The organism is Rhodanobacter sp. C06 (assembly GCF_002001105.1).
Classification (GTDB): Bacteria; Pseudomonadota; Gammaproteobacteria; order Xanthomonadales; family Rhodanobacteraceae; genus Rhodanobacter_A.
This window is the reverse complement of the sequence record NZ_MUNP01000025.1, coordinates 1-40,665: the sequence shown is the minus strand read 5'-3', so window position 1 is coordinate 40,665 and position 40,665 is coordinate 1. Positions and strand designations below refer to the sequence as shown.

Here is a 40,665-nt window from a genome sequence, read left to right as displayed (position 1 = left end):
TGCCCGCCGTGCTGGCGGACCAGCCGATCGAGCGCGTCGAGCGCGACGGCGTGGAATACGTGGTGCTGGGCACCGCCCACGTCTCGCGCACCAGCATGGAGGCGGTCGAGGCATTGCTGGAGCACGAGCACTTCGACGCGGTGGCGGTGGAGCTGTGCGAAAGCCGCGCGCAGGGCATGCGCGATCCCGACGCGTTCAAGCGCATGGACCTGTTCCAGGTGATCCGCCAGGGCAAGGCCGGCATGGTCGCCGCCAGCCTGGTGCTGTCCACGTTCCAGAAGCGTCTTGCCGAGCAATCCGGCATCCAGCCCGGTGCCGAGATGAAGGCGGCGATGGACGGCGCCGAAGCACGCGGCCTGCCGCTGTGGCTGGTCGACCGCGAGGTCGGCACCACGCTCAAGCGCGCCTGGCACAGCGTGGGTTTCTGGCAGCGCTTCGGCCTGCTCGGCGGCCTGCTCGCCAGCGTGTTCGAGCGCGAGGAGATCGAGGCCAGCGAGATCGAGAAGCTCAAGCAGGGCGACATGCTGGAAAGCGCGTTCAGCGAATTCGCCAACGAATCGAAGCCGCTCTACCAGAGCCTGATCGGCGAACGCGACGCCTACATGGCCGCGCGCCTGCGCGAAGAGGCCGCGCGCACGGCCACCGGAACACCACGCCGCGTGCTGGTGGTAATCGGTGCGGGACACCTGAAGGGCTTGTGCCAGTTGCTGCGCGAACAGCACGACGACCCGGCCGCGACTGCCGCCGAACTGGCGCAGTCACCACCGAAGGCGCGCTGGCCCAAGTGGCTGGCGGCGGGCCTGGTGCTGCTGGTATTCGCGGCGATCGCCTGGGCTTTCCATCGCAACGCGGCGCTGGGCACGCAGGCGCTCACCGCGTGGGTGCTGTTCACCGGCGGCTTCGCCGCGCTGGGCGCACTGGCCGCCGGCGCGCATCCGCTCAGCATCCTCGCCGCCTTCATCGCCGCACCGATCAAGCCGTTCCGCCCCGGCATTCCCGCCGGGGGCATCAGCGCGATGGCCGAGGCCTGGGTGCGTCGCCCGCGCGTGGCCGACTTCGACACTCTGCGCGACGACATCGTGCACTGGAGCGGCTGGTGGAAGAACCGCGTGGCGCGCACCCTGCTGAATTTCTTCCTGGTCAGCCTGGGCACCATCGTCGGCGAGTACAGCGCGGGCATCCACATCTTCCGCAGCCTGGTCTGATCGCGACAAAACGCCGCGCTTGCGGCATGCAGTACGGCAGGTTGTCCGCGCCCTGAGCTGCTGTCTATACTGCGGCGGTTGCTGCATTCATTCGCATCCGTCGCCGCACCTGGGGAACGATCTCGATGATTCGACTGCACATACTTGGTCTGGCGGGTGCTCTTGCCTTGCTGGCCACCGCCAGCGCGCACGCCGAAGGCGACAAGGCGGCCGGACGCACGCTGGTCTACACCTGCGCCGGCTGCCACGGCGTGCCAGGTTACTCCAACGCCTACCCGGACTATCCCGTGCCGAAGATCGCCGGGCAGAACGAGCAGTACATCATCAATGCGCTGAACGAGTACAAGAGCGGCGACCGCACGTATCCGACGATGGCGGCGCAGGCGCAAAGCCTGTCCGAGCAGAACATCAAGGACATCGCCGCCTACCTGTCCAGCCTCACGCCGATCAAGTAACCAAGGACCCCGCATGCAACGTGCACTAGCCCTGCTTTCGTGCGGCGCCGTCCTGGCGTTCGCCTCCGCTCCGCTGCTGGCCAGCGGCAACGCTGCGAACGGCAAGACCAAGGCCGCCGCCTGCTTCGCCTGCCACGGCGCCGACGGCAACGCGGTCGATCCGCAATACCCGCGCCTCGCCGGCCAGTACAACCAGTACCTGCAGCAGGTGCTGCACGAGTACAAGGATGGCGAACGCAACAACCCGATCATGAAGGGCATGGTGGCCACGCTGTCCGACCAGGACATCGAGGACGTCGCCGCCTATTTCTCCAGCCTGCCGACCAAGCTCGACACGCTGAAGGGGCATGTGCAGGGCGATTGAGCCACCGTGGCTTTGCGATCATCCATGATCGCGAAAATCACACGGGCGGCCATCCAAGGTCGCACTCTCAAGCAAAAGCCCGCCGAATGGCGGGCTTTCTCGTTTGGCGCATCGCTCATCTCAGCCCAGCGCCGACTTGCCTTCGTGCTTGTTGTAGTACGGCTGCTTGCCGTCGCTGTGGTCGGTGGCGTCGCGCACCGCGGTCACTTCGGGCACGCGTTCGCGCAGGGTTTTCTCCACGCCCTGCTTCAAGGTGACATCGACCATGCCGCAGCCGTGGCAGCCGCCGCCGAACTGCAGCTTCACCACGCCCTCGGCATCGACTTCCAGCAGGGTGACGCGGCCGCCGTGCGAGGCCAGCCGCGGGTTGATCTCCGACTCGATCACGTAGCGCACGCGCTCGATCACCCCGGCTTCCAGCCCCGGCACGTCGCCCTTGATCTTCGGCGCGCGGATGTTCAGCAGGCCGCCGGTGGCGTTCGGCTCGAAATCGATGCTGGCGCCATCCAGCCACGACGCACTGTCGCCCTCGACGTGGAAGTCGAAACCGGCGCATTCGATCGTCCACTCGTTGCCGGCCAGTTCGGACGGTTCGCAGAACTCCAGTTCGCAGTTCGCCGCCGGCGTACCGGGCGCGGTCACGTGCAGGCGGATGCCCAGTCCCTCGCTGCCCTGCTGCGCCAGCAGGCGGAGGAAATGCTGCTGCGCGCGTTCGGAAATCTCGATCATGCTTCACCTGTGACGGATATTGCGACGGCGGCGCCAACACAGTCCGCCGAATCAGCACCATTTTAGTACGGTTTCATGCCAGCCCGCAGGTTTTGACATTTGCGTGCGCAACTTCGACGCTGCGCGCCATGTCTTTGCCTTCCGATGGAGCGCCCATGAACATCCACGATTTCGCCAACCAGCATTGCCAGCCGCGCAAGGGCAAGGAACACGCGTTGGGTGCGGACAAGATCACCCAGCTGCTGCAGCTGCTGCCGGGCTGGGAGCTGAGCGCGGACGGCCACGCGATCGTCAAGGACTTCCGCTTCCGCGACTTCCACCACACGCTGGGCTTCATCAACGCGGTGGGCTACATGGCCAACCACGAGGATCACCATCCCGACATCGAAGCCGGCTACGGGCATTGCCAGTTGCTGTGGTCCACCCACGATGTCGGCGGCCTCTCGCTCAACGACATCATCTGCGCGGCCAAGGTCGAGGCACTGCTGACGCGCTGAGCGTGCAGCGATCCCCCACGCCGACGATGCGCCGCTGGCTGGCCACCGCAGGCCTCGCGTTGCTGGTGGCGCTGCTGCTGTTCGGTCTGCGCGGACTGGCCGCGCGCATCACCGCGGGCCACCTGCGACACACGGCGGATCGGCAACTGGCCCTGATCGAGCACGGCCAGCCGCTGTGGCAGTGGCGCTTGCGCCAGCCGCACGACCTCGTCGCCGGCCGCGCCTTCGGCGCCGCCGACGTGCGGCGCGCCGGCGATGGCCTGCGCATACGCAGTCGCGACGGCACGCCGTTCGAGCTGGGCCTGCCGGTGAGCGGCATGCTCGATCCGGGTCACTGGCCGCTGCTTGCCCTGCGCGGCGAAGCCGATGCGCCGTTCCGGCTGGGCGTGGCGTGGCGGCCACGGCTGGGGCAGCCGGGTTGTCTCGGCTGGCAGGACGCACCGGTCGCGGCTGGCCCGCTGCGCGTGGTGATCGACCTGCGCCAGTTGCACTGGCGAGGTGCCGACGGCAGCAGCTGCGCTGCGCCAAAACGCATCGAGATGCTGCGTCTGCAGCTGGCACTGGCCGCCGGCGCGTCGCTGCGTCTGGATGAAGTGGCGTTGCGTCGCGAGGCCCCCCTGCCCGCGCCCACACGGCCCTCGCTGCAGCTGTCGTCCGATCCTGCGGTCGCCTCGCGGCAACTCGCCGATCCCGCCCTCCCGGCCGCGCCCTGGATCGCCTTGCCGGCCGGCGCCTTGGCCGAGACGCAACTGGTCCTGCGCCAGTTGGTCTGGTGGCAGCGACCGGGCGCCCTGATTCTTCCGCATGGCGACACGCCGACGACCGCGGATGAATCCGGCAACCATGGCTGGCTGGCGTGGGTCGGCACCATCGGCTATCTGCTGGCACTGGCCGGCTTGGCCTGGTGGCCGCCGCGCCTGCGTCGGCACCGCCGCTGGCTGGAACTCGCCGCCTGCCTGGCCGGGCCCTTGTGGCTCGTCATCGGCCTGCGACTGGGCCTGCGCCTGTCGTTGCCCGGCTTGCTGTGCTTCGCCGGCGCCTTGTTGTTCGCGGCGCAGGCCGAGTGGCGGCAGCGCCCGGCCGACTGGCACTGGCTGGGCGACTGGCGTGCCTGGCTGATGCCGTTCGCCCTGCTGCTGCCGACCCTGCTGCTGATCGCCGGGTACGGCGGACACTGCACGCCGCCCACGCCCGGTCATGTGCTGGTCTACATGCTGTGGGCGATCCTGCAGCAATGGCTGATGCTGGCCGTGGTGCTGCGCCGCCTCGAAGGCGGCCGGCTGCACCCGGCCTTCGCGGTGCTGCTCACCGGCCTCGTGTTCGCCTTGATGCACACGCCGAACGGCACCTTGATGCAGCTCTGCCTGCTGGCCGAGCTGTGGTGGGCGTGGTGCTTCCGACGCTCGCGCGCGTTGCTGCCGGTCGCTGCGGCGCATGCAACCTGCGCCTTGCTGGTGGAAGCCGGCCTGGTGGGCGGCCTGCTGCGTTCGCTGGAGGTCAGCGCCCGTTTCTTTCTTTAGCCGCGGCCTGGATGTAGGGCAGATGCTTGCCCTTCACCGCCAGCACGTCGAGGAAGGTCTTGAGGTCATCCGGCAGCGGCGCGGAAAAGCTGTACAGGCGCCCGTCCAGCTCGAAACTGAGATGCGCAGCGTGCAGGAACAGCCGCTGCAACCCCATCTCGCGGAAACGCTTGTTCATCTCGCGGTCGCCGTACTTCGGATCGCCCGCCAGCGGATGGCCGACATGGGCGGCATGCACGCGGATCTGGTGGGTGCGCCCCGTGCCCAGGGTGGCCTGCATCAGGCGCGCGCCGGGGTACTGCTCCATCTCGCGGAAGAAGGTGAGCGAAGGCTTGCCGTCTTCGCTGACCCGCACCATGCGCTCGCCGCCCTGCAAGGCGAACTTGCGCAGCGGCGCATTGACGTCGAACTTCGCCTTGGGAGGGTGCCCCGTCATCAGGCACAGGTACTGCTTGGTGACCTCGCCGGCACGGATCGCCGCCTGCAAGCCAACCAACCCGGCCCGCGACTTGGCCAGCACCAGCACGCCGCTGGTATCGCGATCCAGGCGATGCACCAGTTCCAGCGACTCATGCGGGCGCGCCGCGCGCAGCAGCTCGATCGCCCCGTGGCTCACCCCACTGCCGCCGTGGCTGGCGATACCCGAGGGCTTGTCGATCACCAGGAAGTGTTTGTCCTCGAAGATCACCGTCTCGGCAATCGACGAGACCAGCGCATCCGGCGCCTCCCGTCCCTCGGGGCGTTCAGCCACCCGGATCGGCGGAATTCGCAGCATGTCGCCGTCACTTAACCGCGTGTCCGGCTTCGCCCGCTTGCCGTTCACGCGCACCTGGCCGGTGCGCAAAAGGCGGTAAATCATGCTTTTCGGCACACCCTTGAGCAGGGTCGCCAGCGCGTTGTCGATCCGCTGGCCGTCCCGCTCGGGGCCGATCGCGACTTGACGCACACCGTGAGGTACGTCGCGGGAAGTTGCCGTCTGCATTGAAAAAAACCTGTCGAAATAGGATACTCGGCGAGCGTCATTCCCTGCCCGCCGAGACCGGTTCGGGCCGGGGCCCCGCCCGTCACGCCGGCGAGGATTGCGCCGGATGTCCAAGGGATGACTCCCAGGCAGCGGTCGCGACTCCCTTTCATCGTAACGGTTCGGGCCGTCGTTTGCCCGAAGCCTCACGGCCACGGCACGACTGACGCAGCTGACCGAACAATCCGGGCGCCGGGAACGGCGCCGTCACATGAGCCGCTCCACCGCAGCGGCGCGATCCCCGGCAGGCCGCCATCCCGGCGCCACCGCGGCACGCGACGCGCGGGCGAGCCGAGGAAAACTACAATGAAGCGCATGTTGATCAACGCAACTCAGCGTGAAGAGTTGCGCGTGGCCATCGTCGATGGCCAGAACCTCTACGACCTCGACATCGAAATCCCCTCCCGCGAGCAGAAAAAGGCCAATATTTACAAAGGCCGCATCACCCGCGTCGAGCAATCCCTGGAAGCCTGCTTTGTCGACTACGGCGCCGAACGCCACGGTTTCCTGCCGCTGAAGGAAATCGCCGACCAGTACTTCACCCCCGGCCTCAACCCGCACAAGTCGGGCATCCGAGACCTTCTCAAGGAGGGCCAGGAAGTCGTCGTGCAGGTCGAGAAGGAGGAACGCGGCAACAAGGGTGCCGCCCTGACCACCTTCATCTCGCTGGCCGGCCGCTACATGGTGCTGATGCCGAACAACCCGAAGGCCGGCGGCGTCTCGCGCCGGATCGAGGGTGAGGACCGGCAGGCCCTGAAGGAAGCCCTGGAGCACGTCACCGTGCCCGACGACGTGGGCCTGATCGTGCGCACTGCCGGCCTGGGCCGTGACGCCGAAGAGCTGCAGTGGGATCTGGACTACCTGCTGACCCTGTGGCGCTCGATCTCCGAGGCCGCCAGCAAGCGCAAGGCGCCGTTCCTGATCTACCAGGAATCCAAGCTGTTCATCCGCGCCCTGCGCGACTACCTGCGCAGCGACATCGGCGAGATCCTGATCGACGAGGAATCGCTGTACGAGGACGCCCGCGAGTTCATGCAGCAGGTGATGCCCACCTCGCTGCGCAAGCTCAAGCTGTACAAGGACGACACCCCGCTGTTCAACCGCTACCAGATCGAGAGCCAGATCGAGAGCGTGTTCGACCGCCAGGTGCGCCTACCCTCCGGCGGCTCGATCGTGATCGACCAGACCGAGGCGCTCACCGCGATCGACATCAACTCGGCCAAGGCCACCAAGGGCTCGGATATCGAGGAGACGGCGTTCAACACCAACCTCGAGGCCGCGGTGGAGATCGCCCGCCAGTGCCGCATCCGCGACGCCGGCGGCCTGATCGTTATCGACTTCATCGACATGGACAGCCCGCGCCACCAGCGCGAGGTCGAGGACAGGCTCAAGGATGCGCTGAAGCTCGACCGCGCCCGCGTGCAGATCGGCCGCATCAGCCGCTTCGGCCTGCTGGAGATGTCGCGCCAGCGCCTGCGCCCGAGCCTGGGCGAAGCCACCCAGATCGTCTGCCCGCGCTGCGAAGGCCACGGCCAGATCCGCAGCGTGGAATCGCTGGCGCTGTCCACCCTGCGCCTCATCGAAGAGCACGCGATGAAGGACAACACCGGCCAGGTGCTGGTGCAGGCGCCGCCCACGGTGGCGAACTTCCTGCTCAACGAGAAGCGCGCCAGCGTGGTCGAGATCGAGCTGCGCCACAAGGCGCACGTGGTGATCGTGGCCGACGACAAGCTGGAGACGCCGCATATCGAGATCCAGCGGATCAAGGAAGCGGACATGGGCGAGCACAGCAAGCCCAGCTACGAGCGCCTCACCGCGGTCGAAGCGACGCCGATCCCGAAGATGGGCCAGGCGCTGGGCAGCAACGAGCAGCCCGCGGTCAGCGGCATCGTGCCGGCCACACCGGCGCCGGTGCGCGAGGAAGCGGCCGCCCCCGTGCCGCAGCCCGTGCAGGCGCGCCGCCAGGCGGCGGCACCCGCGCCGGTCGCCACCGCCCCGACCGGCGGCATCATCTCGCGCCTGTTCGGCTGGTTCCGCCACAGCGCCGCCGCCCCGGCCACTGCCGCGACGACCACCGCATCGGCGGGCGCCAACGACAATGGCCAGCCGCGCGGCAACCGCCCGCAGCAGCCGCGACGCGATGAGCGCAACCGCAATGCGCAGCAGGGCAACAACCGCCAGCGCCGCGATGGCGGCACGCCGTCGGCCAAGCCGAACCAGCAGCAGCAACAGCAAAATCGCAGCAACCGCCAGCAGGGCAACGAGGGCGGATCGCGCCAGCAGCAGTCCAATGCGCAGGCGCCGAAGCAGGAACGCCAGCAGCCGCCGCGGAACAACGCCGCGGACGGCAACAAGGCCGCTCAGCCGGAACGTGCCGAGCGCAAGCCGGCGACGACTCCAGCACCTGCTGCGGTCGCGGCACCGAAGCCGGAAGCGCCGACACCGCGCCCTGCCGTTGCGCCAGCACCCGCCGAGTCCGTCGACGAAACCAAGCTGGTCGCACTGGTGGCGACCGGGGCTCCCGAAAACGCCGATGCTGCCGGCGACGCCGAGAACCCCTCGCGCCGTCGCCGTGGTCGCCGTGGCGGTCGCCGCCGTCGTCGCCACGAGGACGCCGCCGGCATGCCGGAGAACGCCGACCAGCTCAACGAGCTGGACGACGAGGACCGCGACGAGGCCGATGCCACCGGTGGGGAGGAACCCACGCCAGCGACGACGCCTTCGCCCGCCGACGCGGCAAACCCGGCCGTGGCCGACAAGGTCGTCGCCGAGGCTGTCGCAGCGGCATCGCCCGCTCCTGTCGCGCCTCGCGCTGCTCCCGGGCCCCGCAGCACGCCGGTGCAGGCCGAGCGTTCCGAATCCGCGCGCGTGGTGCTGACCGAAGCGCCGCTGGCCGCCGCGGTCGCCACCGCCTTCAGCCTGCCGCCGCTGCCGCCGATCCCGGAAAAGCCGGCTTCGCCGGGCATCCCGGCGACGGACGTGGCGCGCCCGGTCGAGACGAACATCATCGCTGACGGCGAAGCGAACCCGGCGCGCGAATCCGCGTCAGCGGTCGTCGCGCCGAAGGAAGCTGCCGCACCAGCGCCAGTCCCGGCTCCCGCTCCGCTCCCGTCGATGGACACGGCGGCACACGCCGAGCCTTCGCACGCCGCCCTCAACGGGCATGCCGCGCCCGCGCCTGCCGTCGTGCAGCCGCGACAAGGCGACCTGCTTGGCCATGTCGAAGCCGCGAACACGCCGGCTCCGGCTGCGTCCGAGGCGAAGCCCGACGACGCACCGACGGAAGAAGAGTCCCGGCAAGACGCGGCGCCCTGACGCTTGGCCATGCGCCACGAAAAAGCCGGACGCGAGTCCGGCTTTTTTTGTGGCCCAATATCCGCTGGGTGATGGGCTCAGGCACCTACCTGGTGGTTCGGCGCGTCGATCAGTCCATGCGCCGTCATCAGGTGGGCCAGCCCAAGCACGTGCTCCACGCGCAGCTTCTCCATCAGCCGCTGCTTGTAGGTCGACACCGTCTTCGGGCTCAGGTTGAGCTGTTCGCCGATCATCGTCAACGGCTTGCCGCGCACCAGCATCATCGCCACCTCGAGCTCGCGGCTGGACAGCGCATCGAATGGTGAGCTGCTGCCGTCCAGCGTGGCCAGCGCCAGCTGCTGCGCCACCGCTGGCGCGAGATAGCGCCGGCCGACAGCCACCTGGCGCACCGCCGTCACCAGTTCATCGGCGCTGCAGCCCTTGGTCAGATAACCCGAGGCGCCGGCATCGAGCAGGCGCTTCGGAAAGCGGCCGTCGTCCACCACGGTGACCACCACGATGCGCGTGGCCAGTTCGGCCCGGCTCACACGTTCGGTGAGCTCGATGCCGCTCATGCCCGGCATGTGCACGTCCACCAAGGCGATCTCCGGCTTGAGGCTGCGGATCAGGCGCAGACCTTCCTCGGCGCTCGCCGCCTCGCCGCAGATGGCCATGTCCGGCTGCTGCTGCAGGATCATCCGGAAACCCGTGCGCACGAGTTCGTGGTCGTCGATCAGAACGATCTGGATCATGCCCTGCCCTCCCTGATGGATGCTCCTGGTTGCCGGTATGTAGCCAAGCGCGGCGCATGCATGCACCGCTGCCTTGCCCTCCAGTGGAAGCTAGGCGGCTTCGCCGAAGGATGCAAGCAAAACGCCCGCGTCGATCCGGCTCAAGCCGCCACGGAATCTCCGGATGAGACTTCCGTCGCATCGACCGGCGGCCTTGCATACGAGGCCAGCCGAATCGGGCCGCCGATACCCTGCATCTCCACACAGATGGCACGCCCGCTGCACAGATGCTCGTCGCGCGCGATCTCCCGCGCCAGCGTGATGGCCGGACCCAGCAGCAACTCGCGGAACAAGACGGTGTTGCCGCGACGGACGCTCCAGCGATACGCGGTGGTCTGGATGAGCGAGACAAGCATCATGCGGGCGATCCCTGGGCGCGAGCCGCGATGCGGCAGGACGACGACCCGGGGGAACCCGGACCGTCGATCCCAAGCACTGTGCCATACAGCGCCCGCGCACTCTGTCAGCCAATACCTACGCATCGTGTCCGCCAAACCGGCAGGCCACGGCCAAGCTGGCTGGCCCGACATGCCGTGAGTTTTGCTGACAGATACGGGCAAGAAAAAACCCGCCAAGCGGCGGGTTTTCCTGAAGTTCCGGTTTCCCGAAAACTCGCGATTGGTGCCAAGAGGAGACCCAATTAAAACACTAATGCACTGATAAATAACAATTTTCTAAGAGTTCGTGAGAATTTCATGCACAAATACATACACAAGCTGGCGCGCTTGCCAGTAAGACCGCCAGCGATTCGAGTCCCTACCCGGGCATCATACTGAACGAATAGTGTGCGGACGATTCGCATCCGAGCAGTGCCCCTGTGCATCTCGTCCCGACCAACTCCTCACGCTTCAGCTGCTCGACTGACTGCAGCACCCGACGGGCATTTGCCAGCCTTACTGGCTACTCATCTTTCTCACGCCGCAGCAAATCTTCGATATCACGCTCGACCAACTCCCCACGCTTCAGCTGTTCGATCGATTGCAGCACCCGGCGTGCATTCGCCGGCCTCCTGAGGACGTACCAGGTCTCGCGTGCGCTACTGGAGAAGGGCCACTGAGCCAGCAGCCAGAGACGACGATGTAGTGGGATCGGGTGCTTCATGTCTGTGCTCCATGCAGATTTGTATCAGCTTCGGCGAAGCGTGACGGCTACGCAAACGGATCCGTCAGCACCTGTTCGTCCTGACGTGCTTCAGATCGGCAGCCAGCATGGCTGCTGCCTCCGTCAACACGTAGCTGTCGAAGCAACTGCCGCTGGGTTGCAACCGCCCTTGGCTGCAGACGAAAACGGCTAGATCCTGGCTTCCGAACTCATCCACGTAACGGACGAGACCTTGCTTCGCGATGACCTCGCGCTGGGCGATCAGTTCCGGGCCAGCTACATCGACTGATGCACCCAGGCACGCGGTCAGCACAGCGCGACCAAGCTCGCGTTCGAGCGCCAGCCGGTCGCCCAAGCGTGAGGTCAGTGCTTTCTCGGAGACGGTCAGGATGTGGTGAAAGCGCATCGGCACCTCGCGTGTCAGTAGTAAGAGCACACGATGCTAGAGCACTGATGCGCGGTAGTCGGGTAGGAACCACAGGAAGCTCAGGCTCCAGACCATCCCAAATGCACTTTATACTGTGGCCGGGGATTGGAATCGCTCATGGCCGGTGTGGCGAATCGTTCTCCTTTCATCGTCCGCGTTCCGATTAGCGTCTTGTCCGCGGAAGTTGTTTCAATTCCGCCGCTGTTGAAGCTCCGCGAGTGAGTGGTCAAGCTGCGCCAAAGCCTCCACGATCGTCCGAACGGTCGATCGATCAAATTCATGATTGATCTCGGCATCATGGACACCTGAATTCAGGTAGCGCCATTCGATTGATCCGGCGTTGACGCCCAATAGCTTGTCCAACGCTTCAAAAGCGCCCTTTAACGCAGGAGGATCTTCTCGCCCCCGAAGCTTGGCGCGCAGCTTGCTGCACTTGTCGTTGAGCTCGTAAGGAGCTCGTGGTCTGCCCAACTTGAGTTCGATTGGGCCGAATTCTCGGCGAGACATCCAATTCCACAGCCGATCAGTCAAGTTCTCCAACCCGTATCGGCAATTCCGTAGGGCGTCGCGCTTGCTGTCTTGGTCAAGATCCTGCTGCGCCAGAGACACGTAGTTCTTGGTTGGTGCGTCGGTATCCACGCGGAGCTCATGCTCACCATCGTGCGGCAAGAATTTGAACCTCTGCACATCGTTCTTTACCCGTTGCGCGTCCATGCCTTGCTCGATGCGCTGCAGGAATTCTTCGGCATGAGAGGTCAACACGATTTGCTTGTCACCAACCAAGCCGTCCTGAAACAGGGTCCGCCAGATGCCCGCCCGGTGATCGTCATCGATAGCATTCACCGCATCGTCGAAGATGACAACGGGACAGTTCTCCACTGCATTCTTTGCCATCAGAATCGCCAGCCCCAGACAGCGGATATGTCCTTCACTGAGAATCATCAGCGCGTCATAACGCTTACCCGGCTCCCCCACGAATTCAAGCTCAAGCTTTTCGTTTTCCGCCACGGGCAGGTATAACGCAGCTAGGAGGTCTCCTGGTGGATCCTCCCGGTTGAACCCGTTGTAAAACTGCCGTGCCTGATCGCCCAGCCCCTGCAAAAGGCGTGCAGGCAGGCCCGTCGTGTAGTCGCGCAACCGAGGGAGAAAGTCGTCATAGGCAACCTTGATGCGTCGATGATGGGCAACCACTGTAGCCTCGGCCCCCACCTCGTCGATCAGCTCTCGATTGTCCTCTTCAAAGCGCTGAATCAACGTGTTCGCTTCGTCGAGCCGACGTTGCCAAGCATCCTTCTCAGCCATCAGCCGGACATGGGCAAGCTCTAATACCTCCAACCGATCGCGCTCCGCACGCAATAGAGCGCGCTCTTGCTGCGCCTGCATCACCTGTTGATCCTGCCCTTCGAACCCTGCCACCGCTGCAAGCAGGCGGTTCCATGCCGCACGATCATGCTCAAGCCAACCAGCCAGCCACTTACCTTGGGGTTGTCCAGGAAGGTTCGGCAAATCACTGAGATCGATGCCAGCCTCTCGCATGGCATTGACCACTCGGTGCATGTACGAGAAAAGGTCGTGCTGCCCATTGGCCAGCGTTTCCCGGAAACCATTCTGTTGTCGTTGCAGCCCTGCCAGCTCTGCGAGTTGCTTCAACCCCTCTCGCGCACGATCAAAGGGATTAAAACGCGCCTGTGCGATAGGGGTTCCACAAGCTGGGCAGTCGTCCGGACTCGTCCCGGCCAGGGCGTCAACTGCCTCGTAGAGTTGCTGGAATGACACCTCCGCCGCCCGTGCCCCGAGCTGCGCTGTCAGCTTTTCGAGCTCACCGCTGATTTCGGCAACAACTCGAAGCCTGTCTTCTAGGTCGGATCGCCGAAGGTTCCGCACGGCAGGAAGCGGTGCATCCAACGCAGTCCGTACATCTGCAAGCCTTCCCTTCACCTCCCCCTCTCCTAGCAGCCAGCGCCTGACCTCCAGGTAAGGTTGCCCTGGAAGAACCTGCTGAGCCCACGCCTCGTCTTGCGCCTTGAACGCCGCATGCTGATTGGCGTGATCCTTGACGGTCTGCTCTGCAGCCGACAACGCCTGCCGCCTGAGCTGCAGCTCCTTCGCCTTTTGCCCCTCAAGGTCGAGCTCGTTGTCCAGATCAGGATTGAATCCCTTCACGAACTCATTGAACTCATCAACACCAAAAAGCGTGGCAATGAGTTGCCGCTGATCACCGGGCGTTCGTGCCGCAATGCGTGCAAATCCCTCGATCCGATTTCGTTCAACGAAACAAAATCTCAGCGCCTCTTCGTTCGGCGTGCAGGCGACCAGCTCTCCAGCCTCGCTCAATACTTCGAGCTTCGGCCTTTCATGACGTTGAAGCCGAGCGTTGTCGCAATAGGTGCGCTGATTGATGCGCTTTGCTTCCGCCTCATTGATCGTCCCAAGCAAGGCATGTTCAAGCGCTTCACAGAAGCTGCTCTTACCCGTGCCATTGGCGCCATACACGAGGGTGATCGGCCTGCTCAGGTCAAAGGTCTCCTGGCTCATGAAACCACGAAACGGCCCAACCACCAGTTTGTTCAAACGAACAAACGGGCGTACATTCCCTTCATTGAGCTGCAGCTCTGGCACTTCAACGGGCGCAACTGCCATTTCTCTCAGGACCAATGGCGCAAGCCGCGTCGATCGAGCGCGTCGAGTTGCGCCAAGTGCGGCCAAGGCATCGAGATGGTGCCAAATCACATAGGCAAGTCGACGTGTGTCCTCGGGCGCTCCCGAATCAGCGAGCGCGGTGAGATACCTGTGGTACTCGTTCCTGATTGATCCCATATCCCCCCCTCGTCCATGGGACATCACGCCATTATATGTCCAGCTTCGGCAGACCTCGAACGACCTTCATCGTCTCCAGACTAACCGTCACCACTCGCAGGAACAGTTCCAACGGATAGCGTGGGTTCCCCATCGTCTCAATAGCCCAGTCGTTGGCATCGTTGACGATGCCGCTGTCCTTGTCGGTCTTCACGCACTGGCGCTCGATCACCCAGTCCAGCGCGGGCTTGCCATTGACGACATAGTCGTAGGCTTCGGGCGGGATGTTGGTGATAGTGATGTGGGCGTTGTAGATGAGGCGGGTGAGGTCTTTCACGCCACCGGTCTTGGGCACCTTCATCTTTTCGACGCGATAGTCGGCGTCGGCAAGTTTCCTGCCGCCTGTTTCGATCTTCGCGCTCGCATACATCGGCACGGTTTCGTAGTTCAGGTGCAGGTCGGCCAACGCACGACCGGCCTTGCTGAAGGCCCAGAAGTCCGCCGCAGTCTTGGCGCAGGGAATGCGCGGCAGCTCCTTAGCAAGGTTGTCGGCGTAGCGTTCGCGGTAGTCGGGCGAGTGCAGCAAGCCGTAGACGTAATAAAAAATGTCTTCCTTGCTGATCGTCTCGCCAAGATAGGCGGCCTGGAAGTGTGCAAGGCCAGCATCGGTGATGCCATCGCGGCGAACGATTTTCCGCTGCTCCCGTTCCTGCTGGAACAGATCATCGCTGGTGGTTTGGGTTGCAGCACTCATTGCCCGGTCTCCTCTGCTTCGTAGAGAAACATCGGGAAGCACTGGGAATCGCCGATCAGATGGTTGTCCGGCAACGTATCTGTCATCAACACCGAGAAGCCCTTCGTTCCACTCAGGGTTAGACAAATCACCAGGTTGGTCGTGTGACTCGGATCTGTCAGGCTGCCAAACGGTATACTCGCTGCTCGCTGCTCGCTGCTCGCTGCTCGCTGCTCGCTGCTCGCTGCTCGCTGCTCGCTGCTCGCTGCTCGCTGCTATTGCTGCAGCTGCGCCTGTTTCATACAGGTGCTCCGGAAAGCACTGACCTTTTTCCATGCTGTCGAAGTTCGGTATCGCATCCGCCATCAGCACGGAAAAGTCCTTTCTACTCCCCGCACCCAAGGCGCAGATCACCCGATTCCCCATCTCCACGTCTGGGAAGATGCGCGGCATTTGGTAGACTCTTTCGTTGAAGCTGCGATTGAAATACACCCATTGCTTGGTGAAGGGACGATACAGGCTGCGCACCACACCTTTCGACTCGAAATCGAATGTGCGCCCCTTGATTAGTTCCTGCTTGATATTCGCCGTCCAACTGATTCGACTGGCATCATTGTCAACCAAATCGTCCACTCGCTTCTCGCGCGTTTTTCGGTCGAGTCCAATACAAGCTCTGTCGAAACGCGCCACCTCATCGTTATAGAAGGAGACCATGCGTTCCATGTTGGTCTCGACAGCGTCCTTGCTAGCGCTGTAGCACCACGCATCTCGCGCGGTGAGCACGCCTTGCGAGAAATTGTCGAACAGTTTCAGTCCATTGCCCCTCTTATCCCCAAGTGGAATGAATTGACCGAAGCTGTCATCGCGCTGGCGCAACCAGTCGCCATGCTGATCTGGTGTGATGGATTCCCATGCGTTCGCTTCGCTGATGCCGGCGATGCTGCCGAATGCGGCGACCTTCGCCAGCTTGTCCTCGCGACTCAGGTAATCACCTATGTCATGGAAATGGATGCGACCTCGCTCTTTCGCGTGTGGATTCTTCACTAGCAGCGAGATCGCAATGGGTGCACGACTGCCCATGCCGAATACGTTGTCCTTTTCTTTGCGGCGCTGCTCGCCGCTGGTTCGAGCGTTGCCACGCAAGTGGAACACATGGACGCTGGAAAACTCCTCGGCCAAGCACAGGCGCAACCCATCGGCTGTGTTTGCGTCCAGCCAGCCAGCATTGGTGACGAACCCTATTACGCCGGAATTGCCAAGGCGATCACTTGCCCAGCGGATTGCACGGATGTAGCTATCGTATAGCCCCTTGGCCAAAGTGGCTTTGGACCACGCGGCATAGGTGCTTCGGATACGCGCATCCAGATGTGGGTAAGCGAGATTGTCGGCGTTGTCGTTCTCACTCTTTTGCCCTGCCGAATACGGTGGATTCCCGAGAATCACACGGATATCCAACGTTTTCTGACGCTTACGCCGCGCGCTGTTGTCCACCAGCAGCGCATCGACCAGATCGTCCTTCTCGTACATCTGGAAGGTGTCGGTGAGGCAGATGCCCTCGAAAGGCACATAGTCGCCGCCCACGATGTCGTGATAGGTGGATTCGATGTTGATGGCGGCGATGTAGTAGGCCAGCAGCACCAGTTCGTTGGCGTGGATTTCGTGCCGGTACTTGTGTGGCAACTGCGCCGGGCTGATGAGGCCGGACTGCATCAGGCGGGTGATGAAGGTGCCGGTGCCTGTGAACGGGTCGAGGATGTGGACGTTCTTGCTGCCCAGCCCTTCGCCGAACTCGTTGCGCAGGATGTGCTCCACGCTGTGGATGATGAAATCCACCACTTCCACTGGGGTGTAGACGATACCCAGGCGCTCGGTCATACGCGGGAAGGCATTGCGGAAGAACTTGTCGTAAAGCTCCACCACGATCTTCTGCTTGGCGGCCGCCGAGTCGATGCCTTGCGCGCGCAGCTTCACGCTGTCGTAGAACTGGGTGAGCGTGTCGGCCTCCTTGTCCAGCCGATGTTCCTCCAGCGCGTCCAGCACCTTCTGCATGGCCAGCGACATGGGGTTGTGGCTGGCGAAGCTGTAGCCCTCGAACAGCGCATCGAACACCGGCTTGGTGATGAGGTGCTGCGCCAGCATCTCGATGATCTCGTCGTCGCTGATGCCGTCGTTGAGGTCGTCGCGCAATTCGGCGGCAAACTCCCCGAACACTTCGCGCTCATTGGCGTGGACCGGGTCTTCCAGGATGGCGTGGATACGGTCGATGTGGGTGTTGGCGATCTTGGCAATGTCGCCGGCCCAATCCTCCCAGTGGTGGCGGTTACCGACCTTCTGCACCAGCTTGGCGTAGATGGCGCGCTCGATCTCGCCGATCTCGAACGCCATTTCCGCCTGCTCGGGGCGCGGCTCGGCCACCGCACGGCCGATGGCACCCCCGCCGCGAGCCAGATTGGCGTGCTGGGTGGTCTTGCTAACCTTGAGGTTGGCGGCTCGCCGCAGCACCTTGTCGGTGACGGCCACCACTTCCATTTTGCTGGTGTCCTTGCCGATCAGGTCGAGCTTGTTGACCATCGCGTCGAAACGGTCGTCATGGGAGCGCAAGGCCTGCAGAACCTGCCATACCACCTTGTAGGTGCTGTTGTCGTCCAGCGCCTTGTGCGGCTCGACGCCGGCAGGGATCACCACCGGCAGCACGATGTAACCGCGCGTCTTGCCCGGCGCCTTGCGCATCACGCGGCCCACCGACTGCACCACGTCCACCTGCGAGTTACGCGGGGTCAGGAACAACACGGCGTCCAGCGCTGGCACGTCCACGCCCTCGGAGAGGCAACGCACGTTGGACAGCACACGGCAGGTGTTTTCGGGCGGAGTGGCCTTCAGCCAGTCGAGCTTTTCCTCTTTCTCGCTGGCGTTCATGCCACCGTCGATGTGCTCGGCCTCGCAGCGCAGGGTGGCAGAGGCCTCCTCCTCGCTTTCGGCGGTGCGCTGGTATTCTTCCACCACGGCCTGGAACATGTCTCGAATGTTCTTGCTGCCGACCTTGCGCACCTTGGCGCCAGGCTTGGCCTCGATCACCTGGCAGAACGCCACGGCGCGCTGCATGGCGTGGCCGTCGTCGGCGAGGTCTTCGGTGAGTCCCTGCTTGGAGAGCGCCTTCCAGCAACCCACGATGCGGGCAGCGTCGTCCATCTTGAGGCTGTTGTCGTCGTCCTTCAGCAGGTGTTGCAGGCGGCGGTTGATGTGCGCCTCTTCCACTGCCAGCACGATGACCTTGTAGTCCACTAGCAGGTCGCGCTTCACCGCCTCGGAGAAGGTGAGTACATAGAGCGGCTTGCCGAACAGCGCCTCGTCGTCCATCGACGCCAGCGCCACCTTGTCCTGCTGGGCGCTGGCCTTGGCCGCCTCACCGTAGATGCGGGGGGTGGCGGTCATGTAGAGCCGCTTGCTGGCTTTGATGAAATCCGCGTCGTGTACTTGCACGAAGTGGCTTTCGTCCTCGCCCTCGAAGGTGGCGCCAGTGGTGCGATGGGCCTCGTCGCAGATCACCAGGTCGAAGGCCGGCAGACTGTACTCACGCTGGGTGCGGCTCACCACATCGATGCTGTGGTAGGTGGCGAACACCACGTCCATGTGGGCGGCATCGTGGCGCTTGGTCATTTCCAGAGCGAGGCGCTTGGCGTCGGTGGTGGCCGGGTAGCGCAGCTCGTGAGTGAAGGTCTGCACGGCGTCGTCGTCGGCCTTGCGCTTCTTGCCCACGTCGGCATCAGAGCACACGGCGAAGCTGTGCAGCGGCGTGGTTGACTCCTGTGTCCACTCGGTGAGGGTTTGCGACAACAGGGACAGGCTGGGAACCAGGAACAGGATGCGCCGGCCCCTGCCGGCGAGATCCTCGGCGATCTTCAGCGCCGTATAGGTCTTACCGGTGCCGCAGGCCATGATGAGCTTGCCGCGCTCGGCATCGCTCAACCCAGCACGCACGGCCGCCAGCGCACTTAGCTGGTGCGGGCGCGGCGACTTGTGTGGCTTAAGAACCGGGGCGGCGTGGGGCTTGTACCTGGCCCAGTCGATCTGGCTGGTTTCCAGGTCGTGCAGGTCGATCTTGGTGACCGGCGGCTGCTGGTCGCGCAGCGCGTCTTCGGCGTGCTCACTCCAGCGGCTCGTGGTGGTTACGATGATGCGGTGGACGAAGGGCTTCTTGCCGGAGGCGGTAAAGAAGCTGTCGATGTCCTTCCTCTGGAGCTTGTAGTCCTCGGCATAGAGCTTGCACTGGATGGCGTGTAGCTCACCGGTTCCGGCCACCTCGGCCACCAGATCGATGCCAGTATCGCGTCCATCCAAGCCCTGCGACTTCGCCCAGTCGGCATACGTCCACACCTGGCTGTAGAGGTCGCGATAGCTGGCCTCGTTGCGCAGGTAGGCAAGAGTGAGTTCCTCGAAGTAGGTGCCCTTTTCGCGTTCGGTGACAGCGGCCTGACGGAAGGTGCTCAGCAGGTCGTGGAGGGCGCTCATCTACTCGGGTGTCCTTGGTCGCGGCAACGAAGACAGACCCGTCCGGGTCACGTAGGCCGATTTTGGCATGTGGGCACCAGAAATATGCCCGAGCCTGGCCTAGACAACACCTAGGACGATGACTGGATCTGACCCAATCAACAGCAGGTTCCTATTTAGTGGTGGCGCACCAAGAGCTGAGCATCCCTAATGCATCATCCGCCACGATAGCCTCTCTACTGGTTCAACCCCTCATTGTGCCTCCTGCCCGCTTCCTGCAGACCTAGTCGGTATACCCCTCTCGCCGTTCCCGCCGCAGGTCATGCACGTGCATGCGTGGTTATTGAACAAGTTATATTTTGCATGTATTTTTGTCGTCACCATCTCCCCTCCCTCCCAGAACCCCGGAACCTGTCCATGGCCACCGCAGATATTGAGACTGTCCAGTCCACCCTGTCGCCCTTGGCACCGATCCTGATCCGTTCCTACATCCGCGCATGGGAGGACTGGAAAAGTGCTGGATATCTCCACTGGAGACCTCGCGGCCGAGCCAACTTCGTCTGGGAGCAGGCGGCTCACTACACCGCTCTCGGATTGGCCGAAGTCCCGGGTGTTACGGTGGTTCTCCATAACGAGTCCTACCACTTCTTGGTCAACGACACGGTCTCTTTCCGTCTGAAGAAAGCTGACAGCTCCGGCTTCACGAGCAACTACCCGACTCAGGAGGCGCTCGCCTTCCATGACCCCCAGATGCCCCTCACAGGGGTTCCCGCGGCACAACGCGTCGAAGTTACTTACTCGCTCAACCGCACGCAGACGGATCTACGCGACATCGCAGTGGTCGCCCGTGAGGGCGACACCATCGCGTGGACGTATTCCCTCTTGTTAGACAATTCTGTAGCCTCGCTGCCCGCCGCCAGCGCTTCGACGCCCGCCCCCAGCGAGTCGACTGGACGCACGGGCCTGGTCCGCCGCAAAGGCCAGAACGACAAGACAGACGAAGCCGGTGATGCCGGTTAGCAGTGATGGCCACCTTCAACAAAGACATCCTCCGCACAGCACGGCAGGCCCGCGGCAAGAGCCAGGCGCAACTGGCATCCGACGCTAAGGTCTCGCAAGCCGCCATATCCAAGATTGAAGCAGGCCTCATCGCCGATCCGTCACCTGACATCATCGACCGCCTCGCCCAGGCGGTCGATTTTCCTTCCAGCATCTTCTTTGAGTCCGATCGTTCATTCGGTCTCCCGATCAGCGTGCATGGCAATGCGATGTATCGCCGTAAGGCGAGCACCGGTAATCGTGCGCTGGAGAAACTGGAGGCCGACCTCAACATCCGTCTCATGCACGTGCGCCGCCTGCTTGCGGCTGCTGACGTTGAGGCACAGCTACCCCTACCCGCACTCGATGTGGATGAGTATCAGGGCAACATCGATCTGATTGCGGACATGGTGCGCCGGACGTGGCTGATTCCCAGCGGCCCTCTCCACAACCTGACGTTCTACATCGAGCACGCCGGCATTCTGATCGTGGAGTGTGACCTATCCACCATCGGGGTAGATGGCCTCACCATCCGTACGATGGGATCCCCACCCTGCATCTTCATCGATCAGTCCGCACCGGGAGATCGTCAGCGGTTCACGCTGGCTCATGAGCTCGGCCACCTGGTCATGCACAGCGTGCCCTCTCCGACCATGGAAGACGAGGCGAACCGTTTCGCGAGCGCGCTCCTAATGCCGAAACGAGACATTCGCCCTTACTTCCTGGACAAGAAGATCAGCCTCGCCAAGATTGCCGCGCTCAAACCAATTTGGCGGACGTCCATGGGGGCGCTGATCATGTGTGGCCAGGCCATAGGGAGCATTTCGGACGCGCAATCCCAATACCTGTGGCGGCAGATGAGCGCCATGGGCTATCGCCGCGCGGAACCGGAGAGCATTGCGATCGAGCGTGAGCCAACCCGGGTACTCTCGGAATTGATAGATCTCCACCTGCGGGATCTCGGATACAGCATTGCCGACTTGGCGAAGGTTCTGCACATCTACCCGAGTGAGCTGTGCGGGCTCTACGGCATCAAACAAGAGCCTGAAAAAGCCAGCGGGCGTTTGAGGATCGTAAAGTAACTGCAGTGCAGGAGCAGCCAACCGGCCAGAGGGCCGGGCAGTCCCGCAAAGTATGGAGATTCGCTCGCCACGCCCTGACTTCGGCAGCACCCGGCCCGCGTTCCGCGGATGGTCCTAAGACTTCGCTCCGACCCGGGACATTCCTGGCGTGCGCTTTTTCTGTCGCGGGAGCTGCACGTCAGGGTGGATTCGCCCTTATAGAGAGACTGCACTTGTTGATGTGCAGCGATCTCATGCCACTCCGCTGGGCGAGGGGGTTGACTCGCAATCGCGTTCGACATGAGGTTGTTCTGACGTTGGCATGCGCTAAAACGGCCACAGCCCGCGTCGGACCTAGGTTTGCCCGTGGCGACGGCGTGACTGTAACTTGCGGGTTGTAATGTATTGCGTACTAGGCGATGCAGATATTACTTAGGCGGAGTCGATGGCGTCGCAACCGTCCCCATCCCCTTCGCGGCACCTTGATTGGGCGGAACCGTACCCAATAGCGAGGAATGGGGCGCCCGTCCAGCGGGCGTGCCTGGGCCAGGAGTGATCACCGTCAGCGGCGGAGCATGCTCCGTTCCCATGATCACGATGTCCTGGTGCAACTCGGCCAGAACGCGAAAATCTGTGAATGTCGCTTTAAACAAGTGAGAGGGATTGAACGCTAGCTCGAAGAGCCACGGGTACTCCATCCTGTTCCATGTCCGTCGAAACCCCGCGCACGTGATCTCCAGGCTGACCTTCATGGGGTTTGTATGATCCACCGCATACGTTAGGTGGTTCACTTGAGTAGGCGCGCCCAACGAGGATGATTCGCTTGGAGAATCTGGCGATGACGAACTCGATGGAGCACCTTTCGCCTGCGAGTTCGTATTGTTAACCGGATTGGGGGCACCAATTTTCGGTAACGTCGGCATTCTCTCAGGACTGGATGACGACGGCGTCCCTTTCGGACTGGGCGGTGTCGACCTATCGCGTCGACCTGCCAACATCGGCATCCCCGCAGAACTAGACGACATCGGCGCCCCGAGACGACTGGACGAAGACGTTGCTCCAACACGGCTGGGCAACGTACGCGTTCCTATAGGATTGGACGACATCGGCATCCCCATAGAACTATGAGAGCTGACCGGCTTCTTCTCAGACTCGTCAATTGCGACGATCTTGCCTACATCGCCTAGCAGACTGCCCATGTGTGGTAACGGCGCCGTGATCATCCACATCAGCGGCCGTCCTTGACACATCATCGTCATAGCGCGCGCAGCGAACGAATGCAGCACCAGCGCGATGCCCTTGGCCGGCTTATCGCGATAGAACTGGTGATAGGCTTCGCGCGTCTTGAAAATACTAGCAAACGCTGGGGGCACATCGGAATCATCATTGATAGGTAACAGCGGTGATCTGAAGATGCCCATGTGTGTCACGGCGGGACAGCTGCGATCCTTGGCGCTTGTCGTGACCGTCATGCACATCTGGATGTTGATCGTCTTGTTTATGTCGTTCGCCCTGGCCGTCGACATGTCGAAGGTCGAATAAACTACATAGACGCTCGTATTAGGGTTGTCAGCCAGTTCAAGTGCGTTTTCGAAGCCTTTGATGGCAGCCTCGATCTCGGATGCATGAGAGGTTTTCTTAGCACAGACTTTCATCGCCCTCACGTATTCGCCCCAGAAGCGATGATTCTCCTGCGTGAGGGCCTCCAGGACGAACAACACTCGATGTGATATTCCGGCGTTATATACGCCACCCCCGTGATCCACTGGCTTATCGATCACCAAGTCCTTGTATCCGAAGACTCTCAAGACTCCCATTGGATCGCTCCTATGCGTCTCCCCAGCCCTGGTTCATGGCTGGAGAAGTGTGCGCGCTCCGCAGCCGGGTTGTCGACTAGCGGCCAGAGCCGGCTGGGCACGATGCAATTTGGCTTCACGGCAGCCCCATTACATGCCGGGCAGTCGATCAGATTAAGCTCACGCCAACGAACACCTTGCTGATTGCGCGTCAAACGCTCTCTAAGCGCGCCGAATCACACACCAATACACCTCCAGCAGTCGACTCCCCGGAACGCGCCGGACGAGCGCCAGCCCAGCGAGGGGTGCATCGACGCAGACGGTCTCGGACGTCTGAGCAGATACGTTCTCGATGCTAGCGCATGACGTGGCGGCGTCGATCCGTTCCTGAAATTCGTCGTCGTGTTTTTATACCCATTTCTATACTGAGTTAGTTCACTACTCAGCGAGAAACTGCATGAAAAACAAGGCCGATGTCGCCAACTACCTCGAACACATCCTTGCCGCTTCCGGCAAGACCAACAAGGACATCGCCCAGGAGATCGGCTATGAGTCCCCGAACATCCTCTCGATGCTGAAGAACGGCGACACCAAGGTGCCGCTGGCGCGCATCCCGGCCATCGCCAAAGCGGCGGGAACGGATCCGAAGGTGCTGCTCGACCTCTGTCTGGAGGCGTACCACCCGGAGCTTCATCAGGTGCTGTCCGACCTGGCGCCAAGCATGCTGATCTCCCGTCAGGAGCTGCAGCTGGTGCGCTTAGTACGTCGAGTGCTTGGCGCCATGCGTTCCGGGAGGGCTATCGCGTAACTTGGTATGAGCACTCGAATTCACACGCCAGGATGGCGAAAGCTAGACCGAATTCTGGCTATTTGTTCACGATCCTTGTCGTCCCGTTTCATCGCTGCTTCGTACTTGTCACGAAGCTTCATGGCTTCCGTTTGCAGAACGTGACGATCAACCAGGAGCGATTCCAGTCGCTCAGAGCTATGCCCCTTGTAGTTGGCATCTGCAGGCGGTAGAGCCGCCTCAAGCTCTTTGATCCTTGCCAGATCTGCCTCCAGCTCAATACGCCATCCTTGCATTGATCCGGAACGGAAGGTGCCACTGGCCGCAACCAGAGACTGCCTGGAAGCGTTAGCCTGCTGCAGGAAATCGCCCAGGCCGCCGATCAGGTCCCGCAGATCTTTGTCCGTTTTGCGCAGTTCTAGGCGCAGATCCAATGCCTTCATTCGCCCCGTGCGCCGGTAGGCCATGCATCCGGACACTGTGCCGATGACACCACCGGCGAGACTCACATAGCTCACCCAATCAGGCACTGCCATGTGGACTCCTCCGGAAAGGTCGAATCTGCATTTTGCATCCCGCTCTCATCAAGTGCCATGTCACCTACGCCTGCCGCGATTCTTGTCGTTCCGGCGAGAATCCGAACTGTCAGGGTAGACGTCGCTAGGCAAGCGTCGCGCGCCTCCTGCGATATCAGCCCGCCCGTCGCCGTCAATTTAGCAACGAATGCGCCCGCTTCCTCCGGACAACGCGGTGCCCGCCTCCAGAGCACACCGCAGCCGCTCGTCCACGCCACTCCGGCGTGATACCAAGCTTCTGCTTCGCGAGCCCCCTGAGCTCGCCCAGATGCTGCTTGCCGCACTGCCTGGCCGACTGCGACATGTAGATCAGCTTCGCCGACTCCTGCTCCGGCAGTCCCAGGAGGTCCTTCGTTATGTAGGTCACCCAGGCTACTGGGTTCACGGAGCGACGCACATCAAGCCGAAACTTCCTGAAAGTGGGATTGCTCAACCTTCCACTTGCAGGACCCAAAGCAGCTCGAACATCGGCCAAATTGGCGTCCGTCTGCACGATGCCGTGAAGATGTGGCCGCCCCTGCTTGTCGAGCTCCACCGTGATCAAGGTTGGCCCCAGAGCCGTCACCGAACCAAGCTGATTCCGGAGACTCCGGAACGTGTTGCCAAGCTCCTTCCTCAAGGTCGCTCCCTTCTTGTGATTGAAGCGCAGAGTGAACGTCACTGCGTTCCGCCGATACATGGAGCTTCCCACGATTAGTGCCTTGTCCATCGCAGCCTTCCCCTCCCAGTTGGATAGGGTGGAATGCAGATAGGCCTCTTCCAAGTTCACGACCTTCTGCTTGAACACAGATGGGTCAGGCATGTAACTGTTGTGGTGAAGCAGCGCTTGGCGAATGTCTCCTGGGGCTCCTGTTACATGGAACTGAATGACCTGCAGGGGATACATCTTTGTATCGGGAAGCAGGGTGGGATTTTCATCGACCTCCTTGCTGACGACCACTAAAGGCTGCCCACTAGGCGGCCCCACACGATCATCATTAAGGCCAACAAGTACAAGGGCTTGCGCAGACTGCGCGGAGTGTTCCGAAACGCCACGATAAGTGACAAGTTTTGGCTTAGATAAAGAGCTATAAATCGCCGGATTACTTGTAGTTGATACAGAATGCACTACGTTCTCCATATACCATTCGAATCGCGTCCGCCGTCATCTTCAGGGCGCGTTTGCCCGCTGCCGCGCCTTTAGCGCAACACTCAGGACGGACGCGTTCGATTGGGAAGGTTGAGGGCTGGGACTATGCCGCAACCGGGCGATCGCTGCGGGTGGCAGTCAGACGAGACGACGCGCGCTCATTGACCCATGTGCGGACCTCGGACTCAAGCCAGCCACTCGCTGTCGTGCCGATCTTGAAGCTGCGTGGGAACTGCCCCACCCCCATCAGCCGGTAGATCGTTGCGCGGGACAGACCCGTGCACTGGATCACCGCGTTCATACGCATCACCGAGGGAAGACTTACTACGCCCGTAGGCATCGATCCATTTTTACTCATTTGAAGTTCCTGACCTTGTGACGCTCTGGCGTTCATGCCAAAACGGCCCGCAGATGTCGCAGGCAATCTCAGGTTAGTCAGCAGCGACTTATTTCGCGGTCGAATATGGAATCCGGATCCGATTCGTCACATCTTATTCAGTTTGTGTTCACAAAAAAATTACCTCGCTTAGCTCAAGCCGATTTCTTCAACGGCACAACTTCGGCACCCTCACGCAAGCGATCGAGATAGTTCGCCCATTCCTGAAGCACCCTACACCGCTCGTCGAGAAATTTCAGGCGCGCATAAGCGGCCTCTGTCTCGCTCTTGGGTGCATGGGCGAGCTGACACTCCAATACGTCCACTTCGATCTTCAGCCGCTCACGTCCCAAAGTTCGCCAAGTCGCACGAAAGCCATGAGGGGAGTGCTCGCCCTTAAACCCCATCTCGCGGACGGCTTTGCTCAGAGCATCCCTCGACAAGTGGGATGACCGCTGTCGTGCTTGCGGAGGGAATACGTACTCCTCCCCCGCGCTCCGCCTATGCATTTCCTTCAATGCCTCAACCGCCTGCCTCGGTAAGGGGGTGGTGAAGTCTTGGCCTGTCTTCATCCGGTTCGTGATCCCATCTGGTTCCATGCCTGGAATTGCCCACTCCGCCTTTTCAAGATCGATCTCTGACCAACGTGCGCTCGCAACCACACCCGGCCGCATCACAGTCAGGGTCAGCAAGATCAATGCTGCACGGACAACAGGGTTCTCATATATGTCGATCGAGCGCATCAACTCCCCGAGTCTGCCCTCCTTGTCAGTGATAGCTGGCATGTGCCCGAGTTTTGCCTTCGGCAAAATCCGGGCAAGTCGGAGGCTGCTGTCCTCGGAGCGCAAACCTTCGTTAATCGCATGCTCCACGATCTGCCCCATATATTGTCGGGCCTTTCTTGCAAGCTGCGGCACCTTGCTGCTCATCTCCAACAACAGTGGTCGGATGTCTTTGGTCTGCAGGGTGCGCAAATCGGCTGCACCCAGCCTGGGAATGAAATACGACTCGACGACCAATCGGGCCTTACGAAAAGTCTCGCTTTGCCAGCGGCCTCGATTCTCGGCAAGCCACCTGGTCGCAACGGCCTCCAATTGCGCTTCTCGCGCCTGAGCTTCGGCCAACACTTGATGGTCTTTCCTGGCAATGTCTGCCTCAATGGCGCTTCGCATTGCTTTGCGAACCCCGGCGGTAGCTATACCAGCCTTTGCATCGCGCGCAGTTTCCAGGGCCCTGACACGAGCCTCTGCGAGGGACATGGTTGGGTAGTGACCAATGGTCGCTGGGGTGGCGGTTCTACTCCCAGGTAAGCGAAAGCGCAGGATCCAGGACTTGAGGCCCGCGGGACTTACAGAGAGATACAGACCTTTGCCATCGGCGAGCATGTAGGCCCGCTCTCGCGGCTTCGCTTTGCGAACTTCCAGTTCAGTCAGGGGCTTTGCAAGCTTGGGCATTTAAGGGACCTGTTTGTGTATGTTCACAGACGAACATGCACAACAGCATACACAAAAACTTGCGATTCGCTGAGATCCTGCGACACCCCATGTAACAAAAAACCCCGCAGTTACGCGGGGTTCCGTGTGTTTCAGAGACTTTGTGAGACTCCCTGAAACTGCTATTGGTGCCCAAGAGGGGACTCGAACCCCTACGCCTTGCGGCGCTACCACCTCAAGGTAGTGCGTCTACCAGTTCCGCCACCTGGGCAGGTGTCTTGCTCAGTGCTGCTTTTGTGGCGCCGGCGCGGCCGGCACTTCAGCTTGCTGCTTGCTTGCGGCGGGAGCCGCGGGTACCGCTGTGTTTGTGGTGGCCGGTGCTGCCGCCGGCACTTCCGGATTCACCGGCGTGGCTGCTGCCGGGGCCTGCTTGGCGGGCGCCGGCTGCTTGCTCATGCCGGCCATCACGCCGAGATCGGCACCGGTATTCTGCTGCGAACCGTGGCTGTGCAGGTACACGCCCATGCCGAGGCTCAGCGCGAAGAACAGCGCGGCGAGCACGCCGGTGGCGCGGGTCAGGAAGTTGGCCGAACCGCGCGCGCCGAACACCGTGGCCGAGGCACCGCCGCCGAAACCGGAACCGGCGCTGGCGCCTTCGCCGTTCTGCAGCAGGATCAGCACGGTCATGGCCGCGGCGATCAGGATGTAAAACACGCTGAAAATGACGAACATCAATCGAGCCCGTGGCGACTAGTGCGCCGCTGCGCAGATTCCAAGAAAGTCGGTAGCGGTCAGCGAGGCTCCACCGATCAGCCCGCCATCCACGTCCGACTGCGCGAACAATTCGGCGGCATTGGCCGCCTTGACGCTGCCGCCGTAAAGCAGCCGAGTCAGACGGGCAATCATAACATCTTCTTTCTGGAGTTGGCTACGGATGAACGCATGCACCAGCTGCACCTGTTCCGGCGTGGCGGTGCGGCCGGTGCCGATCGCCCACACCGGTTCGTACGCGATAACCGCGGTATCGAACGCCGCGATGCCGCCGCCGGCGATTACGGCTTGCAGCTGGCGTGCAATCACCGCTTCGGTGTCGCCGGCTTCGCGCTGCGCCAGGGTCTCGCCTACGCAGAGGATGGGCGTGAGGCCGGCCGCGCGTGCCGCAACGAACTTGCGCGCCACCAGCGCGTCGCCTTCGCCGTGGTACTGGCGCCGCTCGGAATGGCCGGCCAGCACCCACTGCGCGCCGGAGTCCGCGAGCATCGCGCCGGACACCTCGCCGGTGTACGCGCCCTGTCCTTCGTGCTCGCTGAGATCCTGCGCCCCCACGCCAAGGCCAGCATCGGCGCAGGCCGCGGCGACGGCACCCAGGTAGGGAAATGGCGGGCAGATCACCACGTCGATGCCGCTTGGCACGGCGGCGGCGATCTCGCCGCACAGGGCGGCGGCCATCGAGCGGCTGCCGTGCATCTTCCAGTTCGCGGCGACGAGCTTCTTGCGCATGGTCGACGTCATTCCGTGCGGACAAACGCGAGATATTACAGGACGATAACGGGACTGGTATTGCTGCGGCGCAACGTCCACGATGCCAAGGCGCCCACACAGGAGAAATGCATGCCGCCTGCCCGCCCGCTCAGCCTCGTCACCGGCGCTTCCGCCGGCATCGGTGCCGCGTTCGCCCGTGCCTTGGCGGCACGCGGCCATGACCTGGTGCTCACCGCGCGCCGCCGGGAACGGTTGGAGGCACTGGCCGCGGAACTGCAGCAGCAATACGGCTGCACGGCGACCGCGCTGGCGGCCGACCTCGCCGATCCCGCCGCGCCATCCGCGCTGTGCGAGGAACTGGCGCAGCGCGGGCTCGCGGTGGACTGGCTGATCAACAACGCTGGCTACGGTGTGCCCGGCAGTTTCACGGCGAACGATTGGCGCACGCACGCGGATTCCCTGCAGGTGCTGCTGACTGCGCCGGTCGAACTGGCCTGGCGCCTGTTGCCCGGCATGCGCGAGCGCGGCTATGGCCGCATCGTCAACGTGGCCTCGCTGGCCGGCCACGTGCCGGGCACCGCGGGACACACGCTGTATGCGCCGGCCAAGGCGTTCCTGATCAAGTTCTCGCAGGGGCTCGCGCTGGAGAGCCGCGAGCATGGCGTGCACGTGTGCGCGCTGTGCCCGGGCTTCACCTATTCCGAATTCCACGACGTCACGGGCACCCGCACGCTGATGAACAAGCTGCCCGGCTTCATGTGGCAGAGCGCCAAGGCGGTGGTGAGCGAAGGCCTTGCCGCCGTGGAGCGCGGCGCGGCGGTGCATGTCGCCGGTCGCGTGAACCGCACGATTAAGAGCGTGTTCAAGCTGATGCCGGATCGGCTGGCCTTTCGGCTGTCGGCGCGGCAGGGGCGACGTTATCGGCAGGCTGACTGACGGAAGCCCCTCACCCCAGCCCTCTCCCCCAAACTAAGTTTGGGGGAGAGGGCGCAAAACATCAGATCAGCTTGATCTCGCGCAGCCGCTGCTGCAGGTATTCGTGCGAGGTGATGCTCGTGTCGTAGCGCCTCGGGTTGTCCGGTGTCACGCACTGCGGCAGCGGAGCTAGTACCACATCGGGGTTCGGGTGCAGGAAGTACGGCACCGAATAGCGCGGCTTGCGCGCGTTCGCGTTGTGCGGGTTCACCACGCGGTGGGTGGTGGACGGGTACACGTGGTTGCTCAGGCGCTGCAGCATGTCGCCGATGTTCACCACGATGGCGTCGCCCTCGGTGGTGATTGGCAGCCACTCGCCCTCGCGGGTGAGCACTTCCAGGCCTTCCGCGCTGGCGCCCACCAGCAAGGTGATGAAGTTGATGTCCTCGTGCGCGCCGGCGCGTACGTTGGGGATGTTGTCGTCGGTGATCGGCGGGTAGTGGATCGGCCGCAGGATGGAATTGCCCTGGTCGGTCTTGTCCTCGAAGTAGTACTCGGGCAGCTCGATGTGCAGGGCCAGCGCGCGCAGCACGCGGGTACCGAGCTGGTCCAGCGCCTCGAACAAGCCGTAGCCGTAGCGCTGGAACTCCGGCACTTCGGCCGGCCACAGGTTGGGCGCCATCACGTCGGCGAACTTCGAGTCGCGCGCGATCTCGCGGCCCACATGCCAGAACTCCTTGAGGTCGGCGTACTTGCTGTCCTTCGCGGTCTCCACCTTGAACGGGGTATAGCCGCGCGCGCCGCCGCTGCCGGGCACGTGGTACTTCATCTTGGTCTCGGCTGGCAGCGCGAAGAAACGCTGGAAGGCGTCGTAGGCGCCGTCGATCAGTTCGCGCGCAATGCCGTGGCCGCTGATGCAGCAGAAGCCGAATTCGCGGTAGGCCGCGCCGAGCTCGGCGACGAAGGCCGTGCGGTCGGTGTCGTAACGGCGTATGTCGAGGGTCGGAACGTTCTTCATGGTCGTGATCCTTCAGGCATGCGGTCGATTTGTGTACCGCCACCGCAGGGGCGATTCACGTCGGGCCATTCCTTGGCGACCGGTTCCTGGTTGACCTGAGGCAGGCGCAGCGCGCCGGCTGGTTCACGAGCGTTCTGCGGAGGATTTTACGACGTCGGCCAGGCTTTGCGCCAACTGCTGCACCTCGGCCGCATCGGCGCCCTCCACGGTGACCCGCACCAGCGGCTCGGTGCCGGAGGCGCGCAGCACCACACGGCCGCGGCCGCGCAAGGTCTGTTCCGTGGCGGCCAGCGCCTGGCGCACGGCATCGCCATCGAGCGCCTCGCGCGCGCCGTCGGCACGCACGTTGATCATCACCTGCGGCAGCTTGGCCAGGCCTTGCCGCGCCGTGGCGAAATCCTCGCCGGCCAGCGCCTCCAGCACGGCCAGCGCGGAGACGATGCCGTCGCCGGTGGTGGCGCGGTCCAGGCACAGGATGTGGCCCGAGGTCTCGCCGCCCAGCACGCCGCCGCGCTCTTTGAGCTGTTGCAGCACGTAGCGGTCGCCCACCTTGGCGCGCACCAGTTCGATGCCGAGCTTTTCCAGCGCCAGCTGCAGGCCGTAGTTGCTCATCAAGGTGCCGACCAGCGGCCCGTGCAGCAGGCCGCGCGCCTGCCAGGCGCGGGCGATCACGTAGAGCAGGTCGTCGCCGTCGGCCAGCACGCCGTGGCGATCCACCAACTGCACGCGGTCGCCGTCGCCGTCGAAGGCGATGCCCAGGTCCGCGCCCTGCTCCAGCACCGCGCGCTGCAGCGCCTGCGGATGGGTGGAACCGACCTCGCGATTGATGTTGAAGCCGTCCGGCGTGACGCCAATCGATGTGACTTCGGCGCCGAGCTCGGCGAACACCTTGGGCGCGACCTGGTAGGTGGCACCGTTGGCACAATCCAGCACGACCTTCAGGCCGTTGAGGTTGAAGTCCTCGGCCACCGTGCTCTTGCAGAACTCCGCGTAGCGGGTCACTGCGTCGTCGATGCGGCGCGCCTTGCCCAGCTGCTCGGAAGGCACGGTGGCGAAGGGCGCGTCGATCTCCGCCTCGATGGCCGCTTCCATTGCGTCGCTGAGCTTCTCGCCGTGCGCGGAGAAGAACTTGATGCCGTTGTCGTGGTGCGGATTGTGCGAGGCACTGATGACGATGCCCGCCTCGGCGCGCAACGAGCGCGTGAGCATCGCCACCGCCGGCGTGGGCATCGGCCCCAGCATGCGCACGTCCATGCCGGCGGAGACCAGCCCGGCTTCCAGCGCGGCCTCGAACATGTAGCCCGACACGCGGGTGTCCTTGCCGATCAGCACGCCACGCCGCGCGCCGCCCTGCTGCCTGAGCACCGCACCCAGCGCGCGGCCGAGGCGCAACATGAACTCGGCGTTGATCGGCCACACGCCCACTGTGCCGCGGATGCCGTCCGTGCCGAAATACTTGCGTTGGCTCATGATGCCTTCCCGAAAAAGTTGCCCTGCCCCGGCGGCGGCACCTCGTGCGCCGTCGTCCTGTCGCCGCTCTTTGTCAATCGTCGTCCGGCCAGCGCGGTGCGGCCGGCCGGGTATCGCGGCGCGGCGCCTCGTCGCCCGCGTGCACGCCCTGCCATACCGCCAGGACGTCCACCGTGGCGGCGACGTCGTGCACGCGCACCATGCGGGCACCGCGCTGAACCGCGATCAACGCGGCGGCGGCCGAACCCGCGGCGCGCTCGGCCGGCAGCTTGCGCCCGGTCAGCGTGCCGATCATGGCCTTGCGCGACAGGCCCGCGTAAACACCGCTGCCCAGGTCCGCGAAGCGTTCCAACGCACGCAGCAAGGCCAGGTTGTGTTCAAGGTTCTTGCCGAAGCCGAAGCCGGGATCGACCAGCACCTTGCGCCTGTCGATGCCCGCCAGTTCGCACGCGAACAGGCGGTCGGCAAGGAAGCGGTGCACCTCGCCCACCACGTCGTCGTAATGAGGGTCGTCCTGCATGCCGCGCGGCTCGCCCTGCATGTGCATCAGGCATACCGGCACGCCGAGTGCCGCCGCCGCGTCCAGTGCGCCTTCGCGGCGCAGTGCATACACGTCGTTGATCATGCCGGCGCCCGCGGCCACCGCGGCGCGCATCACCTCCGGCTTGGAAGTGTCGATGGCGATCGGCAGCGCGGTGCGCGCGACCAGCTGTTCGATCACTGGGATCACCCGGCGCAACTCTTCTTCCAGCGGTACCGCGGCGGCGCCGGGGCGGGTGGATTCGCCGCCCACGTCGAGCATGTCGGCGCCCTGCTCCGCCAGCGCCAGCCCATGCGCCACCGCCGCTTCCGTGGTGGCGTGCTCGCCGCCGTCGGAGAACGAATCGGGCGTGACGTTGACGATGCCGGCCACGCGCGGGCGGTCCAGCACCAGCCTGCGGCCGGCGCAGTCGAGCATGGTGGCGAACATGGCGTCGAGCGCGCTCATGCGCCGCCCAGCTCGCCCATGAAACGGCGGTAGTAGCGCAGCTCCTCGATGGAGTCGCGGATGTCGGACAACGCGGTGTGCGCGGACTCCTTGCTGAAACCCTTGCCGACCGCCGGTGCCCAGCGCCGCGCCAGCTCCTTCAGCGTGGACACGTCGAGGTTGCGGTAGTGGAACCAGCGCTCCAGCCGCGGCATCTGCCGGTGCAGGAAGCGGCGGTCCTGGCAGATCGAGTTGCCGCACATTGGCGACTTGCCCGCCGGCACCCAGTTGCGCAGAAAATCCAGCGTGACCTGCTCGGCGGCGGCGTGGTCCGCGGTGGACTGGAGCACCTGCTGCCACAGGCCGGACTTGCCGTGCTGGTTGCGGTTCCAGGCGTCCATCGCCTCCAGCCGGTCCAGCTCGTGGCGGATCGCGAACACCGGGCCCTCGGCCAGCACGTTGAGTTCCTTGTCGGTGACGATGGTGGCGATCTCCAGGACCGAGTCGTGATCCGTGTCGAGGCCGGTCATCTCCAGATCGATCCAGATCAGGTTGTCGTCGTTCGCTTGGCTCATGGTCTCTCCTTGTGCCAGCCAGTTTATCAGCCCCGCACATGCGATCATCCGAGGAGCCTGTTCGGACTTGAGCCGGTCGGGCTGCAAATCCGTTTACGCGGTCCATATTTCCGCCGCTTCTTGGCTCATGGGACCACCATGAGCCGGCGAAACGTCGAAAATCTGTCCTCGCGCAACCGAATTTTCGCCTCGACCGTTCAAGTCCAACAGGCTCCACCATGCAGACCTTCTTCTGGCACGACTACGAGACCTTCGGCGCCGACACCCGGCGCGACCGCCCCGTGCAGTTCGCCGGCATCCGCACGAACCTGGAGCTGGAGATCGTCGGCAAGCCGGTGATGTTCTTCGGCCAGCCGCCGCGCGACAGCCTGCCTCATCCGGAGGCCTGCCTGATCACCGGCATCACGCCGCAGCAGGCCGAACGCGAGGGCGTGAACGAGGCCGAGTTCGCCGCCCGCGTACACGAGCAACTGGCCGCGCCGGGCACCTGCGGCGTGGGCTACAACTCGCTGCGCTTCGACGACGAGGTGACGCGGCAGTTGCTCTACCGCAACTTCTATGAGCCCTACGGCCGCGAGTGGGAGAACGGCAATTCGCGCTGGGACCTGATCGACCTCGCGCGCATGTGCGAGGCACTTCGGCCCGAAGGCATCGTTTGGCCCGTCCGCGAGGACGGCACGCCCAGCTTCAAGCTGGAACTGCTCGCCACCGCCAACCACCTGCGGCAGGAACGCGCGCACGACGCGCTGTCCGACGTGTACGCGCTGATCGACCTCGCGCGGTTGATCCGCGTGCGCCAGCCCAGGCTTTGGGAATGGTTCTACGCGCTGCGCCGCAAGCAGCGCGTGTTCGAACTGCTGGACGTGGCGGCGATGACGCCGCTGGTGCACGTTTCCTCGCGCTATCCGTCCAGCCGGCACTGCCTCGCCCTGATCGCGCCGCTGGCGATGCATCCCGCGCGGCCCGGCGAGGTGATCGTCTGCGACCTGGCCGGCGATCCGGCCGAGTGGCTGGAGCTCGACGAGGACGAGATCGCCGACCGCGTGTTCACCGCCCGTGCCGATCTGCCCGAAGGCGTCGATCGCATCCCGCTGCGCACCGTGCGCGCGAACCGCGCCCCCGCGCTGGCGCCGCTCTCCGTGCTGAAGGGCGCGGATCTGGCGCGCCTGCAACTCGACCCCGAGCGCAGCCTCGCCCACCGCGATACGCTGGCCGCTGCCGACGGACTCGCCGCCAAGGTCGCCCGCGTGTTCGCCCGCGCCGCCGAGCTGCCGCCGCCGGAAGATCCCGAGCTGGCGCTGTACGCCGGCTTCCTGCCTGACGCCGACAAGCGCCTGCTGCGCGAAGTGCGCGCCACTCCACCGGAACAGCTGGCCACGCGCGCGTTCGCGTTCCGCGATCCGCGCTATGCGGAGCTGTTGTTCCGCTACCGCGCCCGCAACTGGCCGGAGACCCTGGACGCCGACGAACGCGAGCGTTGGGAAGCGTTCCGCCGCCAGCGCCTCACCCGCGAAACGCCGCTCACCACGCTCACCTTCGACGCCTACTACGCCACGCTGGCCGCCTTGCGCGACGATCCCGCAAAGCAGGACAAGCTGCCCCTGCTGGACCAGTTGCAGGCCTGGGGCGAAACGCTGGCCGCCGAACTGACCTGAAGGAACCCGCATGCCCCACGCCTACTTCACTCCGGCCACGTTCAAGTTCCTCCGCGCGCTGGACCGCAACAACAGCCGCGACTGGTTCACCGCGCACAAGGCCGACTACGAGCGCCACGTGCGCGAACCGTTCCTGCAGCTCATCACCGACCTGCAGGCGCCGCTGGCGAAGATCAGCCCGCATTACCGCGCCGACCCGCGCAAGAACGGCGGCTCGCTGTTCCGCATCTTCCGCGACACCCGCTTCTCCAACAACAAGCTGCCGTACAAGCCGTGGCAGGGCGCGCGCTTCTTCCACGAGCGCCGCCACGAGATCCCGGCGCCCTCGTTCTACATGCACCTCCAGCCCGGCGACTGCTTCGCGGGCGGCGGCATGTGGCACCCGGAACCCGACGCGCTGAAGAAGATCCGCGCCTTCCTCGCCGACAATCCCGCCGCGTGGAAGAAGGCCACGCAAAGCCCGGCCTTCCGCGAACACCTGCAATTCTGGGGCGAATCGCTGAAGCGCCCGTCGCACGGCTACGACCCGAACCACGAGCTGATCGAGGACCTCAAGCGCAAGGACTACGCCTGCGGCGAAGGCTTCGACGAAACGCTGGCCTGCTCCGCCGAACTGCTGCCGTGGACGGTGGCCTGCTTCAAGCGCGTGGCGCCGATGGTCGACTATCTATGCGCCACGCAGGAGCTGGAGTTCTGACCATCCGGCCAGACCGGATCCGCGAGCCGGCTCAGTCGCGGCCGGCCTTGGCCGCCAGCAGCCGCCCGCTCACCCCCACGCTCACCAGCGCCGTGATCGTCACGTAGTGCGCCGGCGCCATGCGGCCGGCGTGCACGGCAAGCCAGCCGATCATCGCGGCGGTGCCGGCGCCGAACACGGCGTAGGCCACGTTGTAGGAGAACGACAGGCCGGAGAAGCGCACCGGCGGCGGGAAGGCCTGCACCATCACCACCGGCACCACGCCGACCACGCCCACCAGCAGGCCGGCGAGCGCGTACAGCGGCAGGAAATGCGTGCCGCCCGCGGCCAGATCGGTGAACAGCGCCCAGGTGCCGGCCACCAGCAGCAGCGAGCCGCCCAGCAGGGTCTGCAGTGCACCGCAGCGGTCGGCGAGCCAGCCATAGGCGATGCAGCCCGCGGTGAGTCCACAGGTGGCCAGCACGTTGCCGATGCTCGCCAGCCGCGGCGACAAGCCGAAGCTCTTCGGCGCCAACGTGGGCAGCAGCAGGATCAGCACCACCACGGCCGCGGTGAGCATCCAGGTCACCAGCATCGACACCACCACGCCACGCCGGTGTGCGGCCAGCACTACCCGCAACGGCAGTTCGCGGCTGAGCAGCTTGCGCGCGCGCATCTCGGCGAACACCGGCGTCTCGCTGAGCCAGCGGCGCAGCCATACCGCGACGAAACCGAACACGCCGCCGAGCAGGAACGGCACGCGCCAGCCCCAGTCCAGCAGTTGCGCCGCATCCAACCGCGCGTTGAGCCACGCCGTCAGCAGCGAGCCGATCAGGATGCCCGCGGTGAGCCCCGCGGTGAGACTGCCACACGCAAAACCCACGCGCCCGGCGGGCACGTGCTCGGCCACGAACACCCAGGCGCCCGGTACCTCGCCACCCACCGCAATGCCTTGCACGATGCGCAGCAAGAGCAACAGCAACGGTGCCAGCATGCCGACCTGCGCGTAGGTGGGCAGCAGGCCGATCGCCAGCGTGGGCAGCGCCATCAGGAACACGCTGAGCGCGAACATGCGCTTGCGCCCCGAGCGATCGCCGAAATGCGCCATCACGATGCCGCCCAGCGGCCGCGCGAGGTAGCCGGCGGCGAAAATGCCGTAGACCTTGAGCTGGGCCAGCCATGGCGTCGTGCCCTGCGGGAAGAACAGCTCGCTCAGCGGCAGCGTGAGGAACACGAACACCACGAAGTCGTAGAACTCCAGCGCTCCGCCCAGCGCCGAGAGCAGCAGGGTGCGCGCGTCGCGGCGGTCCAGCGGTCGCGCCGTCGCGCCGCTCAGATCCGGTGTCGTCAATGTCGTGGCTTCGCTCATGGGGGACCGCGGCCCGGTGCGGAAAGGGTTCGGCAACATAGCGCAGAGCGCGGCACGGCGCGATGCCGCCCGCATCCCTTATGCTCGCCCTGCCCGGCCGGATGCCGGGCCACACGGACGAGCCGGCCAGCCTGCAGGCGGCCCGCCCGCCGCCGTTTCAGGGGGAGAGGAAACGTCGTACGACCTGGCCACCGGCCAGTGATCCAGACTGCGTCGCGCCATCGCGGCGCTCGTGTCCATTCACGCAATCGGGAAGGAGTCTTCGATGAACCTGGGCAAACGCATGGCCGCCGAATTCTTCGGCACGTTCTGGCTGGTACTGGGTGGCTGCGGCAGCGCGGTGCTGGCCGCGGGATTTCCGGGGCTGGGCATCGGCTTCGCCGGCGTGGCGCTGGCCTTCGGCCTCACCTTGCTGACGATGTGCTACGCCATCGGCCACATCTCCGGCTGCCACATCAACCCGGCGGTGACCTGCGGCCTTGCCGCCGGCGGCCGCTTCCCGCTGAAGGATGTGATTCCGTACATCGTCGCCCAGGTGATCGGCGGCCTCCTCGCCGGCGCCGTGCTCTACACCATCGCCCACGGCAAGGCGGGTTTCGATCCCACCCTCAGCGGCTTCGCCGCAAACGGCTACGGCGCGCACTCTCCGGGTGGCTACGCGATGGGTGCCGCGGCGGCGTGCGAGATCGTGATGACCGCCTTCTTTCTGTTCATCATCATGGGCGCCACCCACAAGAGCGCACCGGTGGGCTTCGCCGGCATCGCGATCGGCCTGGCACTGACCCTGATCCACCTGATCAGCATCCCGGTCACCAACACCTCGGTGAACCCGGCGCGCTCCACCGCCGTCGCGTTCTTCCAGGGCACCTGGGCGGTGCAGCAGCTGTGGTTCTTCTGGGTGATGCCGATCATCGGCGGCATCATCGGCGGCATCATCTACCGCTACCTGTGGAGCGATCGCCCCGCCCTGCCCGACATCAAGGGCGACCGCGCCTGAGCAGCGGCACACGACACGCGGCCTCCCCGGCCGCGTGTCGTCTATGCCTCGTAAAGCTCGATCGGCAGCCCGTCCGGGTCGGCGAAGAAGACGAAGCGGCGACCGGTATGCTCGTCCACGCGCAGCGGCTCGCAGGCGACACCGCGCGCCGTCAGCGCGGCCACCGCCGCCTCCACGTCGGCCACGACGAACGCGAGGTGACGCAGCCCCTGTGCCTCCGGCCAGGAAGGGCGCGGAGGCGCGCCGGGAAAGGAGAACAGCTCCAGCTGCACGCCGGGGCTGACCTCCAGGTCGCACTTCCAGGAATCGCGCGCCTCGCGGTAGACCTCGCGCACGATGCGCAAGCCCAGCGTCTCGCTGTAGAACGCCTTCGAGCGCGCGTAGTCCGAGCAGATCAGGGCGACGTGGTGGATGCCGCGCAGCAGGGACTCGTCCACGATCAAGCCTCCGAAAACGGGAACGCCAGCACGTCGGCGATCGCATCGGTGCCGGCCAGGCACATCAGCAGGCGCTCCACGCCCAGCGCCACGCCGGCGCAGTCGGGCAGCGCGTCGAGCGTCGCCAGCAGGTTTTCGTCCAGCGGAACCTCGCGCTGGCCGCGCTCGCGGCGACGCGCGTTGTCACGCTCGAAGCGCGTGCGCTGCTCGGCGGCGTCGTTGAGTTCGTGATAGCCGTTGGCCAGCTCGTACGGACCCAGATACAGCTCGAAGCGCTCGGCCAGCGGCGGGTCGCCGGGCCGCAGCTTCGCCAGCGCGCACTGGCTGGCCGGGTAGTCGTGGATCACGGTGATGCGGTCGTGCGGGAACGCCGGCTGCAGCTTGTGGGTAAGCAGCAGGTCCAGCCAGTCGTCGCGGGTGAGCCCCGCGGGATCGATGCCGAAGTCCGCCAACGGCGCGCGCAGCTCCCCGATGGACGCGTGCGCGGAATCGATGCCCAGCTCGTCGATGAACAACTGGCGATAGCCCTCGATCAGCACCTCGGCACGGCGCCCCTGCATCGCCAGCGCTGCCTCCACCAGCTCGATGACCTCGTGCATCAGCCGGCGATGGTCCCAGCCCACCCGGTACCACTCCAGCATGGTGAATTCGGGATTGTGCCGCCCCCCGGCCTCGCCGTTGCGGAACACCCGGCCCAGCTCGTAGCAGTCGCCCACGCCCGCGGCGACGAGCCGCTTCAACGGGTATTCCGGCGAGGTGCGCAGCCAGCGTTCGCGCGCGCCGGCGTCGACATGGCCGCTGAACTGCGTGCTGAAACCCTCGATGTTCGATTCGGTGTTGCCGGCGGCGGAGAGGATCGGGGTTTCCACCTCCAGCACCTTGCGCTCGGCGAAGAAAGCACGGATCAGGGCATAGAGGTCGGCGCGCAGCTGCAGGGCGGACATGCGCGGAAAAGCGGAAACGCCCCCCTCACCCCGACCCTCTCCCCCAGCAAAGCTGGGGGAGAGGGAGATGTGGGGCACTGGTTTTCCGTCAACGGCATTCGACGAGAGGGAGTTTCTGCCCCCTCTCCCTCGGCGATGCCGGGGGAGAGGGTTGGGGTGAGGGGGACGCTCTTCGTTCATGGCTTGCACGATCGCTTCGAGAACATCGTCGGTACGCAGCAAGGCATCGTCGTTCCAGAAGCGCAGCACACGGAAGCCGGCCGCTTCGAGGTCGCGCGTACGCTGCCCGTCGTAAACGCCCTGCTCCGCGTGCTGGCCACCGTCCAGCTCCACGATGAGCTGGCGTTCCACGCAACAGAAATCGGCGTAATAGCCGGCGACCGGATGCTGGCGGCGGAACTTCGCGCCGAACTGCTCGGCGCGCAGGCGCGACCAGAGTATGCGTTCGGCGTCGGTCTGCTGGCGGCGGAGTTCGCGGGCGCGCTGCATGTCAGAAGCGCCCCCTCACCCCAACCCTCTCCCCCAACGGCGTTGGGGGAGAGGG

At 64.3% G+C, this 40,665-nt stretch carries 34 protein-coding genes, 1 tRNA gene and 1 pseudogene; 13 read left to right on the top strand and 23 right to left on the bottom strand.

Annotated features, from left to right (window positions below; translation table 11 throughout):
• Positions 1-8: 8 nt before the first annotated feature.
• From B0E52_RS01590 to B0E52_RS01580, 3 genes are all read left to right on the top strand, one after another.
• Positions 9-1,205, top strand: a complete 1,197-nt coding sequence (locus tag B0E52_RS01590; RefSeq protein WP_077481089.1) for a TraB/GumN family protein — start codon at positions 9-11, stop codon at positions 1,203-1,205.
• A gap of 125 nt (positions 1,206-1,330) precedes the next feature.
• A complete protein-coding gene (locus B0E52_RS01585; protein ID WP_077481087.1) occupies positions 1,331-1,660 on the top strand; it encodes a cytochrome c in 330 nt (109 codons plus the stop codon).
• A 13-nt stretch (positions 1,661-1,673) separates the two neighbouring features.
• The gene (locus B0E52_RS01580; protein WP_077481085.1) at positions 1,674-2,024 is read left to right on the top strand and encodes a cytochrome c; all 351 of its coding nucleotides are present in this window, start codon (positions 1,674-1,676) and stop codon (positions 2,022-2,024) included.
• Positions 2,025-2,144: 120 nt separating this feature from the next.
• On the opposite strand, the gene B0E52_RS01575 is transcribed toward B0E52_RS01580, so the two are convergent.
• Entirely contained in the window at positions 2,145-2,753 is a 609-nt protein-coding gene (locus B0E52_RS01575; RefSeq protein WP_077481083.1) for an NfuA family Fe-S biogenesis protein, read from the bottom strand.
• A gap of 155 nt (positions 2,754-2,908) precedes the next feature.
• Here B0E52_RS01575 and B0E52_RS01570 point away from each other — a divergent pair, with 155 nt between their 5' ends.
• A complete protein-coding gene (locus tag B0E52_RS01570) occupies positions 2,909-3,250 on the top strand; it encodes a 4a-hydroxytetrahydrobiopterin dehydratase (RefSeq protein WP_077481081.1) in 342 nt (113 codons plus the stop codon).
• A 2-nt stretch (positions 3,251-3,252) separates the two neighbouring features.
• Positions 3,253-4,770: a CPBP family intramembrane glutamic endopeptidase gene (locus B0E52_RS01565; protein ID WP_139351547.1), complete on the top strand. Its 1,518-nt coding sequence runs from the start codon at positions 3,253-3,255 to the stop codon at positions 4,768-4,770.
• Here B0E52_RS01565 and B0E52_RS01560 read toward each other — a convergent pair.
• A complete protein-coding gene (locus tag B0E52_RS01560; RefSeq protein ID WP_077481077.1) occupies positions 4,748-5,752 on the bottom strand; it encodes an RluA family pseudouridine synthase in 1,005 nt (334 codons plus the stop codon). The two genes, B0E52_RS01565 and B0E52_RS01560, sit on opposite strands and share 23 nt — an antisense overlap.
• Before the next feature lie 345 nt (positions 5,753-6,097).
• On the opposite strand from B0E52_RS01560, the gene B0E52_RS01555 reads away from it, so the two are divergent.
• Positions 6,098-9,106 (top strand): Rne/Rng family ribonuclease, encoded by a 3,009-nt coding sequence (locus B0E52_RS01555; RefSeq protein ID WP_077481075.1) that lies wholly within the window; start codon positions 6,098-6,100, stop codon positions 9,104-9,106.
• Positions 9,107-9,183: 77 nt separating this feature from the next.
• Here the strand turns inward: B0E52_RS01555 and B0E52_RS01550 are convergent, their stop codons facing one another.
• The 6 genes from B0E52_RS01550 to B0E52_RS01525 form a co-directional block, all read right to left on the bottom strand.
• Complete coding sequence (locus B0E52_RS01550; protein ID WP_077481073.1) at positions 9,184-9,837, bottom strand: response regulator; 654 nt, start codon at positions 9,835-9,837, stop codon at positions 9,184-9,186.
• Positions 9,838-9,977: 140 nt separating this feature from the next.
• Positions 9,978-10,235 (bottom strand): hypothetical protein, encoded by a 258-nt coding sequence (locus tag B0E52_RS01545; RefSeq protein ID WP_077481071.1) that lies wholly within the window; start codon positions 10,233-10,235, stop codon positions 9,978-9,980.
• A gap of 541 nt (positions 10,236-10,776) precedes the next feature.
• Entirely contained in the window at positions 10,777-10,977 is a 201-nt protein-coding gene (locus tag B0E52_RS01540; RefSeq protein WP_077481069.1) for a hypothetical protein, read from the bottom strand.
• A gap of 64 nt (positions 10,978-11,041) precedes the next feature.
• Positions 11,042-11,383 (bottom strand): hypothetical protein, encoded by a 342-nt coding sequence (locus tag B0E52_RS01535; RefSeq protein WP_077481067.1) that lies wholly within the window; start codon positions 11,381-11,383, stop codon positions 11,042-11,044.
• Positions 11,384-11,593: 210 nt separating this feature from the next.
• Positions 11,594-14,044: an AAA family ATPase gene (locus B0E52_RS01530; RefSeq protein ID WP_254426666.1), complete on the bottom strand. Its 2,451-nt coding sequence runs from the start codon at positions 14,042-14,044 to the stop codon at positions 11,594-11,596.
• Positions 14,045-14,252: 208 nt separating this feature from the next.
• On the bottom strand, positions 14,253-19,442 hold the full coding sequence (locus B0E52_RS01525) for a type ISP restriction/modification enzyme (protein WP_077481063.1): 5,190 nt from the start codon (positions 19,440-19,442) through the stop codon (positions 14,253-14,255).
• Between the two features lie 396 nt (positions 19,443-19,838).
• On the opposite strand from B0E52_RS01525, the gene B0E52_RS01520 reads away from it, so the two are divergent.
• Entirely contained in the window at positions 19,839-20,441 is a 603-nt protein-coding gene (locus tag B0E52_RS01520) for a hypothetical protein (protein WP_077481061.1), read from the top strand.
• Between the two features lie 5 nt (positions 20,442-20,446).
• Positions 20,447-21,541 (top strand): ImmA/IrrE family metallo-endopeptidase, encoded by a 1,095-nt coding sequence (locus B0E52_RS01515; protein WP_077481059.1) that lies wholly within the window; start codon positions 20,447-20,449, stop codon positions 21,539-21,541.
• A gap of 407 nt (positions 21,542-21,948) precedes the next feature.
• Here B0E52_RS01515 and B0E52_RS18245 read toward each other — a convergent pair whose 3' ends face one another.
• Positions 21,949-23,241 (bottom strand): hypothetical protein, encoded by a 1,293-nt coding sequence (locus B0E52_RS18245; RefSeq protein WP_139351546.1) that lies wholly within the window; start codon positions 23,239-23,241, stop codon positions 21,949-21,951.
• A gap of 532 nt (positions 23,242-23,773) precedes the next feature.
• On the opposite strand from B0E52_RS18245, the gene B0E52_RS01510 reads away from it, so the two are divergent.
• Entirely contained in the window at positions 23,774-24,124 is a 351-nt protein-coding gene (locus B0E52_RS01510; RefSeq protein ID WP_077481057.1) for a hypothetical protein, read from the top strand.
• 20 nt (positions 24,125-24,144) lie between these two features.
• Here B0E52_RS01510 and B0E52_RS01505 read toward each other — a convergent pair whose 3' ends face one another.
• The 6 genes from B0E52_RS01505 to tpiA form a co-directional block, all read right to left on the bottom strand.
• Positions 24,145-24,639: a hypothetical protein gene (locus B0E52_RS01505; protein WP_139351545.1), complete on the bottom strand. Its 495-nt coding sequence runs from the start codon at positions 24,637-24,639 to the stop codon at positions 24,145-24,147.
• Positions 24,640-24,811: 172 nt separating this feature from the next.
• Positions 24,812-25,618: a hypothetical protein gene (locus B0E52_RS01500; RefSeq protein WP_139351544.1), complete on the bottom strand. Its 807-nt coding sequence runs from the start codon at positions 25,616-25,618 to the stop codon at positions 24,812-24,814.
• A 720-nt stretch (positions 25,619-26,338) separates the two neighbouring features.
• Positions 26,339-27,637 carry an integrase arm-type DNA-binding domain-containing protein gene (locus tag B0E52_RS01485; protein WP_077481047.1) on the bottom strand — a complete coding sequence of 433 codons (1,299 nt, stop codon included), beginning with the start codon at positions 27,635-27,637 and terminating at the stop codon, positions 26,339-26,341.
• Between the two features lie 165 nt (positions 27,638-27,802).
• Positions 27,803-27,887 (bottom strand) — tRNA-Leu (locus B0E52_RS01480).
• 11 nt (positions 27,888-27,898) lie between these two features.
• Positions 27,899-28,348: a preprotein translocase subunit SecG gene (secG, locus tag B0E52_RS01475; RefSeq protein ID WP_077481045.1), complete on the bottom strand. Its 450-nt coding sequence runs from the start codon at positions 28,346-28,348 to the stop codon at positions 27,899-27,901.
• Positions 28,349-28,366: 18 nt separating this feature from the next.
• Positions 28,367-29,116, bottom strand: a complete 750-nt coding sequence (gene tpiA / locus B0E52_RS01470) for a triose-phosphate isomerase (protein ID WP_077481043.1) — start codon at positions 29,114-29,116, stop codon at positions 28,367-28,369.
• A gap of 111 nt (positions 29,117-29,227) precedes the next feature.
• Here tpiA and B0E52_RS01465 point away from each other — a divergent pair, with 111 nt between their 5' ends.
• On the top strand, positions 29,228-30,034 hold the full coding sequence (locus tag B0E52_RS01465; protein ID WP_077481093.1) for an SDR family NAD(P)-dependent oxidoreductase: 807 nt from the start codon (positions 29,228-29,230) through the stop codon (positions 30,032-30,034).
• 61 nt (positions 30,035-30,095) lie between these two features.
• Here B0E52_RS01465 and B0E52_RS01460 read toward each other — a convergent pair whose 3' ends face one another.
• From B0E52_RS01460 to orn, 4 genes are all read right to left on the bottom strand, one after another.
• A complete protein-coding gene (locus B0E52_RS01460; protein WP_077481041.1) occupies positions 30,096-31,031 on the bottom strand; it encodes a 2-oxoglutarate and iron-dependent oxygenase domain-containing protein in 936 nt (311 codons plus the stop codon).
• A 123-nt stretch (positions 31,032-31,154) separates the two neighbouring features.
• A complete protein-coding gene (glmM, locus tag B0E52_RS01455) occupies positions 31,155-32,501 on the bottom strand; it encodes a phosphoglucosamine mutase (protein ID WP_077481039.1) in 1,347 nt (448 codons plus the stop codon).
• A 73-nt stretch (positions 32,502-32,574) separates the two neighbouring features.
• Complete coding sequence (folP, locus tag B0E52_RS01450) at positions 32,575-33,489, bottom strand: dihydropteroate synthase (RefSeq protein ID WP_077481037.1); 915 nt, start codon at positions 33,487-33,489, stop codon at positions 32,575-32,577.
• Positions 33,486-34,043, bottom strand: a complete 558-nt coding sequence (gene orn / locus B0E52_RS01445; RefSeq protein WP_077481035.1) for an oligoribonuclease — start codon at positions 34,041-34,043, stop codon at positions 33,486-33,488. The genes folP and orn overlap by 4 nt, the downstream gene beginning before the upstream one ends.
• 218 nt (positions 34,044-34,261) lie before the next feature.
• On the opposite strand from orn, the gene sbcB reads away from it, so the two are divergent.
• Together sbcB and B0E52_RS01435 are read left to right on the top strand one after the other, a co-directional pair.
• The gene (gene sbcB, locus B0E52_RS01440; protein ID WP_077481033.1) at positions 34,262-35,698 is read left to right on the top strand and encodes an exodeoxyribonuclease I; all 1,437 of its coding nucleotides are present in this window, start codon (positions 34,262-34,264) and stop codon (positions 35,696-35,698) included.
• 10 nt (positions 35,699-35,708) lie between these two features.
• Positions 35,709-36,395 (top strand): DUF2461 domain-containing protein, encoded by a 687-nt coding sequence (locus B0E52_RS01435; protein WP_077481031.1) that lies wholly within the window; start codon positions 35,709-35,711, stop codon positions 36,393-36,395.
• Between the two features lie 31 nt (positions 36,396-36,426).
• Here the strand turns inward: B0E52_RS01435 and B0E52_RS01430 are convergent, their stop codons facing one another.
• Positions 36,427-37,743, bottom strand: a complete 1,317-nt coding sequence (locus tag B0E52_RS01430) for an MFS transporter (protein WP_077481029.1) — start codon at positions 37,741-37,743, stop codon at positions 36,427-36,429.
• Positions 37,744-38,008: 265 nt separating this feature from the next.
• Here B0E52_RS01430 and aqpZ point away from each other — a divergent pair, with 265 nt between their 5' ends.
• Complete coding sequence (gene aqpZ, locus B0E52_RS01425) at positions 38,009-38,740, top strand: aquaporin Z (protein WP_077481027.1); 732 nt, start codon at positions 38,009-38,011, stop codon at positions 38,738-38,740.
• A gap of 41 nt (positions 38,741-38,781) precedes the next feature.
• Here aqpZ and B0E52_RS01420 read toward each other — a convergent pair whose 3' ends face one another.
• The 3 genes and pseudogenes from B0E52_RS01420 to B0E52_RS18495 all read right to left on the bottom strand — a co-directional run.
• Entirely contained in the window at positions 38,782-39,177 is a 396-nt protein-coding gene (locus tag B0E52_RS01420; protein ID WP_139351543.1) for a VOC family protein, read from the bottom strand.
• 2 nt (positions 39,178-39,179) lie between these two features.
• On the bottom strand, positions 39,180-40,121 hold the full coding sequence (gene epmA / locus B0E52_RS01415) for an EF-P lysine aminoacylase EpmA (protein ID WP_168174110.1): 942 nt from the start codon (positions 40,119-40,121) through the stop codon (positions 39,180-39,182).
• A gap of 237 nt (positions 40,122-40,358) precedes the next feature.
• Positions 40,359-40,610, bottom strand: a pseudogene (locus B0E52_RS18495) (DUF559 domain-containing protein); the annotation flags it as partial.
• Positions 40,611-40,665 lie beyond the last annotated feature (55 nt).

Bases quoted from the DNA above. Each gene is read 5' to 3' on its own strand.
- B0E52_RS01510 (WP_077481057.1), top strand. From the start codon at position 23,774: ATGAAAAACAAGGCCGATGTCGCCAACTACCTCGAACACATCCTTGCC.
- glmM (WP_077481039.1), bottom strand. From the start codon at position 32,501: ATGAGCCAACGCAAGTATTTCGGCACGGACGGCATCCGCGGCACAGTG.
- B0E52_RS01515 (WP_077481059.1), top strand. From the start codon at position 20,447: ATGGCCACCTTCAACAAAGACATCCTCCGCACAGCACGGCAGGCCCGC.
- secG (WP_077481045.1), bottom strand. From the start codon at position 28,348: ATGTTCGTCATTTTCAGCGTGTTTTACATCCTGATCGCCGCGGCCATG.
- B0E52_RS01560 (WP_077481077.1), bottom strand. From the start codon at position 5,752: ATGCAGACGGCAACTTCCCGCGACGTACCTCACGGTGTGCGTCAAGTC.
- B0E52_RS01435 (WP_077481031.1), top strand. From the start codon at position 35,709: ATGCCCCACGCCTACTTCACTCCGGCCACGTTCAAGTTCCTCCGCGCG.
- epmA (WP_168174110.1), bottom strand. From the start codon at position 40,121: ATGTCCGCCCTGCAGCTGCGCGCCGACCTCTATGCCCTGATCCGTGCT.
- B0E52_RS01460 (WP_077481041.1), bottom strand. From the start codon at position 31,031: ATGAAGAACGTTCCGACCCTCGACATACGCCGTTACGACACCGACCGC.
- B0E52_RS01530 (WP_254426666.1), bottom strand. From the start codon at position 14,044: ATGGCAGTTGCGCCCGTTGAAGTGCCAGAGCTGCAGCTCAATGAAGGG.
- B0E52_RS01430 (WP_077481029.1), bottom strand. From the start codon at position 37,743: ATGAGCGAAGCCACGACATTGACGACACCGGATCTGAGCGGCGCGACG.
- B0E52_RS01525 (WP_077481063.1), bottom strand. From the start codon at position 19,442: ATGAGCGCCCTCCACGACCTGCTGAGCACCTTCCGTCAGGCCGCTGTC.
- B0E52_RS01485 (WP_077481047.1), bottom strand. From the start codon at position 27,637: ATGCCCAAGCTTGCAAAGCCCCTGACTGAACTGGAAGTTCGCAAAGCG.
- B0E52_RS01585 (WP_077481087.1), top strand. From the start codon at position 1,331: ATGATTCGACTGCACATACTTGGTCTGGCGGGTGCTCTTGCCTTGCTG.
- B0E52_RS01555 (WP_077481075.1), top strand. From the start codon at position 6,098: ATGAAGCGCATGTTGATCAACGCAACTCAGCGTGAAGAGTTGCGCGTG.
- B0E52_RS01570 (WP_077481081.1), top strand. From the start codon at position 2,909: ATGAACATCCACGATTTCGCCAACCAGCATTGCCAGCCGCGCAAGGGC.
- B0E52_RS01520 (WP_077481061.1), top strand. From the start codon at position 19,839: ATGGCCACCGCAGATATTGAGACTGTCCAGTCCACCCTGTCGCCCTTG.
- folP (WP_077481037.1), bottom strand. From the start codon at position 33,489: ATGAGCGCGCTCGACGCCATGTTCGCCACCATGCTCGACTGCGCCGGC.
- aqpZ (WP_077481027.1), top strand. From the start codon at position 38,009: ATGAACCTGGGCAAACGCATGGCCGCCGAATTCTTCGGCACGTTCTGG.
- B0E52_RS01580 (WP_077481085.1), top strand. From the start codon at position 1,674: ATGCAACGTGCACTAGCCCTGCTTTCGTGCGGCGCCGTCCTGGCGTTC.
- B0E52_RS01575 (WP_077481083.1), bottom strand. From the start codon at position 2,753: ATGATCGAGATTTCCGAACGCGCGCAGCAGCATTTCCTCCGCCTGCTG.
- B0E52_RS01545 (WP_077481071.1), bottom strand. From the start codon at position 10,235: ATGATGCTTGTCTCGCTCATCCAGACCACCGCGTATCGCTGGAGCGTC.
- B0E52_RS01465 (WP_077481093.1), top strand. From the start codon at position 29,228: ATGCCGCCTGCCCGCCCGCTCAGCCTCGTCACCGGCGCTTCCGCCGGC.
- B0E52_RS01540 (WP_077481069.1), bottom strand. From the start codon at position 10,977: ATGAAGCACCCGATCCCACTACATCGTCGTCTCTGGCTGCTGGCTCAG.
- B0E52_RS01505 (WP_139351545.1), bottom strand. From the start codon at position 24,639: ATGGCAGTGCCTGATTGGGTGAGCTATGTGAGTCTCGCCGGTGGTGTC.
- B0E52_RS01550 (WP_077481073.1), bottom strand. From the start codon at position 9,837: ATGATCCAGATCGTTCTGATCGACGACCACGAACTCGTGCGCACGGGT.
- tpiA (WP_077481043.1), bottom strand. From the start codon at position 29,116: ATGCGCAAGAAGCTCGTCGCCGCGAACTGGAAGATGCACGGCAGCCGC.
- B0E52_RS01535 (WP_077481067.1), bottom strand. From the start codon at position 11,383: ATGCGCTTTCACCACATCCTGACCGTCTCCGAGAAAGCACTGACCTCA.
- orn (WP_077481035.1), bottom strand. From the start codon at position 34,043: ATGAGCCAAGCGAACGACGACAACCTGATCTGGATCGATCTGGAGATG.
- sbcB (WP_077481033.1), top strand. From the start codon at position 34,262: ATGCAGACCTTCTTCTGGCACGACTACGAGACCTTCGGCGCCGACACC.